This window comes from Pseudomonas svalbardensis, assembly GCF_030053115.1.
In the GTDB taxonomy this organism is placed as follows: Bacteria; Pseudomonadota; Gammaproteobacteria; order Pseudomonadales; family Pseudomonadaceae; genus Aquipseudomonas; species Aquipseudomonas svalbardensis.
The window spans coordinates 5,665,001-5,721,253 of the sequence record NZ_CP125619.1 but is presented as its reverse complement, the minus strand read 5'-3'; the positions used below and the strand labels follow the sequence as shown (position 1 = coordinate 5,721,253).

At 58.8% G+C, this 56,253-nt stretch carries 53 protein-coding genes (2 of these 53 only partly in view); 28 read left to right on the top strand and 25 right to left on the bottom strand.

Going from position 1 to position 56,253, the window contains the following annotated elements:
• Both dnaG and rpsU read right to left on the bottom strand, forming a co-directional pair.
• Positions 1–1,113: the 5' portion of a DNA primase gene (dnaG, locus tag QFX16_RS26530; protein ID WP_283181912.1), read on the bottom strand. Its footprint begins 855 nt before the window's first position; 1,113 of the gene's 1,968 nt are visible here — the first part of the coding sequence; it begins with the start codon at positions 1,111–1,113; its stop codon lies off the left edge, out of view.
• Positions 1,114–1,595: 482 nt separating this feature from the next.
• On the bottom strand, positions 1,596–1,811 hold the full coding sequence (gene rpsU, locus QFX16_RS26525; protein ID WP_002551877.1) for a 30S ribosomal protein S21: 216 nt from the start codon (positions 1,809–1,811) through the stop codon (positions 1,596–1,598).
• A gap of 199 nt (positions 1,812–2,010) precedes the next feature.
• Between rpsU and tsaD the strand changes: the two genes are divergently transcribed.
• Positions 2,011–3,036, top strand: a complete 1,026-nt coding sequence (gene tsaD, locus QFX16_RS26520; protein ID WP_046045367.1) for a tRNA (adenosine(37)-N6)-threonylcarbamoyltransferase complex transferase subunit TsaD — start codon at positions 2,011–2,013, stop codon at positions 3,034–3,036.
• Between the two features lie 35 nt (positions 3,037–3,071).
• Here the strand turns inward: tsaD and plsY are convergent, their stop codons facing one another.
• Positions 3,072–3,641: a glycerol-3-phosphate 1-O-acyltransferase PlsY gene (gene plsY / locus QFX16_RS26515; RefSeq protein ID WP_283181911.1), complete on the bottom strand. Its 570-nt coding sequence runs from the start codon at positions 3,639–3,641 to the stop codon at positions 3,072–3,074.
• 74 nt (positions 3,642–3,715) lie between these two features.
• On the opposite strand from plsY, the gene folB reads away from it, so the two are divergent.
• Positions 3,716–4,072 (top strand): dihydroneopterin aldolase, encoded by a 357-nt coding sequence (gene folB / locus QFX16_RS26510; RefSeq protein ID WP_008008297.1) that lies wholly within the window; start codon positions 3,716–3,718, stop codon positions 4,070–4,072.
• Positions 4,063–4,581 (top strand): 2-amino-4-hydroxy-6-hydroxymethyldihydropteridine diphosphokinase, encoded by a 519-nt coding sequence (gene folK / locus QFX16_RS26505; RefSeq protein WP_283181910.1) that lies wholly within the window; start codon positions 4,063–4,065, stop codon positions 4,579–4,581. Before folB ends, folK begins: the two co-directional genes overlap by 10 nt.
• A gap of 82 nt (positions 4,582–4,663) precedes the next feature.
• Here folK and QFX16_RS26500 read toward each other — a convergent pair whose 3' ends face one another.
• The 11 genes from QFX16_RS26500 to QFX16_RS26450 form a co-directional block, all read right to left on the bottom strand.
• Entirely contained in the window at positions 4,664–5,893 is a 1,230-nt protein-coding gene (locus tag QFX16_RS26500; RefSeq protein WP_283181909.1) for a multifunctional CCA addition/repair protein, read from the bottom strand.
• 63 nt (positions 5,894–5,956) lie between these two features.
• Positions 5,957–7,519, bottom strand: a complete 1,563-nt coding sequence (locus tag QFX16_RS26495) for a SpoVR family protein (protein ID WP_283181908.1) — start codon at positions 7,517–7,519, stop codon at positions 5,957–5,959.
• Positions 7,516–8,787 carry a YeaH/YhbH family protein gene (locus QFX16_RS26490; RefSeq protein ID WP_283181907.1) on the bottom strand — a complete coding sequence of 424 codons (1,272 nt, stop codon included), beginning with the start codon at positions 8,785–8,787 and terminating at the stop codon, positions 7,516–7,518. Before QFX16_RS26490 ends, QFX16_RS26495 begins: the two co-directional genes overlap by 4 nt.
• 203 nt (positions 8,788–8,990) lie before the next feature.
• A complete protein-coding gene (locus tag QFX16_RS26485) occupies positions 8,991–10,913 on the bottom strand; it encodes a PrkA family serine protein kinase (protein ID WP_033056218.1) in 1,923 nt (640 codons plus the stop codon).
• A 296-nt stretch (positions 10,914–11,209) separates the two neighbouring features.
• Positions 11,210–11,539, bottom strand: coding sequence for a thiosulfate sulfurtransferase GlpE (gene glpE, locus QFX16_RS26480; RefSeq protein ID WP_046045372.1), 330 nt, complete (start codon positions 11,537–11,539; stop codon positions 11,210–11,212).
• 33 nt (positions 11,540–11,572) lie between these two features.
• On the bottom strand, positions 11,573–12,454 hold the full coding sequence (locus QFX16_RS26475; protein WP_283181906.1) for a symmetrical bis(5'-nucleosyl)-tetraphosphatase: 882 nt from the start codon (positions 12,452–12,454) through the stop codon (positions 11,573–11,575).
• Complete coding sequence (gene apaG, locus QFX16_RS26470; RefSeq protein WP_008147202.1) at positions 12,454–12,834, bottom strand: Co2+/Mg2+ efflux facilitator ApaG/CorD; 381 nt, start codon at positions 12,832–12,834, stop codon at positions 12,454–12,456. Before apaG ends, QFX16_RS26475 begins: the two co-directional genes overlap by 1 nt.
• 121 nt (positions 12,835–12,955) lie before the next feature.
• Positions 12,956–13,774, bottom strand: a complete 819-nt coding sequence (gene rsmA, locus QFX16_RS26465; protein WP_283181905.1) for a 16S rRNA (adenine(1518)-N(6)/adenine(1519)-N(6))-dimethyltransferase RsmA — start codon at positions 13,772–13,774, stop codon at positions 12,956–12,958.
• Positions 13,771–14,760 (bottom strand): 4-hydroxythreonine-4-phosphate dehydrogenase PdxA, encoded by a 990-nt coding sequence (gene pdxA, locus QFX16_RS26460; protein WP_149629967.1) that lies wholly within the window; start codon positions 14,758–14,760, stop codon positions 13,771–13,773. Before pdxA ends, rsmA begins: the two co-directional genes overlap by 4 nt.
• Positions 14,757–16,073 (bottom strand): peptidylprolyl isomerase SurA, encoded by a 1,317-nt coding sequence (gene surA / locus QFX16_RS26455; protein WP_283181904.1) that lies wholly within the window; start codon positions 16,071–16,073, stop codon positions 14,757–14,759. Before surA ends, pdxA begins: the two co-directional genes overlap by 4 nt.
• Entirely contained in the window at positions 16,054–18,855 is a 2,802-nt protein-coding gene (locus tag QFX16_RS26450; protein WP_283181903.1) for an LPS-assembly protein LptD, read from the bottom strand. The genes surA and QFX16_RS26450 overlap by 20 nt, the downstream gene beginning before the upstream one ends.
• Before the next feature lie 130 nt (positions 18,856–18,985).
• On the opposite strand from QFX16_RS26450, the gene QFX16_RS26445 reads away from it, so the two are divergent.
• Genes QFX16_RS26445 through QFX16_RS26435 form a run of 3 tightly spaced genes read left to right on the top strand, consistent with a single transcriptional unit; the run spans position 18,986 to position 21,442 of the window.
• Entirely contained in the window at positions 18,986–20,005 is a 1,020-nt protein-coding gene (locus QFX16_RS26445) for an aminoglycoside phosphotransferase family protein (RefSeq protein ID WP_283181902.1), read from the top strand.
• Entirely contained in the window at positions 20,002–20,673 is a 672-nt protein-coding gene (gene murU, locus QFX16_RS26440; RefSeq protein ID WP_283181901.1) for an N-acetylmuramate alpha-1-phosphate uridylyltransferase MurU, read from the top strand. Before QFX16_RS26445 ends, murU begins: the two co-directional genes overlap by 4 nt.
• Before the next feature lies 1 nt (position 20,674).
• Positions 20,675–21,442 carry a TerB family tellurite resistance protein gene (locus QFX16_RS26435; protein WP_283181900.1) on the top strand — a complete coding sequence of 256 codons (768 nt, stop codon included), beginning with the start codon at positions 20,675–20,677 and terminating at the stop codon, positions 21,440–21,442.
• A 44-nt stretch (positions 21,443–21,486) separates the two neighbouring features.
• On the opposite strand, the gene QFX16_RS26430 is transcribed toward QFX16_RS26435, so the two are convergent.
• Positions 21,487–22,479 carry an alpha/beta hydrolase family protein gene (locus QFX16_RS26430; RefSeq protein WP_283181899.1) on the bottom strand — a complete coding sequence of 331 codons (993 nt, stop codon included), beginning with the start codon at positions 22,477–22,479 and terminating at the stop codon, positions 21,487–21,489.
• A gap of 73 nt (positions 22,480–22,552) precedes the next feature.
• Here QFX16_RS26430 and QFX16_RS26425 point away from each other — a divergent pair, with 73 nt between their 5' ends.
• From QFX16_RS26425 to trpE, 13 genes are all read left to right on the top strand, one after another.
• Positions 22,553–24,952 (top strand): PAS domain-containing sensor histidine kinase, encoded by a 2,400-nt coding sequence (locus QFX16_RS26425; protein ID WP_283181898.1) that lies wholly within the window; start codon positions 22,553–22,555, stop codon positions 24,950–24,952.
• A complete protein-coding gene (locus QFX16_RS26420; protein WP_003210977.1) occupies positions 24,953–25,582 on the top strand; it encodes a response regulator in 630 nt (209 codons plus the stop codon).
• Positions 25,583–25,909: 327 nt separating this feature from the next.
• Entirely contained in the window at positions 25,910–27,034 is a 1,125-nt protein-coding gene (locus QFX16_RS26415) for an ABC transporter ATP-binding protein (protein WP_283181897.1), read from the top strand.
• A gap of 49 nt (positions 27,035–27,083) precedes the next feature.
• Positions 27,084–28,127, top strand: a complete 1,044-nt coding sequence (locus tag QFX16_RS26410) for an ABC transporter substrate-binding protein (RefSeq protein WP_283181896.1) — start codon at positions 27,084–27,086, stop codon at positions 28,125–28,127.
• 207 nt (positions 28,128–28,334) lie between these two features.
• On the top strand, positions 28,335–29,582 hold the full coding sequence (locus QFX16_RS26405; protein WP_283181895.1) for an ABC transporter permease: 1,248 nt from the start codon (positions 28,335–28,337) through the stop codon (positions 29,580–29,582).
• 12 nt (positions 29,583–29,594) lie between these two features.
• Entirely contained in the window at positions 29,595–30,419 is an 825-nt protein-coding gene (locus tag QFX16_RS26400) for an ABC transporter permease (protein WP_045059981.1), read from the top strand.
• A 130-nt stretch (positions 30,420–30,549) separates the two neighbouring features.
• Entirely contained in the window at positions 30,550–31,653 is a 1,104-nt protein-coding gene (locus QFX16_RS26395; RefSeq protein WP_283181894.1) for an Ig-like domain-containing protein, read from the top strand.
• 30 nt (positions 31,654–31,683) lie between these two features.
• Entirely contained in the window at positions 31,684–31,830 is a 147-nt protein-coding gene (locus tag QFX16_RS26390; RefSeq protein ID WP_283181893.1) for an alkaline phosphatase family protein, read from the top strand.
• Positions 31,827–33,812, top strand: coding sequence for a phosphocholine-specific phospholipase C (locus QFX16_RS26385; protein ID WP_369698819.1), 1,986 nt, complete (start codon positions 31,827–31,829; stop codon positions 33,810–33,812). Before QFX16_RS26390 ends, QFX16_RS26385 begins: the two co-directional genes overlap by 4 nt.
• Positions 33,813–33,941: 129 nt before the next feature.
• Positions 33,942–35,090 carry an iron-containing alcohol dehydrogenase gene (locus QFX16_RS26380; protein WP_283181891.1) on the top strand — a complete coding sequence of 383 codons (1,149 nt, stop codon included), beginning with the start codon at positions 33,942–33,944 and terminating at the stop codon, positions 35,088–35,090.
• Positions 35,091–35,169: 79 nt separating this feature from the next.
• Entirely contained in the window at positions 35,170–35,844 is a 675-nt protein-coding gene (gene rpe, locus QFX16_RS26375; RefSeq protein WP_008035979.1) for a ribulose-phosphate 3-epimerase, read from the top strand.
• The gene (locus QFX16_RS26370; RefSeq protein ID WP_149629954.1) at positions 35,841–36,659 is read left to right on the top strand and encodes a phosphoglycolate phosphatase; all 819 of its coding nucleotides are present in this window, start codon (positions 35,841–35,843) and stop codon (positions 36,657–36,659) included. The genes rpe and QFX16_RS26370 overlap by 4 nt, the downstream gene beginning before the upstream one ends.
• A gap of 71 nt (positions 36,660–36,730) precedes the next feature.
• Positions 36,731–38,212, top strand: a complete 1,482-nt coding sequence (gene trpE / locus QFX16_RS26365) for an anthranilate synthase component I (protein WP_283181890.1) — start codon at positions 36,731–36,733, stop codon at positions 38,210–38,212.
• A gap of 176 nt (positions 38,213–38,388) precedes the next feature.
• On the opposite strand, the gene estP is transcribed toward trpE, so the two are convergent.
• On the bottom strand, positions 38,389–40,296 hold the full coding sequence (estP, locus tag QFX16_RS26360; RefSeq protein WP_283181889.1) for an esterase EstP: 1,908 nt from the start codon (positions 40,294–40,296) through the stop codon (positions 38,389–38,391).
• A 405-nt stretch (positions 40,297–40,701) separates the two neighbouring features.
• On the opposite strand from estP, the gene QFX16_RS26355 reads away from it, so the two are divergent.
• The 4 genes from QFX16_RS26355 (at position 40,702) to QFX16_RS26340 (ending at position 43,956) form a co-directional block, all read left to right on the top strand.
• Positions 40,702–41,295, top strand: coding sequence for an aminodeoxychorismate/anthranilate synthase component II (locus QFX16_RS26355; RefSeq protein WP_033056198.1), 594 nt, complete (start codon positions 40,702–40,704; stop codon positions 41,293–41,295).
• 9 nt (positions 41,296–41,304) lie between these two features.
• Positions 41,305–42,354 carry an anthranilate phosphoribosyltransferase gene (trpD, locus tag QFX16_RS26350; protein WP_283181888.1) on the top strand — a complete coding sequence of 350 codons (1,050 nt, stop codon included), beginning with the start codon at positions 41,305–41,307 and terminating at the stop codon, positions 42,352–42,354.
• A complete protein-coding gene (gene trpC, locus QFX16_RS26345; RefSeq protein ID WP_283181887.1) occupies positions 42,351–43,187 on the top strand; it encodes an indole-3-glycerol phosphate synthase TrpC in 837 nt (278 codons plus the stop codon). The genes trpD and trpC overlap by 4 nt, the downstream gene beginning before the upstream one ends.
• A gap of 67 nt (positions 43,188–43,254) precedes the next feature.
• A complete protein-coding gene (locus QFX16_RS26340; RefSeq protein ID WP_283181886.1) occupies positions 43,255–43,956 on the top strand; it encodes a lipoate--protein ligase family protein in 702 nt (233 codons plus the stop codon).
• Here QFX16_RS26340 and crp read toward each other — a convergent pair.
• Positions 43,953–44,597 carry a cAMP-activated global transcriptional regulator CRP gene (crp, locus tag QFX16_RS26335; RefSeq protein WP_283181885.1) on the bottom strand — a complete coding sequence of 215 codons (645 nt, stop codon included), beginning with the start codon at positions 44,595–44,597 and terminating at the stop codon, positions 43,953–43,955. The genes QFX16_RS26340 and crp overlap by 4 nt on opposite strands.
• Positions 44,598–44,828: 231 nt before the next feature.
• Here crp and QFX16_RS26330 point away from each other — a divergent pair, with 231 nt between their 5' ends.
• On the top strand, positions 44,829–45,251 hold the full coding sequence (locus tag QFX16_RS26330; RefSeq protein WP_007941657.1) for an OsmC family protein: 423 nt from the start codon (positions 44,829–44,831) through the stop codon (positions 45,249–45,251).
• Positions 45,252–45,413: 162 nt separating this feature from the next.
• Positions 45,414–46,208: an adenosylmethionine decarboxylase gene (speD, locus tag QFX16_RS26325; RefSeq protein ID WP_283181884.1), complete on the top strand. Its 795-nt coding sequence runs from the start codon at positions 45,414–45,416 to the stop codon at positions 46,206–46,208.
• An 85-nt stretch (positions 46,209–46,293) separates the two neighbouring features.
• On the opposite strand, the gene coq7 is transcribed toward speD, so the two are convergent.
• From coq7 to hemJ, 6 genes are all read right to left on the bottom strand, one after another.
• Entirely contained in the window at positions 46,294–46,941 is a 648-nt protein-coding gene (gene coq7 / locus QFX16_RS26320; RefSeq protein WP_008147238.1) for a 2-polyprenyl-3-methyl-6-methoxy-1,4-benzoquinone monooxygenase, read from the bottom strand.
• Between the two features lie 126 nt (positions 46,942–47,067).
• On the bottom strand, positions 47,068–47,406 hold the full coding sequence (locus QFX16_RS26315; protein WP_008147240.1) for a histidine triad nucleotide-binding protein: 339 nt from the start codon (positions 47,404–47,406) through the stop codon (positions 47,068–47,070).
• Between the two features lie 82 nt (positions 47,407–47,488).
• Positions 47,489–48,277: an SDR family NAD(P)-dependent oxidoreductase gene (locus tag QFX16_RS26310; protein ID WP_283181883.1), complete on the bottom strand. Its 789-nt coding sequence runs from the start codon at positions 48,275–48,277 to the stop codon at positions 47,489–47,491.
• Between the two features lie 62 nt (positions 48,278–48,339).
• A complete protein-coding gene (locus QFX16_RS26305) occupies positions 48,340–49,305 on the bottom strand; it encodes a DUF805 domain-containing protein (protein ID WP_283181882.1) in 966 nt (321 codons plus the stop codon).
• A gap of 86 nt (positions 49,306–49,391) precedes the next feature.
• Positions 49,392–50,360 (bottom strand): NAD(P)H-dependent flavin oxidoreductase, encoded by a 969-nt coding sequence (locus QFX16_RS26300; RefSeq protein WP_283181881.1) that lies wholly within the window; start codon positions 50,358–50,360, stop codon positions 49,392–49,394.
• 33 nt (positions 50,361–50,393) lie between these two features.
• Entirely contained in the window at positions 50,394–50,822 is a 429-nt protein-coding gene (hemJ, locus tag QFX16_RS26295; protein WP_046045400.1) for a protoporphyrinogen oxidase HemJ, read from the bottom strand.
• Positions 50,823–50,957: 135 nt separating this feature from the next.
• Here hemJ and argC point away from each other — a divergent pair, with 135 nt between their 5' ends.
• Together argC and erpA are read left to right on the top strand one after the other, a co-directional pair.
• Positions 50,958–51,992 carry an N-acetyl-gamma-glutamyl-phosphate reductase gene (gene argC / locus QFX16_RS26290; protein ID WP_007941665.1) on the top strand — a complete coding sequence of 345 codons (1,035 nt, stop codon included), beginning with the start codon at positions 50,958–50,960 and terminating at the stop codon, positions 51,990–51,992.
• 168 nt (positions 51,993–52,160) lie between these two features.
• The gene (gene erpA / locus QFX16_RS26285) at positions 52,161–52,511 is read left to right on the top strand and encodes an iron-sulfur cluster insertion protein ErpA (RefSeq protein WP_007947969.1); all 351 of its coding nucleotides are present in this window, start codon (positions 52,161–52,163) and stop codon (positions 52,509–52,511) included.
• An 80-nt stretch (positions 52,512–52,591) separates the two neighbouring features.
• Here erpA and QFX16_RS26280 read toward each other — a convergent pair whose 3' ends face one another.
• A complete protein-coding gene (locus QFX16_RS26280; protein WP_283181880.1) occupies positions 52,592–53,683 on the bottom strand; it encodes an anhydro-N-acetylmuramic acid kinase in 1,092 nt (363 codons plus the stop codon).
• 3 nt (positions 53,684–53,686) lie between these two features.
• Positions 53,687–55,123 (bottom strand): peptidoglycan DD-metalloendopeptidase family protein, encoded by a 1,437-nt coding sequence (locus QFX16_RS26275; protein ID WP_283181879.1) that lies wholly within the window; start codon positions 55,121–55,123, stop codon positions 53,687–53,689.
• A gap of 212 nt (positions 55,124–55,335) precedes the next feature.
• Between QFX16_RS26275 and tyrS the strand changes: the two genes are divergently transcribed.
• Positions 55,336–56,253, top strand: partial view of a tyrosine--tRNA ligase gene (gene tyrS, locus QFX16_RS26270; RefSeq protein ID WP_283181878.1) — the 5' portion only. 282 nt of this gene lie beyond the right edge of the window; 918 of the gene's 1,200 nt are visible here — the first part of the coding sequence; the start codon lies at positions 55,336–55,338; its stop codon lies beyond the right edge, outside the window.

The following is a 56,253-nucleotide window of genomic DNA, read 5'->3' as shown; positions in this document are numbered from 1 at the left end:
TAATGGTTGGGCGTGCTGGTTGATCCGTGCGCGGAAGGCGTCGGTGCCTTCGGAGCGGACCAGCGTGTCCGGGTCTTCGCCTTCGGGGAGGAACAGAAAGCGTGCGCGCCGCCCGTCCTGCAGACTCGGCAGCGCTGCCTCCAATGCCCGCCAGGCGGCATTTCGACCTGCCTGATCTCCGTCGAAACAGAACAGCACGTTGGGCACGACGCGAAACAGGCGCTTCAAGTGCTCTTCGCTGGTGGCGGTGCCCAGAGTCGCGACAGCATTGCGCAGGCCTTGTTGGGCGAGGGCGATAACATCCATGTAGCCTTCGACGACGATGATTTCGTCGAGGTTGCGGTTGTTCTTGCGTGCTTCATAAAGGCCGTAGAGTTCCTGGCCCTTATGGAATACCGGGGTTTCCGGTGAGTTCAGGTATTTCGGCTTGTCGTCGCCCAATACCCGGCCGCCGAAGGCGATGATTCGCCCGCGGCTGTCGCGGATCGGGAACATCACGCGATCGCGAAAGCGGTCATAGCGTTTGCCGGTTTCGGCGTTCTCGATCAGCAGGCCGGCATCGATCATGGCTTTCTGTTGCAGGGTGTCGCTGCTCAAGTGCTTGAACAGATTGTCCCAGCCAGGCGGGGCAAAGCCGAGGCCGAAGTCTCGGGCGATTTCGCCGGTCAGTCCGCGACCTTTCAAGTAATCCACGGCTGCTTTTCGCGATGGATGGCTTTTCAGTGCCTGGCGGTAAAAGTCGGCGGCGGCGGTGAGTAGCGGGTAGAGCGGCGAATCGGTCGGCTGCCGCGGTTTGTGCGGCCGTCCGCTTTCTTCGCGGGGGATTTCCATGCCGGCGGCTTTGGCCAGTTCTTCGACAGCCTGGACGAAATCCAGATTGTCGTGGTCCATCATGAAGCCGAGGGCGTTGCCGCCAGCGCCGCAGCCAAAGCAATAATAGAACTGCTTGTCGGGGCTGACGCTGAAGGAGGGGGTTTTCTCTTTGTGAAACGGGCAGCAGGCGGTGTAATTCTTGCCAGCCTTTTTCATTTGCAGGCGCGAGCTGACCACATCGACGATGTCGGTGCGGTTCAGAAGGTCGTCAATGAAGCTCTGGGGAATTAGCCCGGCCATGGCGTTCTCGTCATCTGCGCTGCAATGGATCCGAAACGAAGAGCGGCTGAGCGCGGGTCGTTGTTTGAGGCGCGCAAAATGTGCGGCTCGACCAGTGTCGTCTGCGTAATCGCTGTCGGGAAGTGTATCTGCCGAAAATCCACTGACGTTAGTACCAATCAGTATTCGACTATTTGAAAGTGTTGCGCTGAAATCCGCTGCGGCCTGTCGATGGCCTCGGATAGCTCATAAGCTGGCACGCAAGAAGGTGCCTTGGGCTGATCGTCGTGAGAGGAATCAGTGGGTGTGCTCGTCAGTAGCCTTGGAAGGCTCGTCAGAAAAGACGTGCACCGCTGGCAAAAGAGCCAGGTCTGACGCTGTGAAGCAGATTTGTCTCGGTCGCGTGTGCGGCTTTGACGGTGAAGCATCAAGCGTTGTCCGCAAATGCCATTAGCCCGGCTGAGGGCCGGGCTTGGCAGAAGCTTGCTACGAACGTCTGTGTATTAGTACAGACGAACGGCGCGGCGCTGTTCGCGCTGTACTTTCTTGGCGTGACGCTTAACAGCGGCTGCTGCTTTACGCTTACGCTCAGAAGTAGGCTTCTCGTAGAATTCGCGGCTACGAACTTCAGCCAGTACACCGGCTTTTTCGCAGGAGCGCTTGAAACGACGCAGAGCTACGTCGAAGGGTTCGTTCTCTTTTACTTTGACGGCTGGCATCCAGAGCTACCTTCATTCATTACCGGGGTCAACATCCTCGTGGCAAAAGAGCACTTGAAGACGTCGGTTTTTAAGGGTTGCGGATGTTAACCCCTCATCGCTCGGAATGCAAAGCCTCTGATCGAAAACCGCTAGTCGGGGCATCCCATGGCGACTATTATGCGCGCCTTCGAATTCAGCCTAAACAAGGCGCAAACCCATGCTAGTACTGGGATTAGAAACCTCCTGCGACGAAACTGGTGTCGCATTATATGACAGTGAACGCGGCCTGCTGGCCGACGCGCTGTTCAGCCAGATCGACCTGCACCGCGCCTATGGCGGGGTCGTGCCGGAGCTGGCCTCGCGTGACCACGTCAAACGCATGCTGCCCTTGATTCGTCAGGTGTTGGCTGAAGCTGACTGTGTGCCGACTGAGATCGATGCCATCGCTTATACCGCGGGTCCTGGCCTGGTCGGTGCCTTGCTGGTGGGCGCTTCTTGCGCTCAGGCGCTGGCCTTCGCCTGGGGTATTCCGGCGCTGGGTGTGCACCACATGGAAGGTCACCTGCTGGCGCCGATGCTGGAGTCGCAACCACCGGAATTCCCGTTCGTCGCTTTGTTGGTGTCTGGCGGTCATACGCAGCTGGTTCAGGTCGACGGGATCGGTCAATACACGCTCTTGGGCGAGACCCTCGACGATGCCGCCGGTGAGGCTTTTGACAAGACCGCGAAGATGATGGGCCTCAATTATCCGGGTGGTCCGGAAATCGCTCGGCTGGCGGAGCAAGGGGTTGCAGGACGTTTCACTTTCCCGCGTCCGATGTGCGACCGTCCGGGCCTGGCTTTCAGTTTCAGTGGCTTGAAAACCTTCGCCCTGAACACCTGGCAGCAGAGCGTCAGCGCCGGGGACGACAGCGAGCAAGCCCGTTGCGACATCTCGCTGGCGTTCCAACAGGCCGTGGTGGAGACTTTGACCATCAAGTGCAAGCGTGCCCTGAAACAGGCCGGTATGAAGCGTCTGGTGATCGCTGGCGGCGTCAGCGCCAACAAGGCACTGCGTACTTCACTGGAGAAGATGCTCGGCGACATGAAGGGCGATGTTTTTTATGCCCGTCCGGAGTTCTGCACCGACAACGGCGCGATGATTGCCTTTGCCGGCTGCCAGCGTTTGCAGGCCGGTCAGCATGAAAGCCTGGCGATCAGCGTGCAGGCGCGTTGGCCGATGGAGCAATTGTCGGCGCTGTGATGATGTGCGGGATGAGTCGCGCTCTTGCCCGGTAATTAAAAATGCCGTTCGCGCCCGGCAAACAGGTCGCGTAGATTGCCCCGATGACGCCAGACAATCAGTCCCGTGAGTGCGCTCATGGGCAGCAGTGCCGCCGGTTCTTGCCAGGCCAGCAGCGGCAGGGTCAGCGGTGTGGCGATCAAGGCTGCCAGTGAGCTGGTGCGAGTCAGGTAGAACGTCAGCAGCCAGGCGCAGACCGCCAGCAGTGCGGCGGGCGGGTAAAGCCCCAACAGCATGCCGGCAGAGGTGGCGACACCCTTGCCACCGCGAAAGCGAAAGTACAACGGGAACAGGTGACCGATGACGGCACAGACGCCGATCCAGGCCTGTTCTTGAAGCGAAAGGCCCGCAATGCCGGCGATCAGTACGGGTAGCAGACCTTTGAAGAGGTCCCCGATCAAGGTCAGGACGGCGAGTTTTTTGCCGGCCAGGCGCAACATGTTGGTGGCACCGGCATTGCCCGAGCCACTCATTCGCGGATCGGGGTTACCGGTCAGGCGGCTGAGCAAAATGGCGAAGGACAGAGAGCCGAGCAGGTAGGCGAGGGTCGCCAGTAACCAAAACATGCTAACTATTCCGGGCGAGGACGCCCTGATTCTAACGGCGCATTGCGCCCTTGTCGTGCAGCGGAGAAAAGTGCTTGGACAGAGTGTTTATCGAGGGCCTGGAAGTCGACACCGTGATTGGTGCCTACGACTGGGAGCGAGGCATCCGACAGTGCTTGCGTCTTGATCTGAGTTTCGCCTGGGATAATCGCCCGGCCGCCGCCGGTGACGACCTGACGCTGGCGCTCGATTACGCCAGTGTGTCGTCGCGCATCCAGGCTTTTGCCGAGCAGGCGCAGTTCCAGCTGGTCGAGACCTTCGCCGAGCGTCTGGCTGAAGTGCTGATGAGCGAATTCAACATCACCTGGATGCGCCTCAAGCTGACCAAGCCAGGCGCCATCCCGGCTGCCACGGGTGGTGTGGGCGTGGAGATCGAGCGCGGATGTCGCTGACTCAGGTGTATCTCGGGCTTGGTAGCAATATCGAGCGCGAATCCCATTTGCAGGCTGGCCTTGAAGCCCTGGCAGGTTTCCTGGTGGATGTACGCTGCTCGGCGGTGTTCGAAAGCCAGTCGGTGGGAATCAAGAGCGGGCCGTTCTTCAATTTTGTGGTGTCGGCTTTTACCGATTTGCCGCTGATGGAGCTGGATCGCCGGCTGAAATTCATCGAGGCGGACAATGGCCGTTATGCGCCGGACCGCAAGGGTTTGCCGCTGGATATCGACGTGCTGCTGTTCGGCGATCTGGTGGGCAACTTCGATGGCTTGATCCTGCCGCGGGCAGAAATTCTGAAAAATGCCTTCGTGCTGTGGCCGTTGTCGCTGATTGCGCCGGATCGCGTGCATCCGGGTGTAGGCAAGAGCTTTGCGACGTTGTGGGACGAGGCACAGATTGATCAGGTGTTGGCGCCGGTGGCGTTTGAGTGGCGCGGTGAGCAGTTGACCCCATCGAATTTGTTGTGAGGCGGATGACGCCTTCGCGGGCAAGCCTCGCTCCTACATGGGCCATTTTACCTGTAGGAGCAAAGCTTGCCCGCGAAGCTTTTCAGGCAGACGCCGCCTCTTTGTAGGCCTTCAGCGCCTTGAGCCGCTCTCGCTTGATCGCCTCACCCAACTCCGGCCCTTTGAATCCTTTTTCCAGCAACGGCTGAACCGCTACGGTCCGAGCAGCATTCGCCGCCCCCCGCAAATAATCAGCCTGTGGGTAACTTCGCTGCTCCAGCCCTTTACGTCCACGCGCGTCCATCTCGCACGCCGCGATAAATTCCTCGAACCGCTGCGGCCGACGGTAAACGTCAAAACTTTGCAGCAACTCCAGCAAAGTCGACGGCTTCAGCTCCAGGGCGCGATGGCCGTGGGTGTGATATTTGCCCACCAGTAGTGCCAGCTCCTGACAGTCCTTCGGCGCCTTGAAGCGTTCGTTGACCGCTTTAATCAGCTTCAAGCCCTTGTGCTCATGAGCAATGTGTCGCGGCCACTCCTCCTCGGGCGTCAGTCCCTTGCCGAGGTCGTGCAGCAGGCAGGCCCAGCGCACGGTGAGTAGTTGTTTGTGCCGCGCCGCTTGCTCCAGCACGCTCAAAGTGTGCACGCCTGTGTCGATTTCCGGGTGGTGGGCTTCCGGTTGCGGTATGCCGAACAGGGCATCGACTTCCGGCATCAATACCTTGAGAGCGCCACACTCGCGCAGCACTTCGATGAACACCTGTGGCTGATCTTCCATCAGGGCGCGGGAAATTTCCTTCCAGCTGCGTTCGGCGGTCAAAGCTTCCAGTTCACCTGATTCACTGAGTTGGCGCATCAGTTCCAGTGTCTCCGGCGCCACGGTGAAACCGAGCCCCGCATAACGAGCTGCGAAGCGGGCAACGCGCAGAACCCGGAGCGGATCTTCGGCGAACGCGGGGGAGACGTGACGAAGCAAGCGCGCCTCGAGATCGCGCTGGCCGTGGTAAGGATCGGTCAGGTTCTGTTGATCGTCTTCAGCCATGGCATTGATGGTCAGGTCACGACGGATCAGGTCTTCTTCGAGGGTGACTTCGGGGCTGGCGTGAAAGGTAAAGCCGCCGTAACCGCGTCCGCTTTTGCGCTCGGTCCGGGCGAGGGCGTATTCCTCACCGTTTTTGGGGTGAAGAAAAACCGGGAAATCCGCACCCACCGGGCGAAAGCCCTTGGCGAGCATTTCTTCACTGGTGGCGCCAACCACAACCCAGTCGATGTCGGTGACAGGCTTGCCCAGCAGGCGATCGCGTACCGCACCGCCGACTTTATAAATCTGCATAAAAAACCTCCGTTAGCTCGACAGAATAACCTTTGCGTCGAACCTCCGGAGGCAGAAACAGGATCAAAGATGGATGACAGCCAGGTCCAACCGGCCGTAATCCCCCTCGGCGTGTTCACTTCTGGGTGGAACGTGATGGACTTTCATCACTTGGTCCCCTTGCAGGGTTTCCAGGTGAATGTCGAAGCCCCAGAGGCGGTGCAGGTGTTTGAGCACTTCCTCGGTGGACTCGCCCAGCGGTTTGCGGTCGTGTTGCTGGTGACGCAAGGTCAGCGAGCGGTCACCACGCCGGTCGATGCTGTAGATCTGCACGTTGGGTTCACGATTGCCGAGGTTGTACTGCGCCGCCAGGGTTTCACGGATGATGCGGTAGCCACCTTCGTCATGAATGGCCGGGACCAGCAGATCGTCCTTCTGGTCGTCATCAAGAATGCTGAACAACTTCAGGTCACGGATCACCTGGGGTGACAGGTACTGCAGGATGAAACTTTCATCCTTGAAGCTGCTCATGGCGAACTTGATGCTCGACAGCCAGTCGGTGCCGGCAATCTCAGGGAACCAGCGGTAGTCCTCTTCGGTCGGGTGTTCACACATGCGGCGAATGTCCCGGTACATGGCAAAACCCAGGGTGTAGGGGTTGATGCCGTTGTAGTAGGGGCTGTCGAAGCCGGGTTGATAGACCACGCTGGTGTGGGACGTCAAAAACTCCATCATGAAGCCGTCGGTCACCAGGCCTTCGTCATACAGGTCGTTCATCAGGGTGTAATGCCAGAACGTGGCCCACCCCTCGTTCATCACCTGAGTCTGACGTTGCGGGTAGAAATACTGAGCGATCTTGCGCACGATCCGCACGATTTCCCGCTGCCATGGCTCCAGCAGTGGTGCGTGTTTTTCGATGAAGTAGAGGATATTTTCCTGAGGTTCTGCGGGGAAGCGCGCGTTGTCCTTGTCGCTGTACTTGTCCGCACCTTTTGGAATGGTCCGCCACAGATCGTTGATTTGTTTCTGCAAATGCTCTTCCCGATCCTTTTGCCGGCGACGTTCTTCTTCGGCGGAAATCGGATATGGGCGTTTGTAGCGATCGACCCCATAGTTCATCAGGGCGTGGCAGGAATCCAGCAGGTCCTCGACCGCGTCGATACCGTGGCGCTCTTCGCACTGCATGATGTATTGCTTGGCGAAGACCAGGTAATCGATGATCGAACTGGCGTCAGTCCAGGTGCGGAACAGGTAGTTGCCTTTGAAAAAGCTGTTATGCCCGTAGCAGGCATGGGCGACGACTAAAGCCTGCATGCAGATGGTGTTTTCTTCCATCAAATAGGCGATGCACGGGTCCGAGTTGATCACGATTTCGTACGCTAGCCCCATCTGGCCGCGAGTGTAGGATTTCTCGGTGCTGAGGAAATGTTTGCCGTAGGACCAATGGTGATAACCCAGCGGCATGCCGACGGAGGCGTAGGCGTCCATCATCTGCTCGGCGGTGATCACTTCGATCTGGTTAGGGTAAGTATCGAGCGCGTAGCGAGCCGCCAGACGACTGATTTCTTTGTCGTAGGCCTGAATCAGCTCGAACGTCCATTCGGAGCCGGTGGAAATGGGTTGGCGCTTCTGCTCTTTGGCGGTCATGTCACTAACCTGCGCTGGAAGAGTTCACGGAAGACCGGATAGATATCCCCGGCCGAGACCAGTTGTTGCTGGGCAAAAGTGTCAGAGAAGGCTTCGGCGATGCGTTCGTACTCGAACCACAAGGCCTGATGTTCGCGCGGGGTGATCTCAACGTAAGTGTAGTACTGCACGAACGGCATGATCTGGTTGATCAGAATGTCGCGGCAGATTGGCGAGTCGTCGTTCCAGTTATCGCCGTCGGAGGCCTGGGCGGCATAGATGTTCCACTCATTGCTCGGATAGCGCTCGACCATGATCTCCTGCATCAGTTTCAAGGCGCTCGAAACGATGGTGCCGCCGGTTTCGCGAGAATAGAAAAACTCCTCTTCGTCCACTTCCCTGGCACTGGTGTGGTGGCGGATGAACACGACGTCGATCTTGTCGTAGTTACGCTTGAGAAACAGGTACAGCAGGATAAAGAAACGCTTGGCGATGTCCTTGGTCGCTTGGGTCATGGAGCCGGACACGTCCATCAAGCAGAACATCACCGCTTTGGAACTGGGGTTGGGTTGCTTGATGAGCAGGTTGTACTTGAGGTCGAAGGTATCGAGGAACGGTACGCGATGAATGCGCGCACTGAGTTTTTCGATTTCTGCTTCGACTTCCTGAATATCACCGAAGTTGTCTGGCTCATCACGCTTGAGTCGCAGCAGTTCTTCTTTGGCTTCGCGTAATTTTGCCCGGCTGCTGCCAGACAGGGCGATTCGCCGTGCATGGGCCGAGCGCAAGGTGCGGATGATGTTGATCCGCGACGGATTGCCCTCGTTACTGATCCCGGCACGAACGGTCTTGAAGGTGTCGGTGCCGGTCAGGTTGCGCTTGACCAGGTTCGGCAGTTCAAGGTCCTCGAACATGAATTCGAGGAATTCCTCCTGGGTGATCTGGAAGACGAATTCGTCCATCCCTTCGCCCGAGTTGCCGGCCTTGCCGGGGCCTCTGCCACCGCCACCTCCGGGCGGGCGGGCAATGTGCTCGCCGCTGGTGAACTCCTTGTTGCCCGGGTGCACGACGGTCTGTTTGCCGCCGCGACCGTGGTGAAGCACCGGCTCGTCAATGTCGCGGCCGGGAATGCTGATCTGTTCGCCGTGTTCCATATCGGTAATGGAGCGCCGGCTGACCGCCTCTTCGACAGCCTTTTTGATGTGATCACGGTAACGCCGCAGAAACCGCTGACGGTTCACCGTGCTCTTGTTCTTGCCATTGAGACGTCGGTCGATCACATAGCTCATGACTGCTCCTTAGAAGCTGTCCTGAAAGGGGCGAGCGGTTATGCAGCATCCGACGGTGCCAAGGGATGTTCACGCTCCCCCAAGCGCTTTTGGACGCTGCCTGAACCTCGCTACCGACTTTCGAACACCTTCCAGAGGTCTGTGTAACAGAAAATGCGTACACAGGCCTCTGGCTGACGACAACCGGTCTGACCGGCAGCGGGTTATTGTGATTTTCTGACCCGCAGGTACCACTCGGACAGCAGTCGAACCTGTTTGTCGGTGTAGCCCCGCTCGACCATCCGTGTGACGAAGTCGTTGTGCTTCTGCTGGTCCTCTTTGCTGGCCTTGGCGTTGAAGCTGATGACTGGCAGGAGGTCCTCGGTGTTGGAGAACATTTTTTTCTCGATAACCACCCGCAGTTTTTCGTAGCTGAGCCAGGTCGGGTTCTTGCCGTTGTTATTGGCCCGGGCGCGCAGTACGAAGTTGACAATTTCATTGCGAAAATCCTTCGGATTGCTGATGCCGGCCGGTTTTTCGATTTTCTCCAGTTCTTCGTTCAGCGCTACGCGGTTGAGGATCTCGCCGGTTTCCGGGTCGCGGTATTCCTGGTCCTGGATCCAGAAGTCGGCGTACAGCACATAGCGATCGAAGATGTTCTGGCCATACTCGCTGTAAGACTCGAGGTAGGCGGTCTGGATTTCCTTGCCGATGAACTCGATATAACGCGGTGCCAGGTACTCCTTGAGGAAGCGCAGATAGCGTTCGCGGGTTTCGGCCTGGAATTGTTCCTGTTCGATCTGTTGTTCCAGCACGTAAAGCAAGTGCACCGGGTTGGCAGCGATTTCGTGCGGATCGAAGTTGAACACTTTCGACAGGATCTTGAACGCGAAGCGGGTCGACAGGCCGTTCATGCCTTCGTCGACACCCGCGTTGTCGCGGTATTCCTGGATCGACTTGGCCTTCGGATCGGTATCCTTGAGGTTTTCGCCGTCATACACGCGCATTTTGGAGTAGATGTTGGAGTTTTCCGGCTCTTTCAGTCGCGAGAGTACGGTGAACTGGGCAAGCATCTTCAGGGTGTCAGGCGCGCAGTGAGCCTTGGCCAGGGAGCTGTTGAACAAGAGCTTGTCGTAGATCTTCACTTCATCGCTGACCCGCAGGCAGTACGGCACTTTGACGATGTAGATCCGGTCGATGAAGGCTTCGTTGTTTTTGTTGTTGCGGAAGGTGTGCCATTCCGATTCGTTGGAGTGGGCCAGCAGGATCCCGGTAAACGGAATTGCCCCCAGACCTTCGGTACTGTTGTAGTTGCCTTCCTGGGTGGCGGTCAGCAGTGGGTGCAGCACCTTGATCGGTGCCTTGAACATTTCGACGAATTCCATCAGGCCCTGGTTGGCCCGGCACAGTGCCCCCGAGTAGCTGTAGGCGTCGGCGTCGTTCTGCGGGAATTCTTCGAGTTTGCGGATATCGACCTTGCCCACCAGCGCCGAGATGTCCTGGTTGTTTTCATCTCCCGGCTCGGTTTTGGCCACTGCGATCTGGTTGAGGATCGACGGATAGAGCTTCACCACGCGGAACTGGCTGATGTCGCCGCCGAATTCGGCCAGGCGTTTGGTAGCCCATGGCGACATGATGGTGTTGAGGTAGCGCCGTGGAATGCCGAAGTCTTCCTCGAGGATCGCGCCATCTTCAGTGGCGTTGAACAGACCCAGAGGTGATTCGAATACCGGCGAGCCCTTGATCGCGTAGAAGGGCACTTTTTCGATCAGTTGTTTCAGCTTCTCGGCCAGGGACGATTTACCGCCACCCACAGGGCCGAGCAAATAGAGAATCTGTTTCTTCTCTTCCAGGCCCTGAGCGGCATGGCGGAAATACGACACGATCTGGTCAATGCATTCTTCCATCCCGTGGAAGTCTTCAAAGGCCGGATAGCGGCGGATTACCTTGTTGGAAAAGATTCGCGACAGCCTCGAGTTGGCCGAGGTGTCGAGGAGCTCCGGTTCACCGATGGCCAGTAACAGACGCTCGGCGGCGGAGGCGTAGGCGCTGCGGTCGCTTTTGCACAGCTCAAGATACTCTTGCAGCGAGAGTTCTTCCTGGCGTGTGGACTCGAAGCGTTGTTGGAAGTGGCTAAAGATACTCATGACGTCACCTCGCTCGATACGTGGAGCCGACGCCGGATCATTCAGTCGATGCTGGCAGCGACCGAATATGCAGTCGCTGTTTACCCCCCAGAACTCTTTCGAAGCTGACTACCCCGAAAGCTACTCCCGATGACCCGCGCGCCGGTGTACCGGCTCTCCCCTGTTTTGGATGGCCTGCGCTTAAGGATAGTTGGGAATTCGGGAGGTAAAGGCGAGATACGTAATTAGTTGTGGCAGACCGTTCGTCTGCCACCGCGCGAGCCCGCGGGGACCGGGGCTTGCGCGTTACAAAAAAATTATTCGGAAGTGCCTTGCGCCGTTTCCGAAGGGTAAGTCGTACGCCACAGCTCAAAACCGCCATCCATGCTGTAGACGTCGGAGAAGCCCTGGCTGATCAAGTACGCCGCAGCGCTCTGGCTGGAATTGCCGTGATAGCAGACCACTACCGTCGGTGCATCAAGGTCGGCGGCACGGATGAAGTCCGAGATGGAAACGTTGTCCAGATGCTTGGATCCGGCAATGTGCAGTGCGGCAAAGGTCGCTGGGTCGCGAACATCGACCACCACTGCGCCTTGTTCGCGCAGGGCCTGGGCCTGTTCCGGGGGGATACGTTTGAATTCGCTCATGGCGGGCTCCTGTGGCTCGGCTGAAAGCGCAGTCTAGCGCGGGGCGCTGGCTGACGATGGTTCGGAGATAAGTGCGGCGCCTGGCGGCAGGGCAAGGCCATGCTCGTCGCATTTGCAAGACAGGCGTTCACCGCTGTCGACATTCATGAGGGTCAGGGCGCCGCCCCAGACACAACCGGTGTCGAGGGCCGAGATGCCCGGCTCATTGCATCGGCCTTCCAGAGCGGCCCAGTGGCCGAAGATGATCTTCAGGCCCTTGGTCTTGCGCTCTTTGTGCTGAAACCAGGGTTTGTAGCCGGGTGGCGCATTGTCGAGGCCTTCCTTGCTTTTGAGGTCAAGCTTGCCCTCGGCGGTGCAGAACCGCATTCGGGTGAAATAGTTGGTGATCACCCGCAGGCGTGTCACGCCTTTGAGGTCGTTGTCCCATTTCGCCGGATCGTTGCCGTACATGCCATCGAGGTAGGGCGGCAACAGGTTGTCATCGCGCAATGCCATCTCGACTTCGGCGGCATACTTCAAGGCCTTGCGCAGTGACCACTGGGGCGGAATGCCAGCATGTACCAGGGCGACATCGCGTTGTTCGTCGTAATGCATGAGCTTTTGCTGCCGCAGCCACTCCAGCAGTTCCGCGCAATCGGGCGCTGCGAGAATCTCGAGCAGGGTGTCGGACTTCTTCAAGCGTTCGATGTTTTTCCCGGCCGCCAGTAAGTGCAGGTCATGGTTGCCGAGCACGCACACCAAAGATTCGCGGATGCTATAGAGGAAGCGCAAGGTGTCCAGGGAGTGCGGGCCACGGTTGACCAGATCGCCGACCAGCCACAGACGATCCCGTGTCGGGTCGAAGGCGACTTGCTTGAGCAGACATTGCAATGCTTGAAGGCAGCCTTGCAGATCGCCGACGGCGTACGTTGCCATCAGTGCAGGGCTCCGGGCACCGCCAGACGGAATGGGGCGATGATGGCGTCGAAGTGTTTGCCATCGTCAGCAACCATTTCATAAGTGCCCTGCATCGTGCCGACCTTGGAGGTCATGACGGTGCCGCTGCTGTAGGTGTGACTCTCGCCCACCTCGATCAACGGTTGCTGGCCAACAACGCCCGCACCGCGAACCTCTTCGACATGCCCGTCACCGTCGGTGATCACCCAGTGCCGCGACAACAGTTTGGCCGGTAGCTCGCCATTGTTGTGCACGGTGATGGTATAGGCGAAGGCAAAGCGGTTTTGCTCGGGTTGCGATTGTTCTGCCAGATAGCGGGTGACGACGCTGACGTCGACCTGGTAACGAGGATCGGACATGCAAGAGGCCTTAAACGAAGCGGAACGCGGGGCGTAGCTGATGGAGATCAGTCTAGGCCAAGTATCGGGTAGTAAACCAGACATGAAGGCTGGTGTCCTACCCGATAACGCTCATAGCCTGTCAGTCGGCGGCGGGCGTCTGTAGGACTTGTTCGCTGAGCTTGTCGGCCAGGCGCACGAAGGCGGCCAGATCGAGTTGTTCGGGACGCAGGCTGCCATCAACGCCAGCGGCTTCGATTTCAGCATTGCTCAGCAGCAGCTTGAGGGTGTTGCGCAGGGTCTTGCGGCGCTGGTTAAAGGCTTCGCGCACGACACGCTCCAGCAACTTGTGATCCTTGGCCGGGTGCGGCAGCACTGCGTGGGGTACCAGGCGCACGATAGCCGAATCGACTTTGGGCGGCGGATTGAACGCGCCGGGGCCAACGTTGAACAGATGCTCAACCCGGCAGTGATACTGAACCATGATCGACAAGCGACCCCAGTCACCACCACCGGGGCCTGCTGCCAGGCGCTCGACCACTTCTTTTTGCAGCATGAAGTGCATGTCGCGAATCAGGCTGGCGTTATGCAACAGGTGAAAAATCAGCGGCGTAGAGATGTTGTACGGCAGGTTGCCGACCACCCGCAGGCTGTTCGGCGCGGCGTTCAGGCTGGTGAAGTCGAACTTCAGCGCGTCGCCCTGATGCAGATTGAAATTGCTCTTGCCGGCGAACTGCTGGTTAAGGATCGGGATCAGATCCTTGTCCAGTTCCACCACGTCCAGCTGGGCACCGCTGTTAAGCAGGCCCTCAGTCAGCGCTCCCTGGCCAGGGCCGATTTCCAGCAGTCGGTCTTCGGGCTTGGCGCGGATGGCGCGCAGGATGCGGTCGATAACGCCGGCATCGTGCAGAAAGTTCTGGCCAAAGCGTTTGCGCGCCTTGTGTTGGTAATGCTCGGTCATAAACGGGTCTCGGCCATCTGGTAGGCGGTTTCCAGGGCGACTTGCAGGCTGCCGGTATCGATTTTGCCGCTGCCGGCCAGGTCCAGGGCAGTGCCGTGGTCGACCGATGTACGGATGATCGGCAAGCCGAGGGTCACGTTGACTGCCGCGCCGAAGCCTTTGTACTTCAGCACAGGCAGGCCCTGGTCGTGGTACATCGCCAGCACCGCATCGCAGTGCTCCAGATATTTGGGGGTAAACAGAGTGTCGGCGGGCAGGGGGCCGCGAAGGTCCATTCCTTCGCCACGCAGGCGCTCTAATGTAGGTTCGATAATGTCGATTTCTTCATGGCCCAGGTGTCCGCCTTCGCCGGCATGGGGGTTGAGCCCACACACGAGGATGCGTGGCCGGGCAATGCCGAATTTTTCTTGTAGATCGGCGTGCAGAATTCGCGTGACTCGCTCCAGACGCTCCGGCGTGATCGCATCGGCAATCTCGCGAAGAGGCAGGTGAGTGGTGACCAGCGCCACGCGCAATCCGCGAGTGGCGAGCATCATCACCACTTGTGCGGTATGGGTCAGGTCGGCGAGAAATTCTGTGTGCCCGGAAAAGGCGATCCCGGATTCATTGATCACGCCCTTGTGCACAGGGGCCGTGATCATGCCGGCAAAATGCCCGTCCAGGCAGCCTTGGCCAGCTCGAGTCAGGGTTTCCAGAACGAAAGCCGCGTTGGCCTTGTCCAGTTGCCCGGCGGTGACCTTGGCGTTGAGCGGTGTATCCCAGACATACAGGCTGTTGGCTGGCGCGGGCACATCCGGCCAGTTGTCCGGGGTGACCGGCAGCAAATCGACAACCACACCCAGCTGCACGGCCCGTTCAAGGAGCAGGTCGCGGCTGGTAATGGCAATCAGGGGGTGTGGCTGGGCTTGCGAGGCGAGCAGCAGGCACAGGTCAGGACCTATGCCGGCCGGTTCGCCGGGTGTCAGCGCGAAACGTTTGGGTTTCACTGCGCTGCCTGGTCTGCACCAGGGAGTTTGATCTCTACGTACGCTTCGTCACGGATCTGACGCAGCCAGGTTTGCAGCTCTTCGTCATATTTGCGGTTACGCAATACGGTCATTGCTTGCTGCTCGCGGGCCTGGGTGGTGCTGTCAGTGGCACGACGACCAAGGACTTCCAGAACGTGCCAGCCATATTGGGTCTGGAACGGCCTGGACAGCTGACCTTGTGGGGTCTTGGCCATCACTTCGCGGAACTCGGGAACCAGAGCATTTGGGTCGATCCAGTTCAGGTCGCCGCCGTTGAGGGCGGAACCCGGATCTTCCGAGAAGCTTTTCGCCAGTTCGCCGAAATCTTCTCCCGCTTCGATGCGGGTGTAGAGCGACTCAGCCAGCGCCTTGGTTTTTGCTTCGTCGCGGATCGGGCTAGGTTTGACCAGGATGTGACGTACGTGCACTTCATCACGTACCTGGGTCTCACCGCCACGCTTGTCGAGGATTTTCAGGATGATGAAGCCGCCCGGTGTGCGCATTGGCTGGGTAATGTCGCCGACAGCCATGGTGCTCAGCATGCGATCGAACGGAGGTGGCAGTTGACCGGCTTTACGCCAGCCCATATCGCCACCTTCCAGTGCGGTTTCGCTCGCGGATTTGGCGATTGCCAACTGACCGAAGTCAGCGCCTTGCTTGAGCTGCTGGTAAACCGCGTCTGCCTGTTTGGCTGCATTCTGAATAGCGTCGGAGTTGGCGCTTTCCGGCGTAGGAATCAGGATGTTGGCCAGACGGAATTCTTCGGACAGCTGCATTTTGCCGAGGTCGGAAGCGAGGAAGTTCTTCACTTCCTGTTCGGACACCTGGATACGCTCGGCCACACGACGCTGACGCACACGGCTGATGACCATTTCGCGGCGAATCTGGTCGCGGGCGTCTTCATAAGACAGGCCGTCGCGAGTCAGAGCGGCGCGAAATTGCTCAATCGACATGTTGTTGCGCTGGGCAATGGTGCCGACAGCCTGGTTCAGTTCTTCATCGGTAATGCGGATACCGGAACGTTCGCCGATCTGCAGTTGCAGGTTTTCGACGATCAGACGTTCAAGTACCTGCTGATCCAGCACGTTGGCCGGCGGTACAGCAGAACCGCGCTTGGCGATGGTTTGCTGAACTTCATGAACGCGTTGGTCCAGTTGGCTCTGCATGACCACGTCGTTGTCGACAATGGCCACCACTTTATCGATGGACTGCACCGCGGCGTTCGCCGCGGTACCCAGGAACAGCGCGCCCAGCATCAGCGGGCGCAGACAATCAGAAAGCTTGGTCTTCACGTTCACGATAACCTTGGATGCCTTTGTCGAGGAAGCTCTCTACTTTGGAGCCGGTGAGGCCGCCGAGTCCCTTCAGAACAATTTGTAGGAAGATGCCGTGGTCGCCTTTTTCGTTTTCCGGGGCGTTCTGACTGAACTCGTCATACGAAACCCAGTAACGGTTGATCAGGCGCAGTTTCCAGCAGCAGTTGTCGTACTCGAAGCCACCGAAAGCTTCCAGGGTACGGTTACGGTTGTAGTCATACTGCCAGCGGCTGATGGCGTTCCATTGCGGCACGATCGGCCAGATCACCGAGAAATCGTGCTGCTGAATCTTGTAGTAGTCCTTCACGTAGCCAGGTTGGCCCGGGGTGCCGTAGTCACCACCGCCCACTTGCCACTTACCGGTGTTCTGGTCGTAACGGACCTGGTCATTGCGATAGCGATAACCGGCGTTGATGACCTTGTTCGGGTTGTCTTCAGGCTGGTAGTGGAACATCGCGCTGCCCGAGCGAGGGCTGCGGCTGTCCGGGTCCCAGTTGTAATCGGCCGTGGTGCGCCAATCACGGTTCCAGCGATATTCGTATTCCAGCGCATAAGGCGAGACATTAGCCTGCGCATCGTCGCGGGTTTTTGCATCGATGCCTGGCAACTGAACTTCACGATCCTTGAAGTACACGGCCTGGCCAACGCTGATGCGTTGACGTTCGAAGCCATTGTCTTCGATCCAGCGGTTGGTTACGCCCAGAGACAGTTTGTTCTCGTCGCCGACACGGTCGGCGCCGGAGAAGCGGTTGTCACGGAACAGCGACGCGTAGTTGAAGGTGTATTCGCTGGTGTCGAATACCGGAATGTCTTCCTGATCCGTTTCAGGGACGTACAGGTAGAACAGGCGCGGTTCGAGGGTCTGGCGATAATTCTTGCCGAACCATTGGGTGTTGCGATCGAAGTACAGGCCGCTGTCGATGCTTGCAATCGGCACGCCACGGTTCTGGCTGCTGCTGAAAGTACCGTTGAGCTTTTGCTGCTCCGCGGTTTGCGCGTCAATCTGGCTTTTGCCGGTACCGTCCAGATCCAGTTGGTACTGGGTGTACTGGTACTTGAGCGATGGCTTCACGAAGCCATAAGTCCAGTCCAGCGGCAGGCTGACACCCGGTTTGAGATTCAAGCGGTCGCCGTTGGCACGTGCCAGTCCCGTCACGTTGTTATCAAGACGCGGTTCGACGGTGCCATCTTCGTTTACGAAGTTACCGTCCTTCAAATCACGGTCAAACCGTACGACTTCTGTCTCGTAGTCGAAATTCAGGCCACCAGGGTGAGTCGGCAGCTGACCATTGAAAGTGATCTGCGGCAAGCGGTCGTACGGCGTAATGTCCGAAACGGTCGCGAGCTGATAAGCCTGTGCATTCAAGCGAGCGGTGTAGCTGTCGCCACGATAGGTGACAGAGCCCTGCTGGTTCACGAAATCAGAGCTTTTAACGCCGATCTGATCGGTTTGCAGATCCTGGAAGTAATACGGATCGCTGATCTTGGTGTAATCGACTTGTGTCAGAACGCGCGAGTCGAGACCGCCCTTGTGCTGCCAGTTATACATGTAGCGGTTTTTCTGGTAGTCGGTCTGCTTGCTGCGATCGGTGTCTTCGTCGTTGAGGTACGCGGCGCCGAACTGACCTTCGCTGGACGGGGTCAGATAACGGAATTCGCCTTCCATCAACAGCCCGTGCTTGCTCATGTAGCGCGGGTACAACGTGGCATCGTAGTTCGGTGCCAGGTTGAAGTAATACGGAGTGACCAGCATGAAGCCGGTATCGGTGCCGGTGCCGATGGTCGGCGGCAGGAAACCGGACTGGCGACGGTCGTCGATCGGGAAATAGATGTACGGCGTGTACAGAACCGGAATGTCTTTGACCCGCAGCGTCACGTTGGTCGCGGTACCGAAACCGGTGGCCGGGTTCAAGGTGATGTTGTTGCCCTTGAGCTGCCAGGCGTTGCTGTCCGGTTCGCACGTGGTGTACGTACCATCCTTGAGGCGGATGATCGCGTTCTCGGCACGTTTGGCGTACAGCGCATTACCGCGGATACGGGATTTGTGCATCACGTATTCGGCGTTGTCGACCTTGGCTTCACCAGTGTCGAGCTGCACGTCGGCGTGGTCGCCAACGATCAGTGCGCCGTTGTCGCGAACACGGACGTTGCCGCTCAGTTCACCACGGCTCTCGGCCTGGTAGAGGTTCGCTTCGTCGGCTTCGACCTGCATGCTGCCCTGACGCATGACCACGTCACCCGCCAGGGTCGCGACTTGCTCATCCTGCTTATAGCGAGAGGCTTTGGCGCCGAGGAAGGTCGGAGCGTCACTTTTACTCGTCTTGTCATTCATGCCAGGACGAATCGGTTCGATATAGGAACCAGCGCAGTAAGGACCGGTTTCGGCCAATTGCGCTGCAGTGAGCTTCTCGCGCGGAACCCAGTCGAGGTGACTGTAGTCTTCGCTACGCGACTTCAGGCCGCGGCCCTTGGATTCGGTCACCAGCACAGGCTTGGCGCCGGTGTCTTGACTAAACCCGCTGTCAGCCGGAGTCTCGCCGCTCGTGCTTACCGCCGCACTGCCGTCATGGACGGGGCGAGGTGGCAGCGCAGCTGCTGGAGATTTTGGCGCACAGTTCCAGGCACCCGAAGCAGAGACTGAGCAGTCATACTGTTCCGCGGCGACCACGAACGAAGTGGCTAGAGGTTGCAGGGCCAGCAGACTGCCGGTAACCAACAACGGAAATTTTTTACGAAACGCGGGGGATTTCAATGCCATCTTATTAGTCCGGGCTTCCTGCGTGCCATCTGCCCGCGGTGTGGGCCGCACGCCTCTCGATGGTCTGAAAAAGATGCTGGATAATAAAGCATGACCCGCTTGACGGCTAGCGCCGTCGGAGACCCTTGCAATGCCTGACCAAGATGTACGTTTGCAACACCTGAAAGTTTGGCTCGATGAGCAATTGGCTGCCCTCTTTGCAGAACAGGACTGGGGCGTCGTACCCCCGGCCACGTTGACTGCGGCCAGTAGCGATGCGAGTTTTCGACGTTATTTTCGCTGTGAAGGCGAGGGCAGAAGCTTCGTCGTGATGGACGCGCCACCGCCCCAGGAAAATTGTAAACCCTTCGTGGATATCGCTTTTTTGCTGGCGAAATCCGGAATAAATGTTCCGAAAATTTATGCCGAAGACCTCGAACGTGGTTTTCTTTTGCTCAATGACCTGGGCAACAAGACTTACCTGGACGTGATCGACAGCGAAAATGCCGACGATTTGTTCAAGGATGCCCTGCAAGCGCTGTTGGCTTTTCAGCAGTTGCCGATGGTTGCACCGCTGCCAAGTTATGACGTGGCGCTGCTGCGCCGAGAGCTGGAATTGTTCCCTGAGTGGTACGTGAAGCGCGAGTTGGGCATCGAGTTCGACTCGGCGCAGCAAATGCTCTGGCAGAACGTGACTGAGCTATTGATCGACAGCGCACTGGCCCAGCCTAAAGTGCTGGTGCACCGCGACTACATGCCACGCAACTTGATGCTCAGCGAGCCAAATCCCGGCGTGCTGGATTTCCAGGACGCAGTCTATGGTCCCGTGACCTACGACGTGACCTGTCTGTTCAAGGATGCGTTCCTCAGCTGGCCCGAGGAGCGTGTGCGCGGCTGGTTGGAAGCTTACTGGCAGCAAGCGGGCGATCTCGGGATCCCGGTTCAGCCCGACTTTGATGATTTCCTGCGTGCCAGTGACCTGATGGGCGTGCAGCGGCACCTGAAAGTGATCGGCATCTTTGCCCGCATCTGCCACCGCGACGGCAAGCCGCGCTATCTCGGCGATGTACCGCGCTTCTTTGCTTATATAGACGCCGTGATCGCCCGCCGTCCTGAACTGGCCGAGCTGGATGTGTTGCTGCTGAGTCTGCGTGCTGGAGCGAATGCATGAAGGCGATGATTCTGGCAGCAGGCAAAGGCGAGCGCATGCGCCCGCTGACCCTGACCACGCCGAAACCGCTGGTTCGCGCTGGCGGTATACCGTTGATCGAGTATCACTTGAAAGCCTTGGCGGTGGCGGGGTTTACCGAGGTGGTGATCAACCATGCCTGGCTCGGCCAACTGATCGAAAACTACCTGGGTGATGGCTCGCAATACGGCGTACGTATTCAGTACTCGCCGGAAGGTGAGCCACTGGAAACCGGAGGCGGGATTTTCCGCGCGCTGCCGTTGCTGGGTGACGAGGCCTTTATGGTGGTCAACGGTGACATCTGGACCGACTACGACTTCAGCGTGTTGCACCAACCCATCACCGGGCTGGCGCATTTGGTGTTGGCGGACAACCCGACCCATCACCCGACCGGCGATTTCAGTCTGATCGACGGGCAAGTACGCGACGGTCAACCGGACACTGCAACCCTGACCTACAGCGGCATCGCGGTCCTGCACCCGCAGCTGTTCGACGGTTGCTCCGCCGGCGCCTTCAAGCTTGCACCGCTGCTGCGCAAGGCCATGGCCGATGGACACGTCACCGGCGAGCACTTGAATGGACATTGGGTGGATGTTGGCACTCACGAACGTCTGGCTGAAGTCGAAACCCTGTTAGAAGCGAGACGCTGACATGTTGTGGCCAGGGACTCTGATTGGAGCCGGAGCGGGCTTTTACATCGCCAGCATTCCGGGGGCCATGCTTGGCGCCTTGTTGGGGCAGGTGCTGGATCGGCACTTGCACTTGCAGAGCTGGGCGCACTTGCGAGAAAAGCTCGGTGGCCGCCCGGTGCTGCGCAACGATGAACTGCTGTTTGTGTTGTTGGGGCGGCTGGCCAAGTGCGATGGACGGGTGGTGGAAGGCCACATCCAGCAGGCCCGTCAGGAAATGCGTTCGCTGGACATGACCGAGTCGGCCCAGCGTCGGGCCATTGCCGCGTTCAATCGCGGCAAGTCGGGAGATGACCGGTTGCGCGGTTATTTGCGCCGCTTGGGCGCTCAGCCCCATGCGGCCGAAGGCGTCTTGCGCGCCTGTTGGCGGATGATTTGGGCTGATGGCCGCGCCGGTAGCGCTGAGCGAGAGCTGATCAGACAGTGGGGTAAATGGCTGGGCTGGACGTCGCGGCAGGTGCTGGCGCTGTCGGCCGATTACGAGCGGCACAAGTTTGCACAGGCCAGCAGCGCGCTGACTTATCAAGATGCTCTGCGGCTTTTGGGCGTTTCGGCGACCAGCGAGCCGGCGCAGATCAAGCGTGCTTATCGACGCCTGCTGAGTCGCCATCACCCGGACAAGATCGCCGGCAGCGGTGCGACGGCGCTGCAGGTGCGCGAAGCCACTGACAAGACTCGCGAACTGCATAGCGCCTACACATTGATTCGTGAGCGGCGGGATTTTCGGTAGCTGTCTGTAAGGCGGCGATCCGACGATGGCGCCGCTGCGATCTATCAGTTCACCGCGTTCTGTGGACTCAACCAGCCCCGCACCCGACGGAACAGCTGCTCTTGCTCAGCCTTGGAATTACCCGGCAAAGCCTTGAGCGATACCTGACTGAACCCCGAAGTCTTCAACCGTTTGCTGGACTGCAAGCGTTCCAGCGCCAGGTTGCGATCCAGCGGCTTGTCCATATAGAAGATGTCTGCGGTGGGCAGCTTCAGGGTCGGTGTCAGTTCGACCAGCTCTGGTTTGGCTTTCGCCGGCATCTGAGCGGCGACCATCACAAACTTCTCCACTTGCGAGGGCTGCTTCTCGCTCAGGTAGCGCGCGGCCCAGTAAGCGCCAGTGCCATGCCCCAGTACGACAATGCGGCGAGCGCTTTGCTGTTCGGCGTAGGCAATCGCGGCGTCGATGCGGGCGAAGATTCGTTCGACGTCGGCTTTGGCCTGTTCCTCGGTGGTTTCGGCGATCGCCTTGTCCGCCACCTCCGCTTCACCGCCCGCCGCTTGTTCGATGGGCGCGGCGGTGGTCGAGTCTTTGCTGCCGGCGTCAGGGGCTTTTGGTGTGAGGGCCACTTCTACGATACGCGGCGCAATGGCATCGCTTTGCAGGTCCGGCAAGGTGATACTCAGGCTGCTCCACTCGGCGTCCGGCAATTTACGTCGCAGTGGACCTATTGCTTGCGGCCAGTCAACGGTTTCGCCGGCGCCCGGGATGATAATCACCGCGCCTTTGGGTTCGCCGGAATTGGCCGGTTTCCACAAGGCCAGAAACGTGTCGCTGCCCGCTTGCAGTTGCTGCTGTTCCTGAGCCGGGATCTGTCGCTCAAGTGCAGACGCTTCTTCCTGACTACGCTCAAGCAGCGGCTGGCGCTCGACCGGTTTTTCTTCGGCGGGTGTTCCCGTAGTGGTAGGCGCCGGGTCGGCGGCCTCGACGGAAAAGGCACAAGGCAGGATCAGCGACAGGCACAATGCTGGCAGTGCCAGGCGGTAGACAGGGGGCATCGGATATTCCAGGCCAGAAGTTATTCCGGCAGCCTAATGGGTTGGTCAGTATTTGTCAGTGTGTGAGATTTCGATGATGCGTTTTCGCTGCCTGTGGGTTATCGGCTGTTTGTGGTTTCCCTTGATGGGCTGGGCGGCTCCCGCGCCACCGGTGCACGTCGCGCAATTGTCCGCGGGCCAGCAGCAATGGCTGGCGCAACATGGCGAATTGCGCGTGGGGCTGGTGTTGCAAGTGCCCTACGCCCAATACGATCGCCGCTTGCAGCGTTTGTCCGGGGTCAATGTCGAGCTGATGAAGTGGCTGGCCAAGGCGCTCAACGTCGAGCTGAGCTGGCGCAACTTTCCCGACCTGGCGCACCTGGAAGACGCCGCGCGCGAGGGTGAAATCGACATCGCTCCGGGGCTGACCCAAACACCCGGTGGCCTGCGGCTCTGGCAGTTTTCCGACCCGTATATGCGGGTGCCGCAACTGGTGGTCAGCGACCAGAAAAGCACCGGCGTGGTAGAGCTGGAAAAACTCGACAGCCAGACCCGCGTCGCCGTGCGCATGCCCGGCGCCACCGCCGATTACCTGCGCAGCAATTACCCGCACCTGAACCTTCAAGGCGTACCGATCGAGCGCCAGGCACTGCAACTGTTGTTGAGTCAGCAGGCCAGTTACGCCGTGGTCGACGAAGCGCAGCTGGGGCGTTTGTCCGCCGAACCTGAGTTCGCCGGGCTGGTGGTGGTCGGTGATATCGGCTTGCCGCAACTGTTGCGGGTGGCCACGCGCCGGGACTGGCCGGAACTGGCCGGCATCGTCGAAAGCGCGTTGCGGGCGATCCCGGCCAAGGACCTGGAGCAACTGCACAACCAATGGCTGCAACCCAAATACCCGAGGCTGACCGAGTCCCCGGGTTTCTGGCAAAACCTCTGCCTGCTGTTGGTGGTGTTGATGCTCAGCAGCATGGCCATCGTGTTCTGGCAGCGTCGGCAGCAGCACAGTCTTGAGCAACGTTTGCGGGCCGCGCGCGAAGACATTGCGCTGCGTGCCGCCAGCGAAGAAGCCTTGAGCCTCACGCAGTTTTCCATCGACCAGAGCACCGTCGGTATCCTTTGGGTCAACTGGGACAGCCATGTGCGCTACGCCAATCGCGCGGCCGAAACCATGCTGGGTTATCCGGCGGGCGGGATCATTGATCGGCCGTTGATCGACTTCGAGCCCGGCTTGCACATGGACCGCTGGCTGAACCTGTGGAAACGCGCCCGGGCCAGCGAGGAAGGCCCACAAAGTTTCGAAACCAACTGTGTGCGGGCGGATGGCAGCAATCTGCCGGTGGATGTTTCGCTGAGCTTTTTGCGGTTTCGCGACGGCGAATACCTGGTGGTTTACCTCAACGACGTCACCGAGCGCCGCCGTGCATTGGCCGCGTTGCAGGAAAGCGAAGCGCGTCTGCAAGGGATCGCCGCCAACGTTCCAGGACTGGTCTTTCGTCTGGAGCGGGCACCGGTGACGGGGCAGATCGACTTTGCCTACATCAGTGAAGGCAGCGAGAGCCTGGTGGGTTACTCACCGGCCACCCTGGCCCATCGCGACAAAGGCTTGCGCAGCCTGGTGCACCCGGCCGACAAGGGCAGTTATCACCAAACCCAGGACCATGCGCTGGATACCGACAGTGACTGGTCGTGGCAGGGACGGATTCTCACCCGTTCGGGCGAACAGCGCTGGGCCGAGATCAAGGCCATCACCCGCCGACTCGAAGACGGCGCCTATGTCTGGGACGGGATCGTCTGGGACATCAGCGAGAGCAAACGCATCGAATTGGAACTGGCCAGCTCTCGCGAACAGCTGCGTGAGTTGTCCGCGCACCTGGAGAGCGTGCGGGAAGAGGAAAAGGCCCGCATCGCCCGGGAAGTTCACGACGAACTGGGTCAGATGTTGACCGTGCTCAAACTGGAAACGTCGATGTGTGAACTGGCCTACGCCCAGCTCGACCCCGGTCTGAACGAACGCTTGAACAGCATGAAGCGACTGATCGCTCAGTTGTTCCAACTGGTTCGCGATGTAGCTACGGCACTGCGGCCACCGATTCTCGACGCCGGGATTGCCTCGGCCATCGAGTGGCAGGCTCGCCGATTCGAGGCGCGCACGCAGATTCCGTGTCTGGTGCAGGTGCCGGAGAATCTGCCGGTGCTCAGTGATGCCAAGGCGATTGGCCTGTTCCGGATCCTTCAGGAAGCGCTGACCAATGTCATGCGCCATGCCCAGGCGCATACTGTCGAACTGACATTGGCGCTGGAAGGCGACGAGTTGTGTCTGACCGTCAGTGATGATGGCGTAGGATTTGTCCCTGCCACCGGTAGGTCGACATCCTTTGGGGTAGTCGGCATGCGCGAACGGGTGTTGATCATGGGCGGACAGTTGTCGCTTGAGAGTGAACCGGGTGAAGGCACGACCCTGAGCGTGCGAGTGCCGCTGGATGAGGAGAAGTAAGTGATCCGTGTACTGGTAGCCGAAGACCACACCATCGTCCGCGAAGGCATCAAGCAATTGATCGGCCTGGCCAAGGATTTGCTGGTGGTAGGGGAGGCGAGCAATGGCGAGCAGTTGCTCGAGACCTTGCGCCATGTTCCCTGCGAAGTGGTCTTGCTGGACATCTCCATGCCTGGGGTTAATGGGCTGGAGGCGATTCCGCGTATTCGTGCACTGAACAATCCGCCGGCGATTCTGGTGTTGTCGATGCACGACGAAGCGCAAATGGCCGCCCGTGCGTTGAAGGTCGGCGCCGCGGGTTATGCGACCAAGGACAGCGATCCGGCACTGTTGCTGACGGCGATCCGCAAGGTCGCGGCGGGCGGGCGTTACATCGACCCGGACCTTGCCGACCGCATGGTCTTCGAAGTCGGCCTGACCGATTCGCGGCCGTTGCACTCGTTGCTGTCCGAGCGCGAATTCTCGGTGTTCGAACGCCTGGCCCAAGGCGCCAACGTCAACGACATCGCCCAGCAGCTGGCCCTGAGCAGCAAAACCATCAGCACCCACAAGGCGCGGCTGATGCAGAAACTCAACATCACCTCCCTGGCGGAACTGGTGAAGTACGCGATGGAGCACAAACTCCTATAAAAACCGCATGCATTCCCTGTAGGAGCGAGGCTTGCCCGCGAAGGCGATTTCACTGACGCCAAAAGCTTCGCGGGCAAGCCTCGCTCCTACAGGGATGTGCGGCGCATATCCATTTGCGACATCCCTCCGAATCGCTTTTGCCTTTACTTGTGGCTTGCAGCTGACCGTTTGACGCTGTGTTGGTCAAAACGCGCCATCCTTGTAGGGCAATCCCTACCCCCAACCTTCCATCCGGCTGAGGCCATTCTCTCCTGCGCCCCGATTTGCGTGGTCGGCATCGTCCACTAGGCTTAGTCCATAGCAGTCATCAACAACAAAGGTGTGGGTATGAGCCAGGTCGATTCAAGCGCAGGGGCCAGCGATATTCTGGTCAGCTTTCGTGGAGTACAAAAAAGCTACGACGGCGAGAACCTGATCGTCAAAGACCTCAACCTGGAGATTCGCAAAGGCGAATTCCTCACCTTGCTCGGGCCGTCCGGCTCCGGCAAGACCACCAGCCTGATGATGCTCGCCGGTTTCGAAACACCGACCGCAGGCGAAATCCAGCTGGCCGGGCGTTCCATCAACAACGTGCCGCCGCACAAGCGCGACATCGGCATGGTGTTCCAGAACTACGCATTGTTTCCGCACATGACGGTCGCCGAGAACCTGGCGTTCCCGTTGACCGTGCGCGGCTTGAACAAGAGCGATGTTAGCGACAAGGTCAAAAAAGTCCTGAGCATGGTCCAGCTCGACACCTTCGCCCAGCGCTACCCGGCGCAACTGTCCGGCGGTCAGCAGCAGCGGGTGGCCCTGGCCCGCGCCTTGGTGTTCGAACCGCAACTGGTGTTGATGGACGAACCCCTCGGCGCACTGGACAAACAATTGCGCGAACACATGCAGATGGAAATCAAGCACCTGCACCAGCGCCTCGGCGTGACCGTGGTCTACGTGACCCACGACCAGGGCGAAGCCCTGACCATGTCCGACCGCGTTGCCGTGTTCCACCAGGGCGAGATCCAGCAGATCGCACCGCCGCGCACCCTCTACGAAGAGCCGAAAAACACCTTCGTCGCCAACTTCATCGGCGAGAACAACCGCCTCAATGGCCGCTTGCACAGTCACACCGGCGACCGCTGCGTGGTTGAGTTAGGGCGCGGTGAAAAGGTTGAAGCCCTGGCCGTTAACGTCGGCAAGACCGGCGAACCCGTCACGCTGTCGATTCGCCCGGAACGCGTGAGCCTCAACGGCTCCAGCGAGTCCTGCGTCAACCGCTTCTCGGGGAGGGTGGCGGAATTCATCTACCTGGGCGACCACGTCCGTGTTCGCCTGGAAGTCTGCGGCAAGACCGATTTCTTTGTGAAACAACCGATTGCCGAGCTCGATCCCGCGCTGGCCGTCGGCGACGTGGTACCGCTTGGCTGGCAGGTCGAACACGTTCGCGCGCTCGACCCACTTCTAGAGGCGCATTGATCGCCCCCTGCTTCAACAACACCAACCCTGCACGTGGAGAGAACAATAAATGTTGAGATCCCTGAAATTCACCGCTTTGGTCATGGGCATGATCGGTGCGGCACACGCAATGGCGGCGGGCCCGGACCTGACCGTGGTGTCCTTTGGCGGGGCGAACAAGGCAGCGCAGGTCAAAGCCTTCTACGCACCGTGGGAAGCGGCAGGTAACGGCAAGATCGTGGCGGGCGAGTACAACGGTGAGATGGCCAAGGTCAAAGCCATGGTCGACACCAAGAGCGTGTCCTGGGACCTGGTAGAAGTTGAATCGCCAGAACTGTCCCGTGGTTGCGACGAGGACATGTTCGAGCAACTTGATCCGGCGTTGTTCGGCAAGTCTGAAGACTACGTCAAAGGCGCTATCCAGCCATGCGGCGTGGGCTTCTTCGTGTGGTCGACCGTGCTGGCCTACAACGCCGACAAACTGGCTTCCGCACCGACCGGCTGGGTGGATTTCTGGGACACCAAGAAATTCCCGGGCAAGCGTGGCCTGCGTAAAGGCGCCAAGTACACCCTGGAATTCGCTCTGATGGCCGACGGCGTTGCGCCGAAAGACGTCTACAAAGTACTGGCCGGCAAGGATGGTCAGGACCGCGCGTTCAAGAAACTTGATGAACTCAAGCCAAGCATCCAGTGGTGGGAAGCCGGCGCGCAACCGCCGCAGTACCTCGCTTCCGGCGACGTGGTCATGAGCTCGGCCTACAACGGCCGGATCGCTGCCGTGCAGAAAGAAAGCAACCTGAAAGTCGTGTGGAACGGCGGTATCTACGACTTCGACGCTTGGGCTATTCCGAAAGGTCTGGACGCCAAGCGCGCCGAAGCGGCGAAGAAATTCATCGCGTTCTCGGTAGCTCCGCAGCAGCAAAAGACCTACTCGGAAAACATTGCCTACGGCCCGGCCAACATTCAAGCCGTACCGTTGCTGGCCAAGGATGTCCTGAAAGACATGCCGACCACCCCGGAAAACATCGCCAACCAGGTGCAGATCGACGTCAGCTTCTGGGCTGACAACGGTGAGCAACTGGAACAGCGCTTCAATTCCTGGGCTGCAAAATAAGACCACCCCGTGGGCTTATCCACTCCTGTAGGAGCAAGGCTTGCCCGCGATGACGGTGTGTCAGTCAACATTAATGTTGAATGTGCCGACGCTTTCGCGGGCAAGCCATGCTCCTACAGGGGCGATGTGTAGCTAACAAGAACAGAGGTGGCCTCCCTTACAGGGAGTGCCTGCCTCTGTAACGATCAAAGATTTCCGGAGTACGCCATGGCCACCGCCATTCCCCTGAACGCGGGCACCGACCCCACCTTGAAGCAGCGGCTCAAGCACGCCGAGCGGATCAACCGCTGGAAAGCACAAGCCTTGATCGCGCCGTTGGTGCTGTTTCTGTTGCTGGTGTTCCTGGTGCCCATCGTGGCGCTGCTCTACAAAAGTGTCGGTAACCCGGAAGTGGTCGGCGGCATGCCGCGCACCGTGGTGGCTATCGCCAGTTGGGATGGCCGAGGCTTGCCCGCTGAACCGGTTTATAAGGCGGCCAGCGAAGACCTCGCTGAAGCCCGCAAGAATCAGACCCTGGGCGACCTGTCCAAGCGCTTGAACATGGAGTTGGCCGGCTACCGCAGCCTGCTGACCAAAACTGCACGTGCCTTACCGTTCGCCACCGAACCGGCCTCTTATAAAGAAGCGCTGGAAGGTCTCGACGAGCGCTGGGGCGACCCGGCCTACTGGCAAGCCGTGCGCCGTAACACCAGCAGCATTACCCCGTACTACCTGCTGGCGGCGGTCGACCACCGTATCGACGACCTCGGTGAAGTGGCCCCGGCCACCCCAGACCAAGCGATCTACCTCGACATCTTCGCCCGCACCTTCTGGATGGGGCTGATCATCACCGTGATCTGCCTGGTGCTGGCGTATCCGTTGGCCTACTTGCTGGCGAACTTGCCATCACGGCAAAGCAACTTGCTGATGATTCTGGTGCTGCTGCCGTTCTGGACCTCGATCCTGGTGCGGGTCGCCGCGTGGATCGTGTTGCTGCAGTCGGGTGGCTTGATCAACAGCGGCCTGATGGCGATGGGCATCATCGATAAACCGCTGGAACTGGTGTTCAACCGCACCGGGGTTTACATCTCCATGGTGCACATCCTGCTGCCGTTCATGATTCTGCCGATCTACAGCGTGATGAAAGGCATCTCGCCGACTTACATGCGCGCCGCGATTTCCCTCGGCTGCCACCCGTTCGCCAGTTTCTGGCGGGTGTACTTCCCGCAGACCTATGCCGGTGTCGGCGCCGGTTGTCTGTTGGTGTTCATCCTCGCCATCGGCTACTACATCACCCCGGCCTTGCTGGGTAGCCCGAACGATCAGATGGTCAGTTACTTCGTCGCCTTCTACACCAATACCAGCATCAACTGGGGCATGGCGACCGCACTCGGTGGGCTGCTGCTGTTGGCGACCGTAGTGCTTTATCTGATTTACAGCTGGCTGGTGGGCGCCAGTCGCCTGCGCCTGAGCTAAGGGGAGAACGAAATGCTGAGTCCTTATATGTCGCCCATTGAGCGGGTGTGGTTCTACAGCTTGCGGATTCTCTGCGGCTTGATTTTGTTGTTCCTGATTCTGCCGGTGCTGGTGATTATTCCGCTGTCGTTCAACTCGGGCAGTTTCCTGGTCTATCCGCTGCAAGGCTTCTCGCTGCACTGGTATCAGGACTTCTTCGCCTCGGCGGAATGGATGCGAGCACTGAAGAACAGCATCATCGTTGCCCCGGCGGCGACTGTTTTGGCGATGATCTTCGGTACGCTGGCGGCAATCGGCCTGACGCGGGGCGACTTCCCCGGCAAGGCGCTGGTGATGGCGCTGGTAATTTCGCCGATGGTAGTCCCGGTGGTGATCATCGGTGTGGCGAGCTATCTGTTCTTCGCGCCACTGGGTCTGGGCAACAGCTTCTTCTCGCTGATCGTGGTGCATGCGGTGTTGGGCGTGCCGTTTGTGATCATTACCGTGTCGGCGACCTTGCAGGGGTTCAATCAGAATCTGGTGCGCGCTGCTGCGAGCCTGGGTGCTTCGCCGCTGACGGCGTTCCGTCGGGTGACCTTACCGCTGATTGCTCCCGGCGTGATCTCCGGTGCGCTGTTTGCCTTCGCGACTTCGTTCGATGAAGTGGTGGTGACGCTGTTCCTCGCCGGTCCCGAACAAGCGACATTGCCACGGCAGATGTTCAGCGGCATCCGCGAAAACCTCAGCCCGACCATCGCGGCGGCGGCGACGTTGCTGATTGCCTTCTCGGTGATCCTGCTGCTGACCCTGGAATGGCTGCGCGGCCGCAGCGAGAAACTGCGTACGGCGCAGGTCTGACGGTTTGTGCCCCTCAGAAGGGGGGCACTGCCCATTTTACCGTTCGTCGGCACTGTCAGAACTGTCAGGTGCGGTGCGTGCTTTTCCAGTCGTAATCTCTCCATGAGCACTCTCATGGCGATTGAACGACATGTCAGACCAACAGATTACTGAACTTCTCGCACCGACTGTTGAAGCGCCTCAGCGAAATGAAACGACGGATTCCAATCCCACGATCAGCGGCACGTGCGCCGAGGGTGCCAGCGTCTGGGTTAAAAGTGCCCTGCCTGGAGAAAGCTGGTGGGAGTATGCCGAAGTCACCGGTAAACAATGGAGTTACACCTCGTTCAAAGCCTGGGGCGATGGGGAAAAGGCCATCAAGGCGCAGCAGCGTCTTGGAGGCGCTACCTCGCCCTACAGTGAGTCGCGCGCGTTCAGGGTTTTTGCAGTACCAGTCATCCGTTCTCCAGCACCTGGTGCAGTGACGGGCAACAACCCGACGATCAGCGGCACGTGCGCCGAAGGTGCCAGCGTCTGGGTGAAAAGTGCCCTGCCTGGAGAAAGCTGGTGGGCGTATGTCGAAGTCACCGGTAAACAATGGTCTTACACCTCGCCCACAGTCTGGGGCGATGGGGAAAAGGCCATCAAGGTGCAGCAGAGTCTTGCAGGCGTTACCTCGCCGTATAGTGAACCTTTGAACTTCACGGTGGCTCTTTCCCCGTTCGTACCACCTCCGCTGATTTTGCGGCCGCTTCCCTATTCGTTCACAGCTCAGGATCAACTCATCACTGGCTCCGACCAGAGCGCTATAAACCTGCAGCTGTTGGATGAAGTCGGTACACCGATCGCCGGAGAGTTTTCAAAGGAGACCGGCCGTTGGACTTTCAGGCCTGCCAGGTTTTGGGAGCCAGGTTTGCATCAGATCAGGCTCAAGCGGGGGAGCGCTCTCAATGCACCGCAAAGCGAGTTGCGTGCATTCAGCGTGCGCCCGCCCGTTCCCGTGATCACCGATCCGGCCGATCAAGGCAGTGCACACCCCGTGCAGGCCATCAAGGGCAAAGGCGCCCCAGGGGCTGTCTACACGGTACAGGATGTCTGCGGTGTGCCTGTCAAAGGGACTTTCGAGATTCACGGCGATGAGTGGATTTTCACCCCCGTCGATTCCTGGCTGAGGGAAAACAAGGTGCGAGTGACCCAGACACTCAACGGCGTGAAGTCCCACCCCGGCAGTATTCATACGTTCTATCGAATTTGACCCGGCCTGGAATCTTGGTGAGGTGCAAGTATGGACACTGAAACAAACGTTTCTGACAGCATTCAGCGGGCTTACTCGATCCCGGCCAATAACAGAACCGGCACGCTGATGGATGTCGAACATGTGGTGATCCTCATGCAGGAGAACCGTTCCTTTGATCACTACTTTGGACACTGACCGGCGTTCGTGGTTTTGCTGATCGCTTCACCATTCCGGTGCCTCAAGGGAGCAGTGTCTGGCAACAAACAACGGCGTCGGGCAGCCATCTGACGCCTTATCACCTTGATGGGCAGATGTATAACGCCCAGCGGGCGATCAGCACACCGCATGACTGGGTCGATGGTCAGAGCGCTTGGGGCGATGGGCGACTGCACGAATGGCCGAGGTACAAAAGAGCAGACTCCATGGGGTATTACCAGCAGGCAGAGATTCCTTTCCATTTCGCTCTCGCACAAGCTTTTACGCTGTGTGACGCCTATCACTGCGCGATGCATGCGGGCACCAATGGCAACCGTTCGTTCTTCTTTACGGGAACCAACGGGCCCACGGGCGCCAATGTTGCTTTCGTCAAGAACGAGTGGGACGTGCTGCGCGATTCGATACTCGGATACGAATGGAAGACCTACGCCGAGCGCCTTGAACAGGCTGGCGTCAGTTGGATTTCCTATCAGAACATGCCCGACGAATGGGGCGACAACCTGCATTGCGCGTTCAAACAATATCGACGGGCGAACGAAGCCTCCAGCAATCCGGTTGCCAATAACATCGACAGGTCTTTTCGTGGATATGACCCGCTCAAGGATAATCCTGGCAATCCGTTATACAAGGGGATCGCCAATACCATGCCGGGCCGCAATCCTGATGAGTATCTAGCGTCGTTCAAACTAGATGTAAAGGAGGGCAGGTTGCCGCAAGTCTCTTGGGTTTCGGCACCGAAAACCTATTGCGAACATCCCGGCTCATCAAGTCCGGTGCAAGGAGGGTGGTATATCCAGGCCTTACTGGACGCTTTGACGTCATTCCCGCAGGTCTGGAGTAAAACGGTGTTGATCGTCACGTACGATGAAAACGACGGATTCTTCGATCATATCCCTTCGCCGTCAGCCCCCTCACCGCGAGCCGACGGCAAATCGTTCGCCGGTAAAACCACCCTGACGGATGAACAGATGGCTTTCGAGTACTTTCGTCAGCCCAAGCCCCCAGGCTCTCAGGGGCAGCCTCAACCGGACGGGAAAGTCTTTGGGCCGGGGATGCGGGTGCCTTGTTTTGTCATCTCGCCCTGGAGTCGCGGCGGACGTGTCAACTCACAAGTATTCGACCATACATCGATACTACGATTTCTGGAGGCGCGATTCGGTGTCGACGAACCCAATATCAGCCCATACCGACGTGCCGTTTGTGGGGATCTGACGAGCGTCTTCGATTTTGCAGCGCCCAACGATGAGATCCCGACGTTGGACGGTTGCAAATCCCGGGCGCAAGCCGACCAGTTGCGTTCGGTTCAGGAAAAACTGGACTATACGCCAGTACCTCAGACGCCTGTCATGCCACCCCGGCCAGCAGGTACCCGGCCTTCGTGCGCTCTGCCCTATGAGCTTTACGTCAGTGCTGAACTCAAGCCTGGCGAGAAGGGCATGCAGCTGTATTTTGTTAACCATGGCGAGACAGGTGCCGTCCTGCATGTCTACGACAGGCTTCATCTTGATCGGCTACCCCGCCGATACATGGTTGGTGTTGGCGAAACACTGGAAGATGATTGGGACGTGTCGGGCAACCCGGCTTTGTACGACTTGTGGGTGCTGGGGCCCAATGGTTTTCATCGGCATTTCACGGGTAATGCCACACGGCTTGCGGAAAGTGGCGCTCATCCGGAAGTTCGTGTTTATTACGTGGCGGATCGCTTGCACGTACGTTTGCTCAATACGGGATCGCAGCCATGCACGGTAACCCTGCGCCCTGAAGCCTATCGAAATGACAGCCCTTGGGCGGTTCGGCTCGAGAGCGGTCAGAGTGCCGAGCGGGTATGGTCGCTTGATGAGAGTGGCCGCTGGTACGACTTCAGCGTTAGCAGTGATACGGACAGCGCTTTTTCACGGCGTTTTTCGGGGCGCATCGAGACAGGCAGGTCCTCTATCAGTGATCCGGCGATGGGCGCCTGAAATCATTTTGCAGGAGGAGCCGTCTTGCCTTGGGCGGCGCAAGATGTCATTCGCGCCCTGAATGGCAGACAACCGCAAATCCCCAGCTACGCTTGTGCCCAGCTCCCCTATCTATAAGAGGCTGCGCACATGAGTCTTTGCTCTTTCAAAATCGCTCACAAACTGATCACCGGCGCCGGTGCCATCGAGCAACTGGCGGCTGAACTGACACGCCTGGACATCGACAACCCGCTGATCGTCACCGATGCCGCACTGGTCAAGTCCGGCACGGTCGAGCTGGCGCTGGCGCAGCTGGGCGACCGCCCCTACGAAATTTTCGACCGTGTGTTGCCAGACCCGGAAATCGCCATCGTCGAAGACTGCATGCGGGTCTACCGCGAGGGTGGGCATGACGGACTGATCGGCCTGGGCGGCGGCAGTGCCATCGACATCGCTAAAAGTGTCGCGGCCTACGCCGGTTATCACGGGGCGCTGGAGGATCTGTTCGGCATCGATCAGGTGCCGCGCAAAGGCCCGCCGCTGATCGCCATCCCGACCACCGCCGGCACCGGCTCGGAAGTCACTAACGTGGCGATTCTCTCCGACAAGGTCGCGCAGCTGAAGAAAGGCATCGTCAGCGACTATCTATTACCGGATGTAGCGCTGGTCAGCCCGCAAATGACCCTGACCTGTCCGCGCAGTGTCACTGCCGCCAGTGGCGTCGATGCGCTGGTGCACGCCATCGAATCCTATCTGTCGCTCAACGCCTCACCGATTACCGATGCGCTGGCCATCGGCGCCATCAAGCTCATCGCCAAGGCGCTGCCGAAGGCTTACGCCAATCCGTCCAATCTCCAGGCCCGCGAAGACATGGCCACCGCCAGCCTGATGGCCGGTATGGCGTTTGGTAATGCGGGGGTCGGCGCGGTGCACGCGCTGGCGTATCCGCTGGGCGGCCGTTTCAACATTGCCCATGGGGTCAGTAATGCCTTGCTGCTGCCGTATGTCATGACCTGGAACAAAATGGCCTGCGTGGAGCGCATGCAAGATATCGCCGAGGCCATGGGAGTGAAGACCGCTCATCTGAGCGCCAACGACGCGGCGGACAAGGCTGTAGAGGCGATGACCGATTTATGCGCGGCGGTGGAAATCCCGCCGGGCCTGCGCAGCTTCGGCGTACCCGAAGACGCCATCCCGGCCATGGCCGTGGAAGCGGCGGGAATTGAGCGTCTGATGCGCAACAATCCGCGCAAATTGAGTGCCGTCGATATCGAGAAGATTTACCGAGCGGCCTACTGATTATCGCGTCACGGTGCGCGCTTCAAAGCATGAGGTATACAATGCGCGCCATCGTGATTCTGCTCAAAAAAGGTGCGTCATGCAGCCCTTCGTAATTGCTCCGTCGATTCTCTCCGCCGACTTCGCCCGCCTGGGTGAAGAAGTGGACAACGTCCTGGCCGCTGGCGCCGACTTCGTGCACTTCGATGTCATGGACAACCACTACGTGCCGAATCTGACCATCGGCCCGATGGTGTGTGCCGCGTTGCGCAAGTACGGCGTGACCGCGCCGATCGACGCTCACCTGATGGTCAGCCCGGTGGACCGTATCGTCGGGGACTTCATCGAAGCCGGCGCGACTTACATCACTTTTCACCCGGAAGCCACGCAGCACGTCGACCGCTCCCTGCAACTGATCCGCGAAGGTGGCTGCAAGTCGGGCCTGGTGTTCAACCCGGCGACCCCGCTGGACGTGCTCAAGTACGTGATGGACAAGGTCGACATGATCCTGCTGATGAGTGTCAACCCGGGCTTTGGCGGGCAGAAGTTCATCCCCGGCACCCTCGACAAGCTGCGTGAAGCGCGGGCGCTGATCGATGCTTCCGGGCGTGACATCCGCCTGGAAATCGACGGCGGCGTGAACGTGAACAACATTCGTGAAATCGCCGCTGCTGGCGCCGACACCTTCGTCGCCGGCTCGGCGATCTTCAATGCACCGAACTACCAAGAGGTGATTGAAAAGATGCGTTCCGAACTGGCGCTGGCCCGTCCATGAGTGGCTTTGAGCAGCTGTTCCCGGGGTCTCTGCCGCGGCTGGTGATGTTCGATCTGGATGGCACGCTGATCGATTCGGTCCCCGACCTCGCAGCGGCTGTGGATAACATGCTGCTCAAACTCGGGCGTCAACCGGCCGGCATCGAATCGGTGCGTGAGTGGGTGGGCAACGGCGTGCACACGCTGGTACGCCGGGCCTTGGCCAACCACATCGACGCCGAGGGTGTCGATGAGGTCGAGGCCGAGCATGCCCTGGAGCTGTTCAACGGTTTTTACGAGGACGGTCACGAGCTGACGGTGGTTTACCCCGGCGTGCGCGACACCCTGAAATGGCTGCACAAGCAGGGTGTCGAGATGGCGCTGATCACTAACAAGCCGGAGCGCTTCGTCGCGCCGCTGCTGGATCAGATGAAAATCGGCCGTTATTTCCGCTTGATCATCGGCGGCGATACCCTGCCACAGAAAAAGCCGGACCCGGCCGCGCTGTTTTTCGTGATGAAAATGACCAACATCCCGGCGTCGCAATCCTTGTTCGTCGGCGATTCGCGCAGTGATGTGTTGGCGGCAAAAGCGGCCGGGGTCAAATGCGTGGCGCTCAGTTACGGCTATAACCATGGCCGGCCGATTGCCGAAGAGTCGCCGGCGCTGGTGATCGACGATCTGCGCAAGTTAATTCCCGGTTGCCTGGATCCGGCCGCTGAGATAACGTTGCCCGACGCTGTTCAACCCCCTTCTGGAAACGCCATCGTGGTGGTCACTCGCAAACTCTGGATGAAAGTCATTAAGGCCCTGGCCCGCTGGCGTTGGCGCGCCTGACTTGTTCCTGGCCGGCATACCGGCGCGTTTGCATACCTGACTGTTAGACCCTCAAGCCACGAGGCTACCCCATGATCCGCGAAGAATTCCTGCGTTTGGCCGCTGCTGGCTATAACCGCATCCCGCTTGCCTGCGAAACCCTCGCCGACTTCGACACGCCGTTGTCGATCTACCTGAAGCTGGCCGACGAGCCCAACTCCTACCTGCTGGAATCGGTGCAGGGCGGGGAGAAGTGGGGCCGTTACTCGATCATCGGTCTGCCGTGCCGCACCGTGCTGCGGGTTCATGACCATCACATCAGCGTGACCCATGACGGCATCGAGATCGAAAGCCACGAAGCCGAAGATCCACTGGCCTTCGTCGAAGCATTCAAAGCTCGCTACAACGTGCCGACCATCCCTGGCCTGCCGCGCTTCAACGGCGGCCTGGTGGGTTACTTCGGTTACGACTGTGTGCGGTATGTGGAGAAGCGTCTGGGCAAGTGCCCGAACCCGGATCCGTTGGGCGTGCCGGACATTCTGCTGATGGTTTCTGACGCGGTAGTGGTATTCGACAACCTCGCCGGCAAGATGCACGCGATTGTCCTGGCCGATCCCTCGCAGGACGATGCTTTCGAACAAGGTCAGGCGCGTCTGGAAGAGCTGCTGGAAAAACTCCGTCAGCCGATCACGCCGCGCCGTGGCCTGGATTTCAGCAAGCAACAGTCTGCTGATCCGGTGTTTCGTTCGAGCTTCACCCAGGACGATTACGAAAAAGCCGTCGACACCATCAAGGAATACATCCTGGCCGGTGACTGCATGCAGGTCGTGCCGTCCCAGCGCATGTCGATCGACTTCAAGGCTGCGCCGATCGATCTTTACCGGGCGCTGCGTTGCTTCAACCCGACGCCTTATATGTACTTCTTCAACTTCGGCGACTTCCACGTCGTCGGCAGTTCGCCGGAAGTGCTGGTGCGGGTCGAGGACAACCTGATCACCGTGCGCCCGATCGCCGGCACCCGTCCTCGGGGCGCCAATGAAGAGGCTGACCTGGCGCTGGAAAAAGACCTGCTGTCCGACGACAAGGAAATTGCCGAGCACTTGATGCTGATCGACTTGGGTCGTAACGACACCGGTCGGGTCTCGGAAATCGGTTCGGTGAAACTCACCGAAAAAATGGTGATCGAGCGTTATTCCAATGTGATGCACATCGTGTCCAACGTCACCGGTCAACTGAAGGCAGGGCTGACGGCGATGGACGCACTGCGCGCGATTCTGCCGGCGGGTACCTTGTCTGGCGCACCGAAGATCCGCGCGATGGAGATCATCGACGAACTGGAACCGGTCAAGCGTGGTGTCTACGGCGGCGCCGTTGGCTATTTCGCCTGGAACGGCAACATGGACACCGCGATCGCGATCCGCACCGCGGTAATCAAGAACGGCGAACTGCACGTGCAGGCCGGCGGCGGCATCGTTGCCGACTCGGTACCGGCGCTGGAATGGGAAGAAACCCTGAACAAGCGCCGCGCAATGTTCCGCGCCGTAGCCCTGGCCGAGCAAACCCCGGACGCCTGAGCTCACGCAAAACCTGTGGGAGCGAGCCTGCTCGCGAAGAGGCCAGCACAGCCAACATTGATGTTGTCTGACCCACCGCTTTCGCGAGCAGGCTCGCTCCCACAAGGGCCTCCCAGCATAAAAAAAACGCGGCACCTGTGAGGGCGCCGCGTTTTTTGTGCCTGCTGTTTGCCGGATCAGAAGTCCAGCGCAACCCCAACGGTAAGCCCTTGCTGGGTAAAGTCATCATCCTTGCGGAACGTGTATCCGCCACGCAGTGCCAGATCGGCCGTCAACTTGTGGCTGACCCCCAGGCTCACGCGATTCAAGTGGCTTTGCGGTGTATAGCCGTCCAGCTTGAAGTCCAGGGACGGCAGGCTGTTGAGCGCGATGTTCACTTTCTGAGTGTCATCCTCGTATTCATGCTCATACGCGTACTCGCCGAACACTTGAGTCTGCGGGGTGATCTGATACTTACCCTGCAGACCGGCGCCCAAACGTTTTGAATCGCGAGTCTGATCATCAAAGGTCAGCGCTGTGGAACGAGTGCTGTTTTCCGAGTAGCCGTCGACTTCCACTTTTGCGTAATCGGCACTGATGAACGGCGACAGGTGCCACTCGCTGCCCGGTTGCGCAATGTCGTAGCCAAGGCGAGTGCTGAAGGCCCAGAGATCGCCATCGGTATCGCCTTTCTCCGCACCTTCGCTGGCACCCAGGTCGAATTTGCGTTTGAGGTTGTCGTAATCCAGCTTGCCGCCGGTCAACGCGGCATCGGCCCACCAGCGATTCTGCTGGAACTGGGCGAAGGCGGTGGCCAGGTAGCTGTTGAGTTTGTAGTCCGAATCGTTATTGCCTGCTTCCAGGTTCTGACGATAGAACCCCGCCGCCACACCGACGCGCCAGGCATCATTGAGACGATAGCTACCGCCGATATTCAGGTTGTAACCGTCGCCGTCGGCGCTGGCGCCGCTGCTTTGGCTATCGACATCCAGATGCTGTCCGCCACCGGCGACAATCGCGCGCCATTGGCCGACCGCCTGCCAGTTCTCCCAGTCCGATTGCCATTGGCTGCGCAGTCCATCCTGGTGCGCACGCAAGGTAGCGTGGGCCATTTCCGGCAACAACGTCAGCTCCCAAGGCGCTGCGAGTAAGGAATAGGCGTAGTCGGAAATCAGTTTTTGCCCGGCTTCGGTCGGATGAACCCCATCGTTATAAATCAGCTTGCTGGGGTCCGGGCTGGCACTGTTGATGCCATACGTAGCGTTTTCGGTGCAGCTGTTACCGCTGAAGCAAGTCGCCGTCAGGTTCTGGCCTGTAGCAAAACCGAATCGAGCCGGATCGGCGAAGGTTTCCTGCAACAGCAACGGAATGTTCAACGGGATGATTTCGGCATCGATCCCCGCGAGACGGGTGACCAGTTGCCGGTTGAAGGCAGAGCTCAGTAGTGAGGTGGGTGTCTGCTGGGGCGTGCCATTGATGGCGGGCGTCAAACCCAGGTCGGGCAGCAGCCATACCACGATGTACCGGGCGCCGGCGGTCTGCAAAACCTGGACGCTGTTGGCCAGTCGATCCGCAGCGGCATTCGCCTGAGCGCCACTTTGTACACGTCCCTGAAGAAAATCGTTCCCGCCCCCGGAGATGTAATACAGCGCATTCGGATCGGCGCTGAAGTTGTTTGTCGGCAGATAGCCCGAACGCGTGCGTTCACCCGTGGCAGATGCGGTGGTGATCGAGGTGAGGATCTGGTCGGTGCGGTAACCGCCAACGGCCCAGTTGTTTCCGTCCGGCAGGCCCTGGTTCGCACGCGCCGCCGAGGTTGACGCGGCCGTCTGGTCCGGTGAAAACCCGAGCCTTCCACCCAGCAGTTGGGTCGAGTTGGCGGAGTAGGCTTCGCCGCTGCCGTCCTGGTAAACCGGTCCGGTCCGGTTGGTGAAGCGCAGGGTTGAGCCGGGAGGGCCGCCCGTGTCGGTAAACTGCCCGGCATCGTTGAGGCTATCGCCGAAGACGATGAAATTCGAATAAGGGTTGGGCGCCGCGATCGCCTGGGTGCAGGCCATAGCGAGCAAGCAGCCGGCAAGCGGTACAGCCAACGTCTGTCTGATCATGAGCAAGTCCGTTTGTTATTGTTGTAGTGAGCAAAGCGACAGTGCCAAAAACTATAGAGCCTGTTGCCGTTCGGCGCGAACCCGTCAATTGTTTCAAGAGCTTCGATCGCCCCATATTGCACGCTCTGCCCAGCTAAGTTACTGTGCCAAGACGTATAAATGAGACCTTCCCCGTGTTGATCGTCAGCAAACTTCTGGATCAAGTCATCAAGGCACACGCCCGTTGGCGTTGGCGCGCCTGAATCCTTCTGCCGGCCCGGCCGGATCTTTACCGCTTTGCCTTCTTTACCCGCAAGACAAACCGCTTTGCAGCGCGACTCCAGCGACTGACAAAGTGCAGGACACTGCGGGTAAATCATTCGAAGGCTGTATTAAAGTCAGTGAATTCAAGAGGTTCTTAACGCCATGTTGCTGATGATCGATAACTACGACTCTTTTACTTACAACGTTGTGCAATACCTCGGTGAGCTCGGCTCCCAGGTCAAAGTCGTGCGCAACGATGAGCTCACCATTGCCGAAATCGAAGCCCTCAATCCTGAGCGGATCGTCGTTTCACCAGGCCCTTGCACGCCGAACGAAGCCGGCGTGTCGATTGATGTGATCAAACATTTTGGCGGTAAATTGCCGATTCTGGGCGTCTGCCTGGGGCATCAGTCCATCGGCCAGGCCTTTGGTGGCGATGTAGTGCGCGCCCGTCAGGTCATGCACGGCAAAACCAGCCCGGTGTTCCACGAGGATAAAGGCGTATTTGAAGGCCTGAACCATCCGCTGACGGTCACCCGCTATCATTCACTGATCGTCAAACGCGAAACCCTGCCCGATTGCCTGGAGCTGACCGCCTGGACCCAGCTTGAAGACGGTTCGGTCGACGAGATCATGGGCCTGCGCCACAAAACACTGAACATCGAGGGCGTCCAGTTTCACCCTGAGTCGATCCTCACCGAACAGGGTCACGAGCTGTTCGCTAACTTCCTCAAACAAACCGGCGGCACGCGCTAAGGACTTTTCATGAATATCAAGACAGCCCTGAGCCGTATCGTCGAACAGCTCGACCTCAGCACCGATGAGATGCGCGATGTCATGCGCGAAATCATGACCGGTCAATGCACGGATGCGCAGATCGGCGCGTTCATGATGGCCATGCGTATGAAGAGTGAAAGCATCGACGAGATCGTCGGTGCCGTGTCGGTCATGCGCGAGCTGGCGGACAAAGTCGAACTCAAGACCCTCGATGGCGTCGTCGATGTGGTGGGTACCGGCGGTGACGGTGCAAACATCTTCAACGTCTCGACCGCTTCCTCGTTCGTGGTCGCGGCGGCCGGTTGCACTGTGGCCAAGCACGGCAACCGTGCGGTCTCGGGCAAAAGCGGCAGCGCCGATTTGCTGGAGGCGGCGGGTATCTACTTGAACCTGACGCCGGTTCAGGTAGCACGCTGTATCGACAACGTCGGCATCGGTTTCATGTTCGCCCAGACCCATCACAGCGCCATGAAGCACGCCGCCGGCCCGCGCCGGGAGCTGGGCTTGCGTACGCTGTTCAACATGCTCGGCCCGCTTACGAATCCGGCCGGCGTGAAGCATCAGGTGGTGGGCGTGTTCAATCAGGCGTTGTGCCGGCCGCTGGCCGAAGTCTTGCAGCGTATGGGCAGCAAGCACGTGCTGGTGGTGCACTCGAAGGATGGCCTGGACGAGTTCAGTCTGGCGGCGCCGACCTTTGTGGCGGAATTGAAGGATGACCAGATCACCGAGTATTGGGTCGAGCCAGAAGACTTGGGGATGAAGAGCCAGAGCCTGCACGGTCTGGCAGTGGATAGCCCGGCGGCCTCGCTGGAGCTGATCCGCGATGCCCTGGGCAAGCGCAAGACCGAGAATGGTCAGAAAGCCGCGGAAATGATTATGCTCAATGCCGGTGCCGCGCTGTACGCCGCCGACCATGCCCGCAGTTTGAAAGAAGGCGTTGCCCTGGCGCACGATGCGCTGCACACAGGCCTCGCTCGGGAAAAACTGGAGGAGTTGGGTGCATTTACCGCGGTATTCAGAGTGGAGAATGAGGGATGAGTGTACCGACGGTTCTGGAAAACATTCTGGCCCGCAAAGTTCAGGAGGTCGCCGAGCGTAGCGCTCGCGTAAGCCTGGCGGAGCTGGAAAGTCTGGCCAAGGCGGCCGATGCACCCCGTGGTTTTGCCAAGGCATTGTTGGCTCAGGCCAAGCTCAAGCAGCCAGCGGTCATTGCAGAAATCAAGAAAGCTTCACCGAGCAAAGGCGTTATCCGCGAGAACTTCGTTCCCGCCGACATCGCCAAGAGTTACGAGAAGGGCGGCGCGACCTGTCTGTCGGTGCTCACCGATATCGATTACTTCCAGGGCGCCGATGCGTATCTGCAACAGGCGCGGGCGGCGTGCAAACTGCCGGTGATCCGCAAGGACTTCATGATCGATCCGTACCAGATCATTGAAGCCCGAGCGTTGGGCGCCGACTGCGTGCTGTTGATCGTCTCCGCACTGGATGACGTGAAAATGGCCGAGTTGGCTGCCGTCGCCAAAAGTGTCGGCCTCGATGTGCTGGTGGAAGTTCACGATGGCGACGAGCTGGAGCGGGCCTTGAAAACCCTCGACACTCCGTTGGTCGGTATCAACAACCGCAACCTGCACACCTTCGAAGTCAATCTGGAAACCACCCTCGATCTGTTGCCGCGTATCCCGCGTGATCGCTTGGTGATCACCGAAAGTGGCATTCTCAACCGGGCCGATGTCGAGCTGATGGAAATCAGCGATGTGTTCGCATTCCTGGTTGGCGAAGCGTTCATGCGCGCCGAAAGCCCGGGCTCCGAACTGCAGCGTCTGTTCTTTCCTGAGCGTGGTATCGCAGTAAGCGGTTCTACACTCGACTGAACGTGACCTAATGAAGAAGCCGGCGATGCCGGCTTTTTTATACTCCAAACAAAGGATGTCTACTGCCATGACCCAGCCCATCGCCTTGACCGTCGAAGCCGGCCTGCTCGCCGAACAGGATCTGTTGGCCCATGTGTGCACCGGCGATTCGGAGTTTGGTCTGTTGTTCTGGCAACCCAGTGATAAGGCGCTGGTCATGCCGCGACGATTGAATCGTCTGCCTGGGTTCGAGGCCGCGTGCGAAGTGTCGGCGGCGGCAGGTTGGCCGGTATTGTTGCGTGAAACCGGCGGTGAACCGGTGCCGCAATCGGCCTCAACGATCAACATCGCACTGGTCTACGCGCCACCGCGTAGTGAGGGTGACCAGAACCGTATCGAAACCGGTTATCGCCGGCTTTGCGATCCGATTTGTCAGCTACTCGATGAACTGGGCGGCGTTTCGTCTTTGGGCGAAATAGAGGGTGCGTTCTGTGATGGGCGTTTCAACGTCAACCTTGATGGGCGCAAGATGGTCGGCACGGCTCAACGCTGGCGCCAGAGCAAGGGCGGTACGCGTCCGGTAGGGTTGGTGCACGGTGCTTTGTTGCTCGATAACGAGCGTGAGTCAATGGTTGCGGCGGTTAACCGTTTCAATGAAGCCTGTGGCCTGGAGCAGCGAGTTCGCGCCGAGAGCCACATTGCTCTTCATGAAAAATATGCAGCACCTGATGCGTTGGGGCGACTCGACACGTTGTACCACCAGTTGCTGGCAGACATGTTCAGGGCTTAGCGCGTACCAAAGACCACCATGGTCTTGCCTTTGACGTCCACCAGATTGCGTTCTTCCAGGTCCTTGAGTACGCGACCGACCATCTCTCGTGAACAACCGACAATCCGCCCGATCTCCTGACGGGTCACCTTGATCTGCATGCCATCGGGATGGGTCATTGCATCTGGCTGCTTGCACAGCTCCAAGAGGCAGCGTGCGACGCGGCCGGTAACGTCGAAGAATGCAAGGTCACCCACTTTGCGGGTGGTGTTGCGCAGGCGCTGTGCGATTTGTCCGCTGAGCACGTAAAGAATGTCTGGATCCTGTTGGGACAGCTCGCGGAATTTCGCGTAGCTGATCTCCGCGACTTCGCATTCGATCTTGGCGCGCACCCAGGCGCTGCGTTCCTGTTCTAGGCCAGCCTGTTCGAACAGGCCCAACTCGCCGAAAAAGTCTCCGGTGTTCAGGTAGGCGATGATCATTTCGCGGCCATCGTCATCCTCGATCAGGATGGTGACCGAACCCTTGATGATGAAGAACAGCGTGTCCGAGCGATCGCCGGCACAAATGATGTTGCTTTTGGCCGCATAACGACGGCGCTGGCAGTGCATCAACAGCTTGTCGAGGTTCTTGATTTTGGGTGTTGGGGTAATAGCAACCATGGTTGTATCCCGAAAAGACTTCACGGTGTGTTTGGTTTTCTTATGAGTCGCTGAGGTTGCTACAAAGCTGGCTATGCGCCAGTGAATTGGCGCCAGCTTAACAGACACTTCCTGCAATATTCGAGAATTTACCTACAGCGCAGCGGCTTGCGTCGTAGGAAGGCGAGACGCCGTCCATCAAGGCCCCTGTGCTAAGCTGGCGACCCTTTTTTATACAGTGGAGTCTTGGCGATGAAGGCACGCATCCAATGGGCTGGCGAAGCCATGTTCCTCGGTGAATCCGGCAGCGGTCATGTCGTGGTCATGGACGGTCCGCCCGATGCCGGCGGTCGCAACCTTGGTGTCCGGCCGATGGAAATGCTCCTGCTGGGTGTTGGCGGTTGCAGCAATTTCGACGTGGTCAGCATCCTCAAGAAGTCCCGTCAGGCTGTTGAAAGCTGCGAAGCCTTCCTCGAAGCCGAGCGCGCCACCGAAGATCCGAAGGTTTTCACCAAGATCCACATGCATTTCGTGGTCAAGGGCCGCGGCTTGAAAGAAGCCCAGGTCAAACGCGCCATCGAGCTGTCTGCCGAGAAGTATTGCTCGGCGTCGATCATGCTTGGAGCGGCTGGCGTGGCAATTACTCATGACTACGAGATCATCGAGCTCGGTTGAATCGACATTCAACTATCATAAAGGCAGTGCAGACTGTGGCGATCTAAAGCTGGCGTCTGCTCGGGTGTGTGGCCTGTCGGTTGAGGGGCCACTACCCCGGAAAAAGTGGCGCTGGCATGCTTGATTACGCGGCCGGGCCGCACTGCATAGAGAGTTTTAACGGTGAAAAGCAAACTCAAGCTCCACGGGTTCAATAACCTGACAAAGACCTTGAGCTTCAACATCTATGACATCTGCTACGCGGAAACCCCGCAAGACCAACAGGCTTACGTCGAGTACATCAATAAAGAGTACAACGCCAAGCGCCTGACGCAGATCCTCACAGAAGTTGTCGATATCATTGGTGCCAACATCCTGAACATTGCCAGTCAGGACTATGAACCCCAGGGCGCCAGTGTCACGATTCTGATCTCTGAAGAGCCGGTGACCCCGACCGACAGTCAGATCGAAGAGTCCCCGGGCCCGCTGCCTGAAATCATCCTGGCCCACCTCGACAAGAGCCACATCACGGTGCACACCTACCCGGAAATCCATCCGGACGATGGCATCGCGACATTCCGTGTGGACATTGATGTGTCGACCTGTGGCGTCATTTCACCGCTCAAGGCGCTCAACTTCCTGATCCACCAGTTCGATTCGGACATCGTGACCGTGGATTATCGTGTGCGCGGTTTCACCCGTGACGTGGAAGGCAAAAAGCACTTCATCGACCACGAGATCAATTCGATTCAGAACTACCTTTCCGAAGACACTCGCGACGCATACCAGATGACCGACGTGAACGTGTACCAGGAAAACCTGTTCCACACCAAAATGCTGCTGAAGAACTTCGAGCTGGATAACTACCTGTTCGGCGACGCTACCAACAACCTGTCGTCTGAGCAGCGTGCTCAGGTGACCGAGCGTGTGAAACACGAAATGCTGGAAATCTTCTACGCGCGCAACATGCCGAACTAAAATTGCTGAACACAAAAAAGGCGACTCCCTCACGGCAGTCGCCTTTTTTATTGCGAGTGTCCCTTGTAGGAGCAAGGCCCTGAGTTCAGATCCGGTAAGTACTCTTGGTCATGACCTTGGCCATCAGGCTCATGCCGAACTTCACCGGTGCCGGGAAGCGGAAACCCCCTGCCTCCAGCGCGCTTTCGGCGTGGTGTTCTTCATCAATGCGCATCTGCTCGAGGATCGCCCGGGACTTTTCGTCCTCGGCTGGCAGTTGCTCAAGGTGTTCGTTGAGGTGTTTGCACACCTGATGCTCGGTCGCGGCAACGAACCCCAGGCTGACTTTATCGCTGATCAATCCGGCCACCGCGCCAATCCCGAACGACATGCCGTAGAACAGTGGATTGAGAATGCTGGTGTGGCTGCCCAACTGTTTTATGCGTTGTTCGCACCAGACCAGGTGGTCGATTTCTTCTTCGGCGGCATGCTCCATGGCGGCGCGCACTTGCGGCAGCTTGGCGGTCAGGGCCTGACCCTGATACAGCGCCTGGGCACAGACTTCGCCGGTATGGTTGATGCGCATCAGACCGGCGACGTGCCGGGTGTCTTCGTCGCTCATTTGCGCATCCGGCTGAACGATAGCGGGCGAAGGACGGTACGGCTGACCACTGAAGGGCAACAAGGTACGCATCGCGGCATCGGCTTGCAGCAGAAGGCGGTCAATCGGCGAATAGTGACGTTGGGTAGTCATGCTGACCTCCGGGAAGAATCTCGGCGGCCAGTTTAACCCAATCGGCCGGGGAAGGTTTGCGCTGGGTCATTGCGACGCAGGTGCTCGTGGGAGCGGGATTGCCCGCCCCCACAGGGCTTACTGCAATCAGCCCGGCGGCCAATGCATCTGGCGCTGACCCAATACATGCATATGAATGTGATAGACGGTCTGCCCACCCAGTGGATTGCAATTCATGACCACGCGGAAGCCCTCTTCGCAGCCCAGTTCCAGGGCCAGACGCTGGGCGGTGAACAGAATATGCCCAGCCAATGCCTTGTCGTCCTCGGTCAGGTCGTTAAGCGTGCGCACCGCTTTTTTCGGGATCACCAGGAAATGCACCGGTGCCTGTGGGGCGATGTCGTGGAAGGCCAGTACCTGGTCGTCCTCGTAAATGATCTTCGCCGGGATTTCCCGGTTGATGATCTTGGTGAACAGAGTATCCACAGCTGTTTTCTCCGTTGTTTGGGCTGGCCTGAGTGTAACCATGGGTTATGCCCGAGCCCAGTCTTTTACCTTGAGGGTGCGATCAGCGCGGGCAGTAAGCCTTGTTGACCATGCCGGCGATTGTCCGGGTCAGCCAGCGCGAGCCGAGTCGCGGCAGGAAGGCGCGCCAGCGGTTGCGTCGGCCCGGAATAATGATGGCGCGGTTTTTCTCCAGAGCCCGGACGGTGTAGAGCGCGACTTCCTCGGGTCTCATCAGCATTTTGCTGTCGACCAGTTTGCCAGCGTCCAATTGCGCGGTGCGGAAAAACGCCGTGCGGGTAGGGCCGGGGCAGAGCACCGACACCTTGACCGCACATTTTTTCAGTTCGACGCGCAACCCTTCGGAAAAGTGCAGCACATAAGCCTTGCTGGCGTAATAAGTACTCATCCACGGGCCGGGATGGAACGCCGCCACCGAGGCGACATTCAAAATTTGCCCGCCGCCCTGCAGCGCCATACTGTTGCCGATCGCGTGACACAGGCGAGTGAGTGCGAGGATGTTCACTTCGATCAGGTCCTGTTCGGTCATCCAGTCCTGAGCCAGAAAAGGGCCGCAGGTGCCGATGCCGGCGCAGTTGACCAGCAAATCGATCTGTCGGTCACCTTCCTCCAGCTCCAGCAGAAAACCGGATAGCCGTAGCGGCTCGCCGAGATCACAGGCTCGGAACAACACTTCCACGCCAAAACGTTGAGTCAGTTCAATCGCAATACTTTCCAGCTGATCACGCTGACGGGCCACCAGGATCAGGCTGCGGCCGCGCCGGGCCAGCGCTTCGGCCATCGCCAGGCCGATGCCGCTGGAAGCGCCAGTGATCAGAGCGTAACGGGTCATGCATTTCTCCATCGCAACAGCTCCGCGCCGGCGACGCAGGTGTCACGGACGGGGAGCGCTGTTCATTCTTTCGCAGAGTCTACAGGGGGCTGGGCTTCTTCGGCTGCATCGTCGGCTGAATTTGGCGCTGGCTCTGCTTCCACGGCGGTTTGATCTTCGATCTCTTCGGTGGTCACGGAGTCACTTTCATAGCGGCTCTGGGTGGCGCTTTCATATTCGCTCTGAATGGTCGTAAGGCCACCGGTCAGTCCGCCGATGAACAGGATCGCGATAAACACCAGCCACAGTGAAGACAGGACCTTGACGGCGGTGCTGTTGGGCGGTGGTGGCGCGCCGTATCGATTGGCGGTGTTATTACCCGGCACAATCACCATCACGAACGGAAAGATGCTGCCCACGAACGGCACGAGCGTCAGTAGCCAGATCCAGCCAGACCAACCGATATCATGCAGGCGCTGGACACTGAACTGAATGCTGACGAACGCGAGCGCCACAAAGAGAATAAAGGCCAGCAAGCCACCGAGAATCAGGCCGGCGGTCGTGTCCGTAGTGATGAGGGCCAAGCCGAAAACAGCAAGCACAGCGCCAACACCAAGGGTTACCAGCGTCAGCGACATCGTCCAGGCCAGGTAACGCAAGCGGCCAATGCGGCCATCGAAGCTGAACGGCTTGAGTGTGGAAAATTCAGGCAAAACTTCGCCAACGGTAGCCCGGGGTGGTGCGTAAGGGGATTCGGGATCTGCCGTGACGGCAGGGGCGTGTTCATGAACGTCAGACAGGTTCAGCTCGATCGAGGGTTCGGATTCGATCCGGGCATCGATACCGGTTTTGGTCAGCGCCTGGAGATAAGTCTGCGCGTCGACCTGTGACAGGTCGCGTTTAAGCGCAACCGGCTTGCCACTGAACAGTCGCTCGATGGCGGCCACATCGCTTTTGAACAACTCGGCGAGATTGAGCTTGGCGGTGGTGACGTCAACACCTGGCAGCAGAGCCCCGTCGAACACGATCTTGAAACGGTTTTCGCTCATTGCGAGGCATCCTTGTCGCGAATGTTTTAGGGAGTATTGCGGATGGAGTGTAAAGCCAGCCGGAATGGGCTGGCCAAGTTTTCCTGTCAGCGTGGCCAGCGCTTGGGCAGCGCTGCCGCCAGTTCCAGTGCTTTTCGGTACTCGGCATCGAGGCGAGCGACCAATTGATCAACACTCGGCAGGTCATCAATCTCGCCGACACCCTGGCCTGCGGACCAGACGGTTTTCCAGGCTTTGGCTTCATCGCTTATGGGCTTGAGTTTGGAGCCGAAGTTCACCTCGCCCTTGCCTTGCAGCGCTGCCATGTCGAAACCTGCTGCCTCAAGGCTCTGACGCATAAAGCTCGCCGGTACTCCCGACACCGCTGGAGTATGGACGATGTCCGCGGCTCTGGAAGTCAGCAGCATCTCTTTATAGGCGTCAGACGCATGACTTTCGGTGGTGCCGATAAATCGCGTACCGAAGTAGGCCAGATCCGCACCAAGCAATTGTGCCGCAAGAATCTCGTGACCGTGGTTCAGGCAACCGGCCAGCAGCAGGGTCTTGTCGAAGAATTGGCGGATCTCGGCAATCAGTGAGAACGGACTCCAGGTTCCGGCGTGTCCACCGGCACCTGCTGCCACGGCGATCAAACCGTCGACCCCGGCCTTGGCAGCTTTCTCTGCATGGCGACGAGTCGTCACGTCATGAAACACCAGACCGCCATAGCTGTGCACTGCATCGACCAGTTCTTTCACAGCGCCGAGACTGGTGATCACGATCGGCACTTTGTGCTCGATGCAGATCGCAAGGTCCGCTTGCAGCCGCGGGTTGCTGTTGTGGACGATCAGGTTCACCGCGTAAGGCGCGGGGTTATCCAGTGTCGCCAATCCTGCTTCGATCTCTTCCAGCCAGGCCTTGAAGCCGCTGCTCTCGCGCTGGTTCAGCGCAGGAAAGCTGCCCACCACGCCATTACGGCAGCAGGCGAGCACCAGTTTTGGGTTGGAGATCAGGAACATTGGCGCTGCCACCACAGGTAGACGCAAACGTTGTTCGAGCAGAGCGGGCAGCGACATTGGAAGTACCCCGGTGAGTTGTGCTTATTGGAGTTAGAACGGCCGAACGACGACCAGAATTACAATAGCCAGCAATATCAGAACCGGCACTTCATTGAACCAGCGATAAAAGACATGGCTGCGGGTGTTCTCGCCACGGGCAAAACGTTTCACCTGAGCGCCGCACATGTGGTGGTAGCCGATCAGGATCACCACCAGGGTCAACTTGGCGTGAATCCACGCACCCTGACTGAATATGCTTGGGTTCAGGCCGATCAGTGCAATGCCGAAAATCAAGGTGGCGATCATCGCCGGCCCCATGATGCCGCGGTACAGCTTGCGCTCCATGATGCTGAAGCGTTCCTTGCTGACGGTGTCCTCGCTTTGGGCATGATAGACAAACAGGCGCGGCAGATAGAACAGGCCGGCAAACCAGCAGACCATGCTGACGATGTGAAGCGCTTTGAGCCACAGATAAAGCATTTTTAGTTATTCCCAGGTTCACGGTAGCCCGAATAGTAGAGGCTTGTGCCGCCGCACGTCACCTTGACGGTTGTCGCAGAGCCGCGTGGCCCCTATTATCGACGGCTTTCCAGTGGGTTCGTTGAGGGCAGGTTTATGGTCAAGGTCGGTATCGTCGGCGGCACGGGTTACACCGGTGTCGAACTGCTGCGTCTGTTGGCACAGCATCCGCAAGCAGAAGTGGTCGTCATCACTTCCCGATCCGAGGCCGGTCTGGCCGTGGCTGATATGTATCCGAACCTGCGCGGTCATTACGATGGCTTGGCGTTCAGCGTTCCGGACATCAAGACGCTGGGCGCTTGCGACGTGGTGTTCTTCGCCACGCCTCACGGTGTTGCCCATGCATTGGCCGGCGAACTGTTGGCAGCCGGGACCAAAGTCATCGACCTGTCGGCGGACTTCCGTCTGCAAGACGCCGATGAGTGGGCCAAGTGGTACGGTCAGCCGCACGGCGCGCCGGAACTGCTGGAAGAGGCGGTTTACGGCTTGCCGGAAGTCAATCGCGAGCAGATCAAGCAGGCTCGTCTGATCGCCGTGCCGGGTTGCTACCCGACTGCTACGCAATTGGGTTTCCTGCCATTGCTTGAAGCCGGTCTCGCCGATACCACCCGCTTGATCGCTGACTGCAAGTCCGGTGTCAGTGGTGCCGGTCGTGGCGCGTCTGTAGGTTCGCTGTACTCCGAGACGTCGGAAAGCATGAAGGCTTACGCCGTCAAAGGTCACCGTCACCTGCCGGAAATCCGCCAGGGTCTGCGTCGTGCCGCGGGCAAAGACGTCGGTCTGACGTTCGTTCCGCACCTGACGCCAATGATTCGAGGCATCCACTCGACGCTCTACGCGACAGTCGTGGACCGCTCCGTGGATCTGCAGGCGCTGTTTGAAAAGCGTTATGCCAACGAGCCGTTCGTCGATGTCATGCCTGCTGGCAGCCATCCGGAAACCCGCAGTGTGCGCGGTGCCAACGTTTGCCGTATTGCGGTGCATCGTCCGCAGGATGGTGATCTGGTGGTGGTGTTGTCGGTGATCGACAACCTGGTCAAAGGTGCGTCGGGTCAGGCGGTGCAGAACCTGAACATCCTGTTTGGTCTGGATGAGCGCTTGGGTCTGTCCCATGCAGGCATGCTGCCGTAAGGCTTTATCCTGCTCAGCAAAAAAGCCCGTCTGACGGGCTTTTTTGCATTTCGGGCGGGCAAATGTGTTGATTGATATACCGTAACAATAGTTGACCGATTTTCTAGGAGAAGCGGATAATGCGCGTCATCACGCATTATGGCGGCGTAACGCCGGGAGATAGTTAGCATGAGCGTCGAATCCTTCACCCCCACGGCTTTGCAATTCACCCACGGTGCCGCGCACAAGGTGAAGAGCCTGGTCGATGAAGAGGGGAATGATCGCTTGAAGCTGCGCGTATTCGTTACGGGCGGTGGTTGTTCAGGTTTTCAGTACGGCTTCACCTTCGATGAAGAAGTGGCCGATGACGACACCATCGTCGAACGCGAAGGTGTGAGTCTGGTGGTCGACCCGATGAGTTTCCAATACCTGGCAGGTGCCGAGGTGGATTATCAGGAAGGTCTGGAAGGTTCGCGCTTCGTGATCAAGAACCCGAACGCCAGCACCACGTGTGGCTGCGGCTCTTCGTTCTCGATCTGATCGCAATACATCGCATCACCAAGCGCCGCATGGCCTCAGGGCTCTGCGGCGTTTTGCTGTCCGGGATTCGGTATGGCTAGTCAGGCAGGGTAAATGGCACCGAGTACGCGCAGGCCCCGGGCGCCGGTGACGCTCGGGCGATTGGCCGCGATGCCTTCAAGGCAGCAATGTGCCAGCCAGGCGAAAGCCATGGCTTCGACCCAGTCCGGGTCTACACCGTAAGCCGCGGTGCTGGTGACCTTGGCGTTCGGCAGCAAGCTGGCCAAGCGGTTCATCAGCGTGGTGTTGTGCGCGCCGCCGCCGCAGACAAGCAGTTCCAGGGTGTCTGATTGGGCGCTTTGCAGTGATTCGACGATGGTCAGGGCGGTCAGTTCAAGCAGCGTTGCCTGCACGTCTTCGGTGGCGAAGGTCGGCAGCTGTGTCAGGTGCTGTGTCAGCCATGGCAGGTTGAATACTTCGCGACCGGTACTTTTCGGGCCTTTGGTCACGAAGAACGGATCACTGAGCAATTCTTTCAAAAGAATCGGTTCGACCTTACCGGTGGCAGCCCATTGGCCGTCGCGATCAAAGTTGTCGCCGCGTTGCTGGTGAATCCACGCATCCAGCAGAACATTGCCTGGACCACAGTCGAAACCGGCTACCGGTTTACCGGGCTCGATCAGGCTTAGGTTGCTGAAACCGCCGACGTTCAATACCGCACGATTGCCAGGCTGTTCTTCGAACAACGCTTCGTGGAAGGCTGGAACCAGTGGCGCGCCTTGCCCTCCGGCGGCCACATCGCGGCTGCGGAAGTCGCTGACCACGGTGATGCCGGTCAGCTCCGTCAGTAGGGCAGGGTTGCCGATTTGCACCGTGAAGCCGCGCGCGGGTTCGTGGCGAATGGTCTGACCGTGGCTGCCGATTGCACGAATGTCTTCGGGCTCCAGGTTTTGTTGATCAAGGAGGGTGTGAATGCCCTGTGCTGCCAGCTTCACCCAGTTCTGCTGGGCAATGGCGGAGCGGGCAATCTCGTCCGGGCCACTACTGCACAAGCCAAGCAGCTCGGTGCGTAGGGAGTCAGGCATGGGAATGTAGTGCGTGGCGACCAGCTTGATCGCCGGGGCTAGCTCAACCAGCGCAATATCCAGGCCGTCGAGGCTGGTCCCGGACATCACACCTATATAGAGCGTCATGGCTTATCGCTTGCTCGAAGCCAGCTGCGTGGATTTCTCTTGATCCATACGCGCCATCAGCGGTTGGCTCTGCGCGAGGAAACGTGCGCGTTCAGCTTTGGAGATCGGATCGGCCATCGCTACCTTCTGGCCCAATGGATCGACGTGTACGCCATTGACCTGGAACTCGTAGTGCAAGTGCGGGCCGGTGGAGAGTCCGGTGGTGCCGATGTAGCCGATCACCTGGCCTTGCTTGACGCTGCCGCCAGTCTTGATGCCTTTGGCGAAGCCTTGCATGTGGCCGTACAGCGTGCGGTAGGTATTGCCGTGCTGGATGATTACGGTGTTGCCGTAGCCACCGCGGCGTCCGGCCAGCAACACTTTGCCGTCACCGGCTGCCTTGATTGGGGTGCCACGCGGCGCTGCATAGTCGACGCCTTTGTGGGCGCGGATCTTGTTCAGGATTGGGTGCTTGCGGCCCATGGAGAATTTCGAACTGATGCGGGCGAAGTCCACCGGCGTACGGATAAACGCCTTGCGCATGCTGTTGCCGTCAGCTGTGTAGTAGCTGCTGTTGCCTTGTTTATTGATGTAACGCACGGCGGTGTAGGTCTTGCCGCGGTTGGTGAAGCGCGCGGAAAGGATCGGGCCATTGCCGACGGCCTTGCCGTTGACGACTTTCTGTTCGTAGATGACATCGAACTCGTCACCCTGGCGAATATCCTGGGCGAAGTCGACGTCATAGCCAAACACGCTGGCCATGTCCATGGTCAGGCTGTGGGACAGGCCTGCACGTGCAGCGGATTGCGACAGCGAACTGTTGATCACGCCATGAACGTAGGCGGAGCGCACGGTAGGCTTGGCGGTAATGCGGTTGAATGCATAACCCTTGTCATTCTTGATCAGGGTGATGCTTTCGACGTCGCTGACCTTGCTGTGCAAGTTGGTCAGCTGGCCATCGGGGCTCAGTTCGAATTCAAGTTTCTGGCCATGTTTGAGTTGGCTGAACTGCTTGGCCTGTTTGTCGCTGGCCAGTACTTCATGCACCGAAGTTGCCGGAAGGCCGACTTTCGCGAACAGTGTGGAGAGCGTATCGCCTTTAGAAACGATCACTTCCCTATGGTTTGGAGATTTTTTTTCTTCGATCGCAGGGGCGGGCGTGGATGCTGGCGCCGGTGCGGCCTGAGCGGTTTCCTGGGGTTCTTCGGCGCTGTTTTCGATCTGCGCGAAAGGGGAAGCTGCTGGCTCATTTGTGGCCTGGACGGCCTCGGCAGCGTCTTGATCTTGTGTCAGTTGTTCAGCAGGGCTTTCCAGTTCAAGACTCAGGGTCGTCTTTTTGGCTTCAACATCACTGGAAGGAAATACCAGAAGCGCCAGGCTCAGAAGGGCGGCGATGCCACTTGCTGCGAGCAGGTGGGTCTTCGGGTAAAGCGGCGGCGCTTTAGACGATTCTTTGGTCATAGGTAATTTTTGACTTTGAAAAAGATGAATTGGAAAAGATGAATGACATGATGAAGATGAAATAACTGTATAAAATATAACCAAATCATCTCTGAAGCAAGTCCGCAAACGCTGTGGTCGCGGATTGGCGTCCGTGCGCCGGGCAAAACTTGTATTTGACGCGCGATCTTGTATGGTTGGTTCCCTTTGAATTCGAGCCATGCGGGTCTGTTATGAAGTCGGTTGAAGAGCAGCTAGCGCTGATTAAACGTGGTGCGGAAGAACTGTTGGTCGAGTCCGAGCTGATCGAAAAGCTCAAGCGTGGCCAGCCGCTACGTATCAAGGCAGGCTTCGATCCGACCGCGCCGGATTTGCACCTGGGTCATACCGTGCTGATTAATAAGCTGCGCCAGTTCCAGGAGCTGGGGCATCAGGTGATCTTCCTTATAGGTGACTTCACCGGGATGATCGGCGATCCGAGTGGCAAGAGTGCGACACGTCCTCCTCTTACCCGCGAGCAGGTTCTCGAGAATGCCGAGACCTACAAGACCCAGGTTTTCAAGATTCTTGATCCGGCGAAAACCGAAGTTGCGTTCAACTCCACCTGGATGGATCAGATGGGGCCGGCCGATTTCATTCGCCTGACTTCGCAGTACACCGTAGCTCGCATGCTCGAGCGCGACGACTTCGATAAGCGCTACACCACCAATCAGCCAATTGCCATTCACGAGTTTCTCTATCCGCTGGTTCAGGGTTATGACTCGGTCGCCTTGCGCGCGGACGTCGAGCTGGGTGGTACTGATCAGAAGTTCAACCTGTTGATGGGGCGTGAACTGCAGCGTGGATATGGTCAAGAGGCTCAGTGCATTCTGACCATGCCGCTGCTCGAAGGTCTGGATGGCGTGAAGAAAATGTCCAAGTCCTTGGGCAACTACGTGGGTATTCAGGAAGCGCCGGGTGTGATGTACGGCAAGCTGGTTTCCATTCCGGATGCGCTGATGTGGCGCTACTTCGAATTGCTCAGTTTCCGCCCCATGGATGAGATCAATGCATTCCGTGCTGATGTCGAGGCGGGTGCCAATCCGCGTGATATCAAGATCAAGCTGGCCGAAGAGATCGTTGCGCGTTTCCATGGTGAAGAGGCTGCGGCC

What these genes read in the sequence shown, in the direction of transcription:
- QFX16_RS26435 (WP_283181900.1), top strand. Translation starts at nt 20,675, where the DNA reads ATGTTGTGGCCAGGGACTCTGATTGGAGCCGGAGCGGGCTTTTACATC.
- QFX16_RS26405 (WP_283181895.1), top strand. Translation starts at nt 28,335, where the DNA reads ATGGCCACCGCCATTCCCCTGAACGCGGGCACCGACCCCACCTTGAAG.
- QFX16_RS26475 (WP_283181906.1), bottom strand. Translation starts at nt 12,454, where the DNA reads ATGGCAACGTACGCCGTCGGCGATCTGCAAGGCTGCCTTCAAGCATTG.
- QFX16_RS26395 (WP_283181894.1), top strand. Translation starts at nt 30,550, where the DNA reads ATGTCAGACCAACAGATTACTGAACTTCTCGCACCGACTGTTGAAGCG.
- tsaD (WP_046045367.1), top strand. Translation starts at nt 2,011, where the DNA reads ATGCTAGTACTGGGATTAGAAACCTCCTGCGACGAAACTGGTGTCGCA.
- estP (WP_283181889.1), bottom strand. Translation starts at nt 40,296, where the DNA reads ATGATCAGACAGACGTTGGCTGTACCGCTTGCCGGCTGCTTGCTCGCT.
- QFX16_RS26305 (WP_283181882.1), bottom strand. Translation starts at nt 49,305, where the DNA reads ATGAGCGAAAACCGTTTCAAGATCGTGTTCGACGGGGCTCTGCTGCCA.
- trpC (WP_283181887.1), top strand. Translation starts at nt 42,351, where the DNA reads ATGAGTGTACCGACGGTTCTGGAAAACATTCTGGCCCGCAAAGTTCAG.
- QFX16_RS26445 (WP_283181902.1), top strand. Translation starts at nt 18,986, where the DNA reads ATGCCTGACCAAGATGTACGTTTGCAACACCTGAAAGTTTGGCTCGAT.
- rpsU (WP_002551877.1), bottom strand. Translation starts at nt 1,811, where the DNA reads ATGCCAGCCGTCAAAGTAAAAGAGAACGAACCCTTCGACGTAGCTCTG.
- folK (WP_283181910.1), top strand. Translation starts at nt 4,063, where the DNA reads ATGTCGCTGACTCAGGTGTATCTCGGGCTTGGTAGCAATATCGAGCGC.
- crp (WP_283181885.1), bottom strand. Translation starts at nt 44,597, where the DNA reads ATGGTTGCTATTACCCCAACACCCAAAATCAAGAACCTCGACAAGCTG.
- rsmA (WP_283181905.1), bottom strand. Translation starts at nt 13,774, where the DNA reads ATGACCGAGCATTACCAACACAAGGCGCGCAAACGCTTTGGCCAGAAC.
- QFX16_RS26490 (WP_283181907.1), bottom strand. Translation starts at nt 8,787, where the DNA reads ATGAGCTATGTGATCGACCGACGTCTCAATGGCAAGAACAAGAGCACG.
- QFX16_RS26275 (WP_283181879.1), bottom strand. Translation starts at nt 55,123, where the DNA reads ATGACCAAAGAATCGTCTAAAGCGCCGCCGCTTTACCCGAAGACCCAC.
- argC (WP_007941665.1), top strand. Translation starts at nt 50,958, where the DNA reads ATGGTCAAGGTCGGTATCGTCGGCGGCACGGGTTACACCGGTGTCGAA.
- glpE (WP_046045372.1), bottom strand. Translation starts at nt 11,539, where the DNA reads ATGAGCGAATTCAAACGTATCCCCCCGGAACAGGCCCAGGCCCTGCGC.
- QFX16_RS26310 (WP_283181883.1), bottom strand. Translation starts at nt 48,277, where the DNA reads ATGACCCGTTACGCTCTGATCACTGGCGCTTCCAGCGGCATCGGCCTG.
- QFX16_RS26370 (WP_149629954.1), top strand. Translation starts at nt 35,841, where the DNA reads ATGAGTGGCTTTGAGCAGCTGTTCCCGGGGTCTCTGCCGCGGCTGGTG.
- QFX16_RS26485 (WP_033056218.1), bottom strand. Translation starts at nt 10,913, where the DNA reads ATGAGTATCTTTAGCCACTTCCAACAACGCTTCGAGTCCACACGCCAG.
- erpA (WP_007947969.1), top strand. Translation starts at nt 52,161, where the DNA reads ATGAGCGTCGAATCCTTCACCCCCACGGCTTTGCAATTCACCCACGGT.
- trpE (WP_283181890.1), top strand. Translation starts at nt 36,731, where the DNA reads ATGATCCGCGAAGAATTCCTGCGTTTGGCCGCTGCTGGCTATAACCGC.
- QFX16_RS26390 (WP_283181893.1), top strand. Translation starts at nt 31,684, where the DNA reads ATGGACACTGAAACAAACGTTTCTGACAGCATTCAGCGGGCTTACTCG.
- apaG (WP_008147202.1), bottom strand. Translation starts at nt 12,834, where the DNA reads ATGTCCGATCCTCGTTACCAGGTCGACGTCAGCGTCGTCACCCGCTAT.
- QFX16_RS26380 (WP_283181891.1), top strand. Translation starts at nt 33,942, where the DNA reads ATGAGTCTTTGCTCTTTCAAAATCGCTCACAAACTGATCACCGGCGCC.
- rpe (WP_008035979.1), top strand. Translation starts at nt 35,170, where the DNA reads ATGCAGCCCTTCGTAATTGCTCCGTCGATTCTCTCCGCCGACTTCGCC.
- QFX16_RS26400 (WP_045059981.1), top strand. Translation starts at nt 29,595, where the DNA reads ATGCTGAGTCCTTATATGTCGCCCATTGAGCGGGTGTGGTTCTACAGC.
- QFX16_RS26430 (WP_283181899.1), bottom strand. Translation starts at nt 22,479, where the DNA reads ATGCCCCCTGTCTACCGCCTGGCACTGCCAGCATTGTGCCTGTCGCTG.
- QFX16_RS26300 (WP_283181881.1), bottom strand. Translation starts at nt 50,360, where the DNA reads ATGTCGCTGCCCGCTCTGCTCGAACAACGTTTGCGTCTACCTGTGGTG.
- plsY (WP_283181911.1), bottom strand. Translation starts at nt 3,641, where the DNA reads ATGTTTTGGTTACTGGCGACCCTCGCCTACCTGCTCGGCTCTCTGTCC.
- QFX16_RS26330 (WP_007941657.1), top strand. Translation starts at nt 44,829, where the DNA reads ATGAAGGCACGCATCCAATGGGCTGGCGAAGCCATGTTCCTCGGTGAA.
- hemJ (WP_046045400.1), bottom strand. Translation starts at nt 50,822, where the DNA reads ATGCTTTATCTGTGGCTCAAAGCGCTTCACATCGTCAGCATGGTCTGC.
- QFX16_RS26450 (WP_283181903.1), bottom strand. Translation starts at nt 18,855, where the DNA reads ATGGCATTGAAATCCCCCGCGTTTCGTAAAAAATTTCCGTTGTTGGTT.
- coq7 (WP_008147238.1), bottom strand. Translation starts at nt 46,941, where the DNA reads ATGACTACCCAACGTCACTATTCGCCGATTGACCGCCTTCTGCTGCAA.
- QFX16_RS26280 (WP_283181880.1), bottom strand. Translation starts at nt 53,683, where the DNA reads ATGACGCTCTATATAGGTGTGATGTCCGGGACCAGCCTCGACGGCCTG.
- QFX16_RS26495 (WP_283181908.1), bottom strand. Translation starts at nt 7,519, where the DNA reads ATGACCGCCAAAGAGCAGAAGCGCCAACCCATTTCCACCGGCTCCGAA.
- QFX16_RS26410 (WP_283181896.1), top strand. Translation starts at nt 27,084, where the DNA reads ATGTTGAGATCCCTGAAATTCACCGCTTTGGTCATGGGCATGATCGGT.
- QFX16_RS26355 (WP_033056198.1), top strand. Translation starts at nt 40,702, where the DNA reads ATGTTGCTGATGATCGATAACTACGACTCTTTTACTTACAACGTTGTG.
- trpD (WP_283181888.1), top strand. Translation starts at nt 41,305, where the DNA reads ATGAATATCAAGACAGCCCTGAGCCGTATCGTCGAACAGCTCGACCTC.
- murU (WP_283181901.1), top strand. Translation starts at nt 20,002, where the DNA reads ATGAAGGCGATGATTCTGGCAGCAGGCAAAGGCGAGCGCATGCGCCCG.
- QFX16_RS26415 (WP_283181897.1), top strand. Translation starts at nt 25,910, where the DNA reads ATGAGCCAGGTCGATTCAAGCGCAGGGGCCAGCGATATTCTGGTCAGC.
- QFX16_RS26425 (WP_283181898.1), top strand. Translation starts at nt 22,553, where the DNA reads ATGATGCGTTTTCGCTGCCTGTGGGTTATCGGCTGTTTGTGGTTTCCC.
- QFX16_RS26500 (WP_283181909.1), bottom strand. Translation starts at nt 5,893, where the DNA reads ATGCAGATTTATAAAGTCGGCGGTGCGGTACGCGATCGCCTGCTGGGC.
- QFX16_RS26340 (WP_283181886.1), top strand. Translation starts at nt 43,255, where the DNA reads ATGACCCAGCCCATCGCCTTGACCGTCGAAGCCGGCCTGCTCGCCGAA.